This is a genomic window from Candidatus Nitrotoga fabula, assembly GCF_905221025.1.
Classification (GTDB): domain Bacteria; phylum Pseudomonadota; class Gammaproteobacteria; order Burkholderiales; family Gallionellaceae; genus Nitrotoga; species Nitrotoga fabula.
Genome location: NZ_CAJNBL010000005.1, coordinates 1 through 57,671 on the forward strand (window position 1 = coordinate 1; position 57,671 = coordinate 57,671).

Annotated in this window: 52 protein-coding genes and 1 tRNA gene (1 of these 53 running past the window's edge); 12 read left to right on the forward strand and 41 right to left on the reverse strand. The window is 55.6% G+C overall.

The annotated features are described in order from the left end of the window. Positions 1-299: 299 nt before the first annotated feature. From KJA68_RS00930 to KJA68_RS01055, 26 genes are all read right to left on the reverse strand, one after another. Positions 300-1,814, reverse strand: coding sequence for a hypothetical protein (locus KJA68_RS00930; protein WP_213035049.1), 1,515 nt, complete (start codon positions 1,812-1,814; stop codon positions 300-302). A gap of 373 nt (positions 1,815-2,187) precedes the next feature. After that, positions 2,188-3,519, reverse strand: coding sequence for a hypothetical protein (locus KJA68_RS00935; protein ID WP_213035050.1), 1,332 nt, complete (start codon positions 3,517-3,519; stop codon positions 2,188-2,190). Positions 3,520-3,755: 236 nt separating this feature from the next. Beyond that, complete coding sequence (locus KJA68_RS00940) at positions 3,756-4,322, reverse strand: hypothetical protein (RefSeq protein WP_213035051.1); 567 nt, start codon at positions 4,320-4,322, stop codon at positions 3,756-3,758. A gap of 31 nt (positions 4,323-4,353) precedes the next feature. Then, positions 4,354-6,765 carry a type II secretion system secretin GspD gene (gene gspD, locus KJA68_RS00945; RefSeq protein ID WP_213035052.1) on the reverse strand — a complete coding sequence of 804 codons (2,412 nt, stop codon included), beginning with the start codon at positions 6,763-6,765 and terminating at the stop codon, positions 4,354-4,356. 48 nt (positions 6,766-6,813) lie between these two features. After that, on the reverse strand, positions 6,814-7,578 hold the full coding sequence (locus KJA68_RS00950) for a hypothetical protein (protein WP_213035053.1): 765 nt from the start codon (positions 7,576-7,578) through the stop codon (positions 6,814-6,816). Further along, the gene (gspM, locus tag KJA68_RS00955; protein ID WP_213035054.1) at positions 7,575-8,171 is read right to left on the reverse strand and encodes a type II secretion system protein GspM; all 597 of its coding nucleotides are present in this window, start codon (positions 8,169-8,171) and stop codon (positions 7,575-7,577) included. The genes KJA68_RS00950 and gspM overlap by 4 nt, the downstream gene beginning before the upstream one ends. After that, entirely contained in the window at positions 8,171-9,382 is a 1,212-nt protein-coding gene (locus KJA68_RS00960; RefSeq protein WP_213035055.1) for a PilN domain-containing protein, read from the reverse strand. The genes gspM and KJA68_RS00960 overlap by 1 nt, the downstream gene beginning before the upstream one ends. Further along, on the reverse strand, positions 9,379-9,552 hold the full coding sequence (locus tag KJA68_RS00965; protein ID WP_213035056.1) for a hypothetical protein: 174 nt from the start codon (positions 9,550-9,552) through the stop codon (positions 9,379-9,381). The genes KJA68_RS00960 and KJA68_RS00965 overlap by 4 nt, the downstream gene beginning before the upstream one ends. Before the next feature lie 133 nt (positions 9,553-9,685). Beyond that, positions 9,686-10,642, reverse strand: a complete 957-nt coding sequence (locus tag KJA68_RS00970) for a type II secretion system minor pseudopilin (protein ID WP_213035057.1) — start codon at positions 10,640-10,642, stop codon at positions 9,686-9,688. After that, positions 10,639-11,319, reverse strand: coding sequence for a prepilin-type N-terminal cleavage/methylation domain-containing protein (locus KJA68_RS00975; protein ID WP_213035058.1), 681 nt, complete (start codon positions 11,317-11,319; stop codon positions 10,639-10,641). Before KJA68_RS00975 ends, KJA68_RS00970 begins: the two co-directional genes overlap by 4 nt. Next, complete coding sequence (locus KJA68_RS00980; RefSeq protein ID WP_213035059.1) at positions 11,316-11,768, reverse strand: type IV pilus modification PilV family protein; 453 nt, start codon at positions 11,766-11,768, stop codon at positions 11,316-11,318. Before KJA68_RS00980 ends, KJA68_RS00975 begins: the two co-directional genes overlap by 4 nt. 59 nt (positions 11,769-11,827) lie before the next feature. Further along, positions 11,828-12,283, reverse strand: coding sequence for a GspH/FimT family protein (locus KJA68_RS00985; protein WP_213035060.1), 456 nt, complete (start codon positions 12,281-12,283; stop codon positions 11,828-11,830). Further along, positions 12,271-12,726, reverse strand: a complete 456-nt coding sequence (gene gspG / locus KJA68_RS00990; protein WP_213035061.1) for a type II secretion system major pseudopilin GspG — start codon at positions 12,724-12,726, stop codon at positions 12,271-12,273. The genes KJA68_RS00985 and gspG overlap by 13 nt, the downstream gene beginning before the upstream one ends. A gap of 76 nt (positions 12,727-12,802) precedes the next feature. Then, positions 12,803-14,017: a type II secretion system F family protein gene (locus KJA68_RS00995; RefSeq protein ID WP_213035062.1), complete on the reverse strand. Its 1,215-nt coding sequence runs from the start codon at positions 14,015-14,017 to the stop codon at positions 12,803-12,805. Positions 14,018-14,025: 8 nt separating this feature from the next. Next, complete coding sequence (gene gspE, locus KJA68_RS01000) at positions 14,026-15,723, reverse strand: type II secretion system ATPase GspE (protein ID WP_213035063.1); 1,698 nt, start codon at positions 15,721-15,723, stop codon at positions 14,026-14,028. 118 nt (positions 15,724-15,841) lie between these two features. Next, on the reverse strand, positions 15,842-16,627 hold the full coding sequence (locus tag KJA68_RS01005; protein WP_213035064.1) for a zinc-ribbon and DUF3426 domain-containing protein: 786 nt from the start codon (positions 16,625-16,627) through the stop codon (positions 15,842-15,844). After that, the gene (gene prmA / locus KJA68_RS01010; protein ID WP_213035065.1) at positions 16,561-17,451 is read right to left on the reverse strand and encodes a 50S ribosomal protein L11 methyltransferase; all 891 of its coding nucleotides are present in this window, start codon (positions 17,449-17,451) and stop codon (positions 16,561-16,563) included. The genes KJA68_RS01005 and prmA overlap by 67 nt, the downstream gene beginning before the upstream one ends. Before the next feature lies 1 nt (position 17,452). Beyond that, on the reverse strand, positions 17,453-18,808 hold the full coding sequence (gene accC, locus KJA68_RS01015) for an acetyl-CoA carboxylase biotin carboxylase subunit (RefSeq protein WP_213035066.1): 1,356 nt from the start codon (positions 18,806-18,808) through the stop codon (positions 17,453-17,455). A 3-nt stretch (positions 18,809-18,811) separates the two neighbouring features. After that, entirely contained in the window at positions 18,812-19,252 is a 441-nt protein-coding gene (gene accB, locus KJA68_RS01020; RefSeq protein WP_213035067.1) for an acetyl-CoA carboxylase biotin carboxyl carrier protein, read from the reverse strand. A gap of 2 nt (positions 19,253-19,254) precedes the next feature. Continuing rightward, a complete protein-coding gene (gene aroQ, locus KJA68_RS01025) occupies positions 19,255-19,698 on the reverse strand; it encodes a type II 3-dehydroquinate dehydratase (protein WP_213035068.1) in 444 nt (147 codons plus the stop codon). Positions 19,699-19,766: 68 nt separating this feature from the next. After that, positions 19,767-20,180, reverse strand: a complete 414-nt coding sequence (locus tag KJA68_RS01030) for a PIN domain-containing protein (protein WP_213035069.1) — start codon at positions 20,178-20,180, stop codon at positions 19,767-19,769. Positions 20,181-20,194: 14 nt separating this feature from the next. Further along, positions 20,195-20,404: a hypothetical protein gene (locus tag KJA68_RS01035; RefSeq protein WP_213035070.1), complete on the reverse strand. Its 210-nt coding sequence runs from the start codon at positions 20,402-20,404 to the stop codon at positions 20,195-20,197. A gap of 283 nt (positions 20,405-20,687) precedes the next feature. After that, positions 20,688-21,845, reverse strand: coding sequence for an FAD-dependent monooxygenase (locus KJA68_RS01040; protein ID WP_213035071.1), 1,158 nt, complete (start codon positions 21,843-21,845; stop codon positions 20,688-20,690). Beyond that, complete coding sequence (locus KJA68_RS01045; protein WP_213035072.1) at positions 21,842-23,146, reverse strand: aminopeptidase P N-terminal domain-containing protein; 1,305 nt, start codon at positions 23,144-23,146, stop codon at positions 21,842-21,844. The genes KJA68_RS01040 and KJA68_RS01045 overlap by 4 nt, the downstream gene beginning before the upstream one ends. Beyond that, positions 23,139-23,837 carry an N-acetylmuramate alpha-1-phosphate uridylyltransferase MurU gene (gene murU, locus KJA68_RS01050; protein ID WP_213035073.1) on the reverse strand — a complete coding sequence of 233 codons (699 nt, stop codon included), beginning with the start codon at positions 23,835-23,837 and terminating at the stop codon, positions 23,139-23,141. The genes KJA68_RS01045 and murU overlap by 8 nt, the downstream gene beginning before the upstream one ends. Then, positions 23,834-24,826: an aminoglycoside phosphotransferase family protein gene (locus tag KJA68_RS01055; RefSeq protein WP_213035249.1), complete on the reverse strand. Its 993-nt coding sequence runs from the start codon at positions 24,824-24,826 to the stop codon at positions 23,834-23,836. The genes murU and KJA68_RS01055 overlap by 4 nt, the downstream gene beginning before the upstream one ends. Positions 24,827-24,908: 82 nt before the next feature. On the opposite strand from KJA68_RS01055, the gene KJA68_RS01060 reads away from it, so the two are divergent. The 4 genes from KJA68_RS01060 to rsmA all read left to right on the forward strand — a co-directional run bounded on the left by KJA68_RS01060 (position 24,909) and on the right by rsmA (position 30,804). Continuing rightward, positions 24,909-27,131, forward strand: coding sequence for an LPS-assembly protein LptD (locus KJA68_RS01060; protein WP_213035074.1), 2,223 nt, complete (start codon positions 24,909-24,911; stop codon positions 27,129-27,131). Positions 27,132-27,160: 29 nt separating this feature from the next. Beyond that, positions 27,161-28,972 (forward strand): peptidylprolyl isomerase, encoded by a 1,812-nt coding sequence (locus KJA68_RS01065; RefSeq protein WP_246487011.1) that lies wholly within the window; start codon positions 27,161-27,163, stop codon positions 28,970-28,972. After that, positions 28,969-29,973 (forward strand): 4-hydroxythreonine-4-phosphate dehydrogenase PdxA, encoded by a 1,005-nt coding sequence (gene pdxA / locus KJA68_RS01070; protein WP_213035075.1) that lies wholly within the window; start codon positions 28,969-28,971, stop codon positions 29,971-29,973. The genes KJA68_RS01065 and pdxA overlap by 4 nt, the downstream gene beginning before the upstream one ends. Before the next feature lie 69 nt (positions 29,974-30,042). Then, on the forward strand, positions 30,043-30,804 hold the full coding sequence (rsmA, locus tag KJA68_RS01075) for a 16S rRNA (adenine(1518)-N(6)/adenine(1519)-N(6))-dimethyltransferase RsmA (protein WP_213035076.1): 762 nt from the start codon (positions 30,043-30,045) through the stop codon (positions 30,802-30,804). Between the two features lie 386 nt (positions 30,805-31,190). Here rsmA and KJA68_RS01080 read toward each other — a convergent pair whose 3' ends face one another. Beyond that, positions 31,191-32,057, reverse strand: coding sequence for a YicC/YloC family endoribonuclease (locus KJA68_RS01080; RefSeq protein ID WP_213035077.1), 867 nt, complete (start codon positions 32,055-32,057; stop codon positions 31,191-31,193). 257 nt (positions 32,058-32,314) lie between these two features. On the opposite strand from KJA68_RS01080, the gene rph reads away from it, so the two are divergent. Together rph and rdgB are read left to right on the forward strand one after the other, a co-directional pair. Continuing rightward, on the forward strand, positions 32,315-33,031 hold the full coding sequence (rph, locus tag KJA68_RS01085; RefSeq protein ID WP_213035251.1) for a ribonuclease PH: 717 nt from the start codon (positions 32,315-32,317) through the stop codon (positions 33,029-33,031). A 5-nt stretch (positions 33,032-33,036) separates the two neighbouring features. After that, positions 33,037-33,627, forward strand: coding sequence for an RdgB/HAM1 family non-canonical purine NTP pyrophosphatase (gene rdgB, locus KJA68_RS01090; protein WP_213035078.1), 591 nt, complete (start codon positions 33,037-33,039; stop codon positions 33,625-33,627). Positions 33,628-33,747: 120 nt separating this feature from the next. Here rdgB and msrA read toward each other — a convergent pair whose 3' ends face one another. After that, positions 33,748-34,215 carry a peptide-methionine (S)-S-oxide reductase MsrA gene (msrA, locus tag KJA68_RS01095; RefSeq protein ID WP_213035079.1) on the reverse strand — a complete coding sequence of 156 codons (468 nt, stop codon included), beginning with the start codon at positions 34,213-34,215 and terminating at the stop codon, positions 33,748-33,750. A 25-nt stretch (positions 34,216-34,240) separates the two neighbouring features. Between msrA and hemW the strand changes: the two genes are divergently transcribed. Then, entirely contained in the window at positions 34,241-35,443 is a 1,203-nt protein-coding gene (gene hemW, locus KJA68_RS01100; RefSeq protein ID WP_213035080.1) for a radical SAM family heme chaperone HemW, read from the forward strand. A gap of 39 nt (positions 35,444-35,482) precedes the next feature. On the opposite strand, the gene trmB is transcribed toward hemW, so the two are convergent. Genes trmB through thiS form a run of 3 tightly spaced genes read right to left on the reverse strand, consistent with a single transcriptional unit; the run spans position 35,483 to position 37,166 of the window. Next, the gene (gene trmB / locus KJA68_RS01105; protein WP_213035081.1) at positions 35,483-36,160 is read right to left on the reverse strand and encodes a tRNA (guanosine(46)-N7)-methyltransferase TrmB; all 678 of its coding nucleotides are present in this window, start codon (positions 36,158-36,160) and stop codon (positions 35,483-35,485) included. Then, positions 36,160-36,945: a thiazole synthase gene (locus tag KJA68_RS01110; protein WP_213035082.1), complete on the reverse strand. Its 786-nt coding sequence runs from the start codon at positions 36,943-36,945 to the stop codon at positions 36,160-36,162. Before KJA68_RS01110 ends, trmB begins: the two co-directional genes overlap by 1 nt. Before the next feature lie 17 nt (positions 36,946-36,962). Beyond that, entirely contained in the window at positions 36,963-37,166 is a 204-nt protein-coding gene (gene thiS, locus KJA68_RS01115; RefSeq protein ID WP_213035252.1) for a sulfur carrier protein ThiS, read from the reverse strand. Positions 37,167-37,674: 508 nt separating this feature from the next. Here thiS and KJA68_RS01120 point away from each other — a divergent pair. Beyond that, positions 37,675-37,748 (forward strand) — tRNA-Gly (locus tag KJA68_RS01120). A 258-nt stretch (positions 37,749-38,006) separates the two neighbouring features. On the opposite strand, the gene KJA68_RS01125 is transcribed toward KJA68_RS01120, so the two are convergent. Beyond that, positions 38,007-40,517, reverse strand: a complete 2,511-nt coding sequence (locus tag KJA68_RS01125) for a tetratricopeptide repeat protein (protein WP_213035083.1) — start codon at positions 40,515-40,517, stop codon at positions 38,007-38,009. Positions 40,518-40,871: 354 nt separating this feature from the next. On the opposite strand from KJA68_RS01125, the gene KJA68_RS01130 reads away from it, so the two are divergent. Next, positions 40,872-41,630: a YdcF family protein gene (locus KJA68_RS01130; protein WP_213035084.1), complete on the forward strand. Its 759-nt coding sequence runs from the start codon at positions 40,872-40,874 to the stop codon at positions 41,628-41,630. A 116-nt stretch (positions 41,631-41,746) separates the two neighbouring features. On the opposite strand, the gene KJA68_RS01135 is transcribed toward KJA68_RS01130, so the two are convergent. The 9 genes from KJA68_RS01135 to KJA68_RS01175 all read right to left on the reverse strand — a co-directional run bounded on the left by KJA68_RS01135 (position 41,747) and on the right by KJA68_RS01175 (position 52,622). Next, a complete protein-coding gene (locus KJA68_RS01135; RefSeq protein WP_213035085.1) occupies positions 41,747-44,857 on the reverse strand; it encodes an efflux RND transporter permease subunit in 3,111 nt (1,036 codons plus the stop codon). Then, positions 44,854-46,188 carry an efflux RND transporter periplasmic adaptor subunit gene (locus tag KJA68_RS01140; protein ID WP_213035086.1) on the reverse strand — a complete coding sequence of 445 codons (1,335 nt, stop codon included), beginning with the start codon at positions 46,186-46,188 and terminating at the stop codon, positions 44,854-44,856. The genes KJA68_RS01135 and KJA68_RS01140 overlap by 4 nt, the downstream gene beginning before the upstream one ends. 170 nt (positions 46,189-46,358) lie before the next feature. After that, the gene (locus tag KJA68_RS01145; RefSeq protein ID WP_213035087.1) at positions 46,359-46,790 is read right to left on the reverse strand and encodes a c-type cytochrome; all 432 of its coding nucleotides are present in this window, start codon (positions 46,788-46,790) and stop codon (positions 46,359-46,361) included. 139 nt (positions 46,791-46,929) lie between these two features. After that, complete coding sequence (locus KJA68_RS01150) at positions 46,930-47,466, reverse strand: DUF1264 domain-containing protein (RefSeq protein WP_213035088.1); 537 nt, start codon at positions 47,464-47,466, stop codon at positions 46,930-46,932. Between the two features lie 473 nt (positions 47,467-47,939). Then, positions 47,940-48,884: a multicopper oxidase domain-containing protein gene (locus KJA68_RS01155; RefSeq protein ID WP_246487012.1), complete on the reverse strand. Its 945-nt coding sequence runs from the start codon at positions 48,882-48,884 to the stop codon at positions 47,940-47,942. Positions 48,885-48,963: 79 nt separating this feature from the next. Continuing rightward, the gene (locus KJA68_RS01160) at positions 48,964-49,314 is read right to left on the reverse strand and encodes a c-type cytochrome (protein WP_213035089.1); all 351 of its coding nucleotides are present in this window, start codon (positions 49,312-49,314) and stop codon (positions 48,964-48,966) included. Next, positions 49,304-49,984 (reverse strand): c-type cytochrome, encoded by a 681-nt coding sequence (locus KJA68_RS01165; RefSeq protein ID WP_213035090.1) that lies wholly within the window; start codon positions 49,982-49,984, stop codon positions 49,304-49,306. The genes KJA68_RS01160 and KJA68_RS01165 overlap by 11 nt, the downstream gene beginning before the upstream one ends. Before the next feature lie 2 nt (positions 49,985-49,986). Beyond that, complete coding sequence (locus KJA68_RS01170; RefSeq protein WP_246487013.1) at positions 49,987-51,066, reverse strand: multicopper oxidase domain-containing protein; 1,080 nt, start codon at positions 51,064-51,066, stop codon at positions 49,987-49,989. 326 nt (positions 51,067-51,392) lie between these two features. Then, complete coding sequence (locus KJA68_RS01175; RefSeq protein ID WP_213035091.1) at positions 51,393-52,622, reverse strand: methyltransferase domain-containing protein; 1,230 nt, start codon at positions 52,620-52,622, stop codon at positions 51,393-51,395. A 447-nt stretch (positions 52,623-53,069) separates the two neighbouring features. On the opposite strand from KJA68_RS01175, the gene KJA68_RS01180 reads away from it, so the two are divergent. The 3 genes from KJA68_RS01180 to KJA68_RS01190 form a co-directional block, all read left to right on the forward strand. Then, positions 53,070-55,052: an O-linked N-acetylglucosamine transferase, SPINDLY family protein gene (locus tag KJA68_RS01180; RefSeq protein WP_213035092.1), complete on the forward strand. Its 1,983-nt coding sequence runs from the start codon at positions 53,070-53,072 to the stop codon at positions 55,050-55,052. Further along, positions 55,042-57,297, forward strand: coding sequence for an O-linked N-acetylglucosamine transferase family protein (locus tag KJA68_RS01185; protein ID WP_213035093.1), 2,256 nt, complete (start codon positions 55,042-55,044; stop codon positions 57,295-57,297). The genes KJA68_RS01180 and KJA68_RS01185 overlap by 11 nt, the downstream gene beginning before the upstream one ends. An 89-nt stretch (positions 57,298-57,386) precedes the next feature. After that, a protein-coding gene (locus KJA68_RS01190) for a 16S rRNA (uracil(1498)-N(3))-methyltransferase (RefSeq protein WP_213035094.1) crosses the window boundary here: on the forward strand, positions 57,387-57,671 show its 5' portion. Its footprint extends 453 nt past the window's final position; only the first 285 of its 738 coding nucleotides appear in the window; the start codon lies at positions 57,387-57,389; its stop codon lies beyond the right edge, outside the window.

Genomic DNA, 57,671 nt, shown 5'->3' on the forward strand with positions numbered 1-57,671 from the left:
TCGCAGAATTTTCCTTACCAATTTTCCTTACCGTCGTCTGCTGCGAAACTGTTTTTGGATGTTTACGCCGGTTGCAACGGCTTGTCAACTTTTTTGCATCCAGTTGCATAAAAGATACAAGAAACAAACAGGGGTGCAGATTGCTCCACACCCCTGTTTGTTTTTTACGCTGTTACCGGAGCCGCCTGCTTCCCAGTTGCCGGCAGGACGTGGAACGCCCCGCCGTAAACCGGGCCGCGTGAAGATCCGCGGTTCCGGAGTATCCTGCATGGCTCCGGGCCGGGGCCGAGCAGAACTCGTTATGGTGCTTGTATTGAGTCTTCCACCTGCAGACTGCCGCTGATGCTGGTCTCGTACTTGTGCTTGAAGCTGCCGCCGTAGGTGGCCATCACGCCCGGAGCCGCATTCAGGTTGACGAAGTCCTGCACCATGAAGCCGATGACCGGCAGACCATAGTAGGTGTGGTTGCTGTTATTCGAAGACTGTTTCTGGCCATCTGCGTCAAAGTGCATGCGCACCCAGCCGTTCTGGAAGCCTTCTGCGATCGCAATGTTCACCGAATGAGCCGAGCTCAGGATGTTGCTGTCGTTGAAGGTGATCACGTTGGCTTCCCAGCACAGCGCGTTGTTCACGCCGGGTGGGGGTGGCGAGAAGCCGCCGACCACTTTGGTGCGCTCTTCGCGGTCATAGTACTCGATGTCCACCGGTTCGCACGCACCGTTTTCCCAGAAGGTGGAGGTGAACGGAGGCAGTGCATGGTGGCTGTCGTGGTTGCTGTTGTTCGGATCCTTGATCGGCACCGAGTAGCGCTTGGTCGGCATCGTCACCACCCAGTCGGTTCCGGACAGGGTTACGTTGTCCAGCACGAACTCGTTGATCACGGCGCGGTGCATCAGCAGCGCGTTCACCGCGTTGACCGAATCCTTGCTCCAGTCATCGCCCTCATATTCGCCAGTATCGAACCAGTCGGTATCGACCACGTGCTGGTCGTAGAACACCAGGCTGCGGTTGCGGCCATGGCGCAGGTCAGGCTCGATCGAACCGGCCTGGTGCCATATCTCGTGGTACGCAAAGTTGTCGATCGCAACCGGGTCATAACTGAAATCGGTTCCGGATCCCGGAGCAATCAGCGACGCGGAACCGGTCAGGCCGCCGGTTGGCGTACCGATATTCAGCTTTAACTCGTCTCCGGATTTCAGGCCCTGCAGCTTGGAGCAGTCATCCGGAACGCCATCCGCGTGGGTGATGTATTCGACATAGTCCTCATTGTGGATCTCGCCCATCTCGATGATTTCGATATAGCCCTCGCGGGTACGATCCAGGGATGCAGTTTCGCCATCCGCACCGCCGATGTTAATGCCGTTGGCTTTGGGATTGCTCGAATCAATCTTATCTTCGTTATCCACCGTGCCGGTGTAGGCATAGTTCACGAATGCCTGGCCGCCCGCCGGAATGGCTGGCGTGGTGCAGGACTTGTCGGCAGTCACCACCTTGGCGCCGCTGCCGGTATCGACCACGGCCGCGGTCCACATGTCATACGGGGACAGATACAGGTTAAAGTCCAGCACTTCGCGGCTGTTCCTCGATTCGACGAAGCGAACTTTCACCGCCTTGACTTCACCAGTGGTATTCACCAGGGACAGGTAGGTGTCCATGCCGCCACGGGTGGTGTAGTACGGATACAGCAGCACCTGGCCGGTGCCGTCTGCATTGATGTACATGCCGTTGCCGGGACCACCTGCCATCGCCATGCTGGACGCGCCGATACCGGCTGCCAAAGCGAGGTGTATTGACTTTCTCTTGAAGTTTTTCATTTTTATTCTCCTTATTATTTAGAGTTGGTTGGCAGAATTGCAGGGTTCAGCGTCGACCCCCTTAATTTCTGTCAAGTTCCTGTCGAGGCAGTATGGCCAGTTCTCACGCATCTTCCCGTCTGCGCGCCTTCCTGCCAGACCCAGTTTCCCATCAGCCATGTATCGCAGAATATTCCTTCCCACCGTCTGCTGCGAAACTGTTTTTTAATGTCTACGCCGGTTGCAACAGCTTGTCAAGCTTTTTTCATCCAGTTGCATAGATGATACAAAAAAACCGGGGTGCAGATTTCTCCGCACCCCGGTTTCCGGTTTCGCTTCCGCCAGTCCAGCGGAACCGCATGCAACCTGCGGTTCCGGCGAGCCTGCCTACGCCTTAGTATGCGTAATGGCAGGACTCATATCTCTGGTTCACGTCACCAGAAATGCAGGTCTCATACTTGTGCTTGAAGCTGCCGCCGTAGGTGGCCATCACCCCGGGAGCCGCATTCAGGTTGACGAAGTCCTGCACCATGAAGCCGATGACCGGCAGACCATAGTAGGTGTGGTAGCCTTCTTGGTTGCTGTGGCCTACCTGCTGATGGGCCTCATCGTCAAAGTGCATGCGCACCCACGCACCGTTTTCCCAGAAGGTGGAAGTGAACGGAGGCAGTGCATGGTGGCCGTCGTGGTTGCTGTTGTTCGGATCCTGGATCGGCACCGAGTAGCGCTTGGTCGGCATCGTTACCACCCAGTCGGTTCCGGACAGGGTTACGTTATCCAGCACGAACTCGTTGATCACGGCACGGTGCATCAGCAGCGCGTTCACCGCGTCCACCGAATCCTTGCCCTCATATTCACCAACACCATTCCAGCTGGTGTCCACCACTTGCTGGTTGTAGAACACCAGGCTGCGGTCGCGGCCATGGCGCAGGTCAGGCTCGATTGAACCGGCCTGGTGCCAGATCTGATTCCAGGTAAAGTTGTCGATTGCAACCGGGTCATAGCTGAAATCGGTTCCGGATCCCGGAGCGACCAGCGACGCGGAGCCGGTCAGGCCACCGGTTGGATCGGTAATTTGGAGCTTGCTTCCCAGATCGGAGTACTTCAGCCCTTGCAGCTTGGAGCAGTCGTCCGGCACGCCGTCCACGTGGGTCAGCGCTTCCAGGAGATCGTCATTGCCGTAGATTTCACCCATTTCGATGACTTCGATATAGCCCTCGCGCGTACGATCCAGGGACTGGGTCTCGCCGTCGCGGCCGCCGATGTTGATGCCGTTGGCGTCGGAATCACCTGAGTCGATCTTGTCTTCGTTATCCACCGTGCCGGTATAGGCGTAGTTCACGAATGCCTGGCCGCCCGCCGGGATCATCGGTGTGGTGCACGACTTGTCGGCAGTGATCACCTTGGCGCCGGTGCCGGTATCGACCACGGCCGCGGTCCACATGTCATACGGGGACATGTACAGGTTGAAGTCCAGCACTTCACGGCTGTTCCTCGATTCGATGAAGCGCACTTTCACCGCCTTGGCATAGCCAGTGGTGTTGATCACGGACATGTAGGTGTCCATGCCGCCACGGGTGGTGTAGTACGGGTACAGCAGCACCTGGCCGGTGCCATCCGCATTGATGTACATGCCGTTACCCGGCCCCCCTGCCATCGCCATGCTGGACGCGCCGATGCCGGCTGCCAGGGCGAGGTGTATTGACTTTCTCTTGAAGTTTTTCATCGTTTTTTTCCTCGGTTGTTAAACACACAAAGCTTCAACGCTTAAAGGTTTCGACTCAACCGGATGCAACCCCCGGTTTTTTCTTGCCTCTAAGACTGAATCAAGGCTTATAGATCATGTCAAATAATTGCTACAGTCGACTTTAGAAATTACTGCAATGTCATTGTATCTCATGGTTCTTTGCTCCTACAAGTTTTTTTTCTCCATCCTTTCCCCTTTATGTCTGTTGATCGCCATTATTTTCTCGGGACAAACCACCATACGCCATCCTGCAACAGCCAGTTTTCCGGCAGGCGAGTTTCGATGGATTTCATGTCGCGATAGCCATATTCCAGCGCAACCTGGACATCGCACTTCTCCTGCTCACAGCGCACCGATTCCACATTGGCCCGTTTCCAGGTTCCGCCACGAATCCGGTCTGCATACGCCTGCTGCGTGACCCGCTGCCGCGTTCCCGGGCTCAGGTACGCATACGCCGCAGAAAAATCCCTTTTAATCAATGCGTCCCAGCGTTGGGCGGCCCGCTCGGCCACGATTTTTTCCGGTTCCGCCGTTGCTGCCGAAGGGGAACCGGTACCGGTTCCGGCACAGCCTGCCACCCCGATCCCGACCATCAGCGCCGCCAGCGCTCCAATACTTCTCCGGTTTTTTTTACCTGCCTGTTCAGCCAATCCTGCCTCCTGATGAATCATTAGTAACCATGAAGCGCATGGTCGCCCTTGCGCAGATTGCCTGTCAAGAATCCGGGCAATCCGCATCCCGCAACTGTGGTATTTTTGCAACACTTCAGGGTTTGCAACCAAGCGCGCTTGCCTGCGCGGTTGGCTGCCCCTGCTATTTTTTCTGGGTTTCCGGCGCCGGCGGAACGACCTTCTGCAGCATTTCGCTCACGCTGGCCGGCTTTTTCAGCTGGCTGCCCAGCTTACCGAGATCGCCCAGCACATCGCCCAGGCCCGCCATCTTTGACCGCAGCTCATTTGTAATCTCCTGCGCCTGCTGCGGATTGGAAATGGTTTTCGGGGTAATCATCAGGATCAGCTCGGTGCGGTTGGACTGCTGGTTCTGCACCCCGAACAGGCCGCCGAGCACCGGAATGCGCGACAGGAAAGGCAGCCCGCTGGTGGCCTCGGTCTTGTTATCGGTAATCAGCCCCCCCAGCACCATGGTTTCACCGGATTTGACCACCACCGTGGTTTTCAGCGCGCGCTTGCTGATGGTGGGCGAATTGATCGAGGACGTGGTGGTAATCGATGCCTGGCTGACCTCCTGGTCGATATCCATCGTGACCTGACCGCCGGAATTGATGCGCGGCGTGACCGTCAGCAGCACCCCGGTATCGATGTACTGGATGGATGCGATCAGGCCGGTGGCCGAGCCTAGGACCGACTGGCTCTGGCTGGTGATCGGCACGCGGTCACCGACCTGGATTTTGGCCTGCTGGTTGTCGGTCACCATGATATGCGGCGAGGAAATGACCTTGACGCGCGAATCGTTGGCCAGCATGTTCAGTGTGGCGGACACGCCGCCGGGCACGCTGCTGTTGCTCCACAGGTAGGAAAAACCCGGAGTCAGCGCGGCCAGACCGGCGGCGCCCATGTCCAGCTTGCCGTTGCCGCTGCCATTGGTGAAGGCCCACTCCAGTCCGTATTTCAGGTCGCCGGCCAGCGTAACCTCGGCGATGGTGACGTCGATCAGCACCTGGCGCGGCTGGATATCCAGCTTGCGTATCGCGGTTTCCAGTTTTTCGTAGTTCGCCGCCGAGCAAAGGATCAGCAGGGCGTTATTATCCTTGTCCGCGAGGATGCGGACTTCTCCCCTGACCGCCACGCTGTCGCCGGCCAGCCCCTGCTGGTCTGCGGACTCCTCACCCAGAGGCAGGTTCCCGCCCGCTCCCTGGGGCTGGCCCGGGGCTGGGGCGACGCCGAAGGAACTGGTAAAAGTGCTGCTGGTGGTCTGCGTGCTGGTGGACTGCAATGATCCCATGGCCATGCCGGGGGCAAGCGAAGCGCCTCCCTTGCCTCCCGTGGGCACGGGAGTGCGGTTGAATACGCCATTAAGCAGAATCGCCATTTTCTCCGCCATGCCGTTCTGCACCGGGTACACGAACAGGCGCATCCCGCCGCCCACCCCGCCGCTGTGGTCCAGCCGTTCGATCCAGGTCTTTGCCTGTTCCAGATACTTGGCCTGCTGCGTAATGACCAGTATGGCATTCAGGCGTTCGATCGGCACCAGCTTGACCACCCCGGCCAGCGGGCTGAGCGCCTTTGCACCGAAAATCTTGTCCAGGTCCGCCACCGCCGTCTTGACCTCCACGCTTTGCAGCGAAAACAGGCCGATGGACATGCCGGCCAGCCAGTCGACATCAAACATGGTGATGGTGCTCTGCAGGTGCCGGAGTTCGCGTTCGGTCCCGGAAAGGATGATCAGGTTGCGCGCTTCATCGATGCGCACCGCACCCGCTTCCGAAGCAAACGGCTCCAGGAGCTTCAGCATTTCCTTGGCGGCGATGAATTTCAGCGGCGTGATCTGCACGCCATACCCGCTGCCGTTCGGCAAAGCCAGAGGGTCGCCCCCCAGTTGCGGCGTGACCGAGCCACGCGCCGCGGTCGCCGCCGGCACGATCTTGTATATCCCGTCTTCCAGCAGGATTGCCGCTCCGTTCATGCGCAGCAGGGTTTCCAGCGTGGGCAGCAAATCCTTGCGGCGCAGCGGATTGCTGGTATGCAGGTTGATCTGCCCCTGCACCTTGGGGTCGATGGTATAGGATGCATTCAGGAGGTCGCCGACAATGGCCTTGACCACCTCGCGCAGGTCGGCCCCGTCGAAATTCAGCATCGTTTCATCCTTGGGGTCTGGCTTGGCACCGCTGTCCGCAGCTGCCGGAGCCGGGGCCACGGACTGGATGAACACTCCGCTGCCCGGGAAAATTTTGGCCTTTTCCTGCTTGCGCGCGGCGGGAGTTGCCTTGCCGCCCGTCTTGCCGTTCGCTTCGACTCCGTGCCCGTTGCCCGGGTCCGCCTTGTGAGCGTCGTCCGGGTCTGCGCCCTCACTGCTGTCCGGCTCATGCTCCGTTGCAGCGGGGAGGTCGCCCGCCTCTGGAGCCTGCCCGGAAAGCGGTCTTGCCAGCTGCGGCTCCACGGAAACCTGCTTCGCTTCCTTTGCCTTGAACGGGTTTGCGCACCCTCCCAGCAAAGTGAGGGTTACCGGGATCAGTACCCAGTGCAGTTGCGTTTTTTTTATGCACATTTTCTATTCTCTATGTGTGATTGCCGTTTCTCAAATCGATGCAGGCGCTTACTGCTGCGCTCGCTGCCGCAGTGCACGTCGTCGTTCCACAAAGGACGGGGTCGCCGGGTCGCCGTCCGGAGCCACCGTCACGGGCGCCGGGGCAGGCGCACCGGAGGCAGGAGCTCCCGGTGCTGCCGCCGTTCCGGCCGGAGCCGCAGGTAGCGACGTTGCCGGAGGGACGGATCTTGCCGGCTGTTTCGGCCCGGTCTTGACCTTCAGGATCAGCACCTCGCTCTCCTCTCCCTGCGTGAAGGTGATTCTATCCGGTTCGAGTTTCTCCACCCGCATCCCGTTGATTTCTTCGCCCAGTTCGGCGCGGACGGTCTTGCGCGTCGACATCTCGCGCAGCAGGGCGATATTCTTTCCCTGGGCGATGATGATGCCATCCAGCACGAACTGTCCTTTGCGCATCCTTTCCTTCGGCGGCTCTTCCACCTCTGCCTTCTCCTCCTTCTTGGGGGGCGGAGCGACCGCTGCCTTGCTCTTCCGCGCATGCTGTACGGAAGCATGTGCGGAAGCAGCCTGCGGCAGCAGGGAATGGCGGCCAGGCACGAACAACGGCCGCGCCAGAATCTCGCTGTACGCCGGGTCAAGCGGCAACAGGTCGAAATCGGGCTGCAGCGGCAGCACGGCCGATTTGGCCTTTTGCAGCATGGGCTGCGGCAATTCGGCCCGCAGGCGGCTGCCCCAGCCCAGCTCGGTGCCGATCACCCCGGCCAGCAGCGCGATCAGGGCCAGCCATGCCAGCGACGGGATGCGGACAGCATTCATTTTTTCCCCGCCTCCATCGTCGCATCCGCAACCAGTGCATAGCCGGAAACATCGAACTGGGCGACCAGTTCCGGATTTCCTGCCGGCGCATCCCTGCTCCCCCCTTTGCTCTGCGAGCGGATGCTGATGTTATCCAGCAGCAGATAGGGACGCACGGTTTCGATGGCATACAGGATTTTCCTCAGCCCGGGCAGGCGGCTGCTGAACTGCACATTCACGGTAATCCGGCGATAGCCGTCTTCATCGCGATGCGGAGCGACCTGCATGCTGATCAGCCTGCCCCCTCCGGCATCAATCAGGCTTTTTGCAATGCTCTGAATCTCGGCAGCGGCCAGCGCCGGCCCGGTGTCCATCAGAAAATGCTGACGCCCTGCCCGTTTCTGCACCTGCTCCAGCGCCAGGCTGACTTCGCCCCGGGTCGCAGCCAGTTGCCGGTAGCGCGCCAGATGGTCGACCATGTTTTCCAGCGCCTCGTCATAATGGCGGTGCAGCATGCCGACTGGAACCCACACCAGCGCGATGAGGGCCGCCAGGAACAGCAGCAGCAGGGCAACGGCCAGGTAGCGGCTTTCTTTCTTGTCGAGCGCGCGCATCAGGGTCTGGCCCCGGGATACGGCGGCGCTTTTCCGGCGCTGCCGCCGTTTGCCGGCCTGCGCGGCGCTGGCGCAGCCGTTTCCGGAACCGGTGCGGTCAGGATTTGCGCGGTCAGGTGATAGCGCTCGCTGCCGGGCAGGTCGCCCTTGGTCAACGGCGAACGGAAATTGGCGTCGCGCAGCAGACGGGAGTTTTCAAACAGCGCGATCAGGCGCGAGGATGACCCGGTTTCCCCCTGGATTTGCAGTTCGCTGCCCTTGAGGCTGAACTGCTGCACCCAGGTATCGTCCGGCAGCAGGCGCGACAGCTCGTTCAGCAGCACGACCAGCGGCGGGGCGAACTGCTTTTTCAGCAGCATGAAGTTGTACTCGGCAGCCAGCTTTTCCTGCTCGCGCCGCAATGCGTCGATCTCCATTGCCCGCTGCTTGGCCCGGTCCACGACGGGCAGCAATGCCAGCACGGCCTCGCGCTTCTGCCAGACCGGAATGGCCAGGGCGGCTGCGCCCACCAGCAATGCCAGCAGAAGCAGGCCGGGATGGATGCTGCGCGACCGGGTCTGGGGCTGGGGCGTGTTACGCCCGGCCGGCATCAGGTTCATGCTGGCGCCGCCGGGCACAGCCGTGCCCGCCGCATACGCGGCAGTGGCCGTGGCTCCCCAGCTCGCCAGCAGGTTCAGCAGACCGTCCATCTCCGCGCGCGGTACTGCCACCAGCCTGAGACTGATCCGGTTGTTCTGGTTGTCCACGCGCAACACACGAAAATCGAAGTACACCTGCTCTGCCTTGAACGGGGTATGGCGATCCATTTCAAACCCCAGCACCTGACGCAGGTTTTTGGCTGCCGCAAGTGGCAGCTCGACCTGTTTCGTCAGACACTGCGCGGGACTGAGCCACAGTGCAACCGCCTCGTCGCGCTTGCGCAGCTTGCTGAAAAGGCTGCGGAAGGCAGCGCCATCGGCATCCGGGCTGCCGGGCTGGCGCTCAATCCGTCCCTGCTCGGCCAGGCTGCCCTGCAGCCAGCGCTGCAGCACGATGGAGCGCGGAGTCATCTCGATCAGCAGCGCATCCGCGTCACTCGCACCGGGCTGGCGCAGCCAGGAAGGCAACAGCGCGGCGAGTTCATTCGTCCACCAGCGCCAGAAGCGGCCTGCGGCGGAATTCTTGTCTAAAGCAAGGCGCGGCAGGCGCGCAGCCGATAATTTATTTCTCATGTAAAGCGTATGGCTCGCATCGGACCTGTCCTGTATCCCTGATGCCGGCTCAGCGGCGGCTTGCCCGCCACCGGCGGTGCATGGGCACGGCAGGTCTTGTCGTTATTATTTCCGGGTATCCGTCCGGCAAGGGTGCATATCGGGTTGCCGCGCGCGGCTGCCCGGAGCATTCATGCCGGTCGGGGTTGATTCCCGACAAAGTGTCGGAACCGGCCTGCATGCCAAACCAGGGGAGGCAATCCTGCTCTCCTGCTCCTTAAGTCCGCACAAACCGCAAAGGGTTCCCTTGCGCGCGAATTATTTTTAATAACTGAATCCGGCTCCATCCCGATGGACTCCATCCTGATAAACCAGAGGCCTCGGGGCAGCCTGGCCTTCCTTCCAGGAATAGAAAGTGGTCTTGCGCGCGGCGCCGGGATTTACGCCTGCGATCGTTTCCCGCACGAAACGCGTGCCATCCGGCAACGCCGCCTCGGCGCGGATACTATACACGGAACCTTCGCTTCCCGCCACTACGGTGGCCTGGGCCATGAACGGGGGGGGCGGCAGGTTTTTTATCAGGGCATCCTGGCGCGCAACCAGATACATATCCACGATTTCCGGGGTGGCGCCAGCCAGCGCAAGCAGCACCTGCCGCGGCGCAATTGCGGCGTTGACTCCCGGCTGGCGGGAATCTACCGTCAGCGCGCCTTCCAGGCTGGCATACAGGGCCGGGGTCATCCCCAGCACCCGCTGCAATTCCTCGATGTTTTCAAATGGGGCATTGGTCGGGCGGAACGGCAGGCCGGCCGCCTGGTATTGCGCGGCCTCGGCACCCCTGGGCCGTGGCAGTTCGTCCTCGTCGCGCCAGTCCACGATCGCATCGGTCAGCACCACGCTTTGTTCTTCGGTCAGCCCGACGCTTTTCAGCAGTCCCTTCAGCAAGTCGTCGGTTGCGGTGTTGAGGTCGATCTTGCCGGTCACATCCAGCATCGTGACCGTTACCCGGGCATCTCCGAATTCCCACTGGCGCGCCAGGCCGTCGCCCCGCCATCGCTGCATGTCGACCGGTGGCCGGAACGCTTCATAGAGCGCGCGCTGCACTCCCGCATCCGCCGCCGCCTCGGCGCGCGCCTGCGCGGACAGGTTCTGCCCGAGCCGGGTATCCGTGCGCATGCTGTAGACAAAGCTGGCGGCAATCACTGTCAGCAGCGTGGTTGCCCACAGCACCAGCACCAGGGCGATTCCGCGCTGCCGTTTTTTCCGGTTCATGATTTTCATTCACTCACGCAGCGATTGGCAAGGTTGTCCCACATGCAGCCGGTATCCATCCCGATCAGGGGCGCCACCACCAGATCCGGAAAAGGCCGGCCATCACTGAAGCGCAGCCGGAGGCGGATCAGCAGGGGCAGCCGCTGCTGGGTGTCGCGGATGCCCCACTGTTCCTGCCAGTATGGCGGGGAGTCTTTACTGTCTGCGCCAAAATAGGCAAAGCTGAGTTCTTCCACCTGCTCCGCCAGCACGATAGGCTCGGCCTGCGCCAGAGGGTTGAAATCCACGCTGTTGACATCCGGCATCGCGGTTCTCATGACCAGCTGTCCGGGGCCTTCTTCGTTCCGCGCCAGGTCGAGCCCGATCTGAAACAGTCCTCCCGGCCCCGAGCGCACCGAAAGCGGCGCGACCATCCGGATGAAGCCGGGCTGGCCGATGAACGCCAGGTTCATGTCCGGTTTTTTTTTCCATTTGTACGGAATCGCCTGGCTCAGCTCGCGCCGCAAAAAACCCTGCAACGCGGACAGGTGCGCCGATTTTTCCACCCGCGCCTCTCCTGCGTCCCAGCTGCGGGCACCCAGCCGCATGCCGGCAAACAGCAAGGCCAGGATAAAACCGAGCAGCGACATGGCAATCAGCAGCTCAAGCAGGGTAAAGCCGGCAACGCGGCCGTTGCGGGTATTCAAAACGCTGCCCCGCTAGCCAGGCGCAGCGTGGCCAGCGTGGCCAGGCGCGGTTTTTCTGCATCGCCCCACTGCACCTCGACTTCCACCAGCAGGAGCGACACCGGCATGAGCGGAACCGGCTGCCCGGTCTGGGAGATCTGGGCGGCTTCCCCGGAAATCTGCATCTGGGGCTCCCAGTACGGACGGATGCGGACGAACCAGCGGTGGCCCGATTCATACTCGCCAAAACTTTCGCCCGACTTCAGCGGCGTCTCGATACCGACGGTCGCCAACCTGCTTTGCGCCAGCAGCATGGCCTGCTGGTATTCGTCCACGTTACGCGCGTTGCGCAGGCCGCCGGAAAAAATCCGCATCGACACCCCCAGGATCAGCGACAGGATGACGAACGCCACCAGCACTTCCAGCAGGGAAAAACCGCGGCGGGTTCTGTGCGTGCGGGGAGAAGTCATGCGCCGGCCTGCCATGCAGCCCAAGTTTTCGCAATGTCCGGGCGCAGCACGGGCAGCCTTCAATTGAGCACGGTGACCCGGCCGGTCAGCCAGTCCACGTTGATCTCGTATTTGCGCGTACCGGTGGCTACCGTGATGCGGCCGCCGTTGGAGCTTCCGTCCGGATAGAAACGGATCGCGCCCATCCCGTCCGGCCGCAGGTCGGACTGGGCGGTGACCAGGGTATAGACCAGGCTGGCCGGCAGGTTGTAGCGCCGCCGGTCCCCGCTCACCATGAAATTGCGTTTTTCCACGTCCAGCACCAGTAGCGCCTCTTCTTTCTGCCTGACGGCCTCATTGCGCGCCTGGCGCAGGCCGGCCGCAATCTGCCGGGTTGCACCCTTGAGCTCGGTGCCGGGCTGGCCGGCAGAGAACATCGGCACGGCGAGACCGTAAACCAGCGCCAGCAGCAGCAGCACCACCAGCAGTTCCAGCAGGGTGAAGCCGGCACTGGCGCGAAGGGTTATTCTCCCCAATTATTGATATCCTGGTTTTCTCCTTCTCCACCTTCCCGGTTATCCAGTCCCAGCGAGCTGAGGTCGTAATCCCGGGTGTTGTGCTGGCCGGGGGAAACGTACTGGTAATCGTTACCCCACGGATCCTTGGGCACGGTCTTGGCTCCCTTGACATAGGGGCCGTTCCAGCCGGTTGCCCCGGTCGGCGCCTCGATCAGCGCCGACAGTCCTTCCTGGGTGGTCGGGTAACGCCCGACTTCCAGCTTGAACAGTTCCAGGCTCTGCCCCAGCTGCTCAATCTGCAGTTTGCCGGTTTTGGTCTTCGAGGTTCCCAGGTAGTCCATCACCTTGGGACCGACCAGGCCGGCCAGCAGTCCGAGAATGACCAGCACGACCAGCAGTTCCAACAGGGTAAATCCCCTGTTTCGCGATATCCGGCTGATTGGGTTTATTCTTTTTGTCATGAGTTCTCTCCAAATATATAGTCTGTTTTAAATTTCTGCCTGCGAGCTTCCGTGCCGCCCCCGTTTCTCCTGCTGCTTACATGGCCAGATCGTTGACGCTGAGGATGGCGAGCAGGATCGACATGATGATGCCGCCGATCAGCAGGCCCAGCCCGAGGATCAGCACCGGCTCCATCAGGCTTAGCATACGCTTGACCGTGGTTTGCACCTCATTGTCATATACATCGGCAATGCGTAGCAACATTTCTTCGAGCTGGCCGGTTTCTTCGCCCACCACGACCATGTGGACCGCGAGCTTGGGAAACAGGCCGGTTTCCATCATCGGCTTGCCCAGCCCCAGCCCTTCCTTGAGCTGGCTGGCCACATGGTCCAGCCCGGCCGCCATCACGCTGTTGCCCAGGGTTTCCTTGATAATGTAGAGCGCGTTCAGCAGCGTGACTCCATTGCCGAGCAGGGTGCCCAGGCTGCGGCTGAAGCGAGCCACTTCGATCTTGGACACCAGATCTCCCACCAGCGGCAGGCGCAGCAGAACGCCATCCCAGCGGTAGCGGCTGGCAGGATTGGCCAGCTGCTGGCGCACCAGCAGGTATATGGCAAACCCGCCGAGCAGCAGCATCCACCAGTCCTGGCGGATGAATTCGCCCGCGCTGATCACGATCTGCGTCGGCAGCGGCAGGGTTTTGCCGGATTGCTCGAACATCTGGGAAAACTGCGGCACCACGAATACCAGCAGCAGCATGACCGAGCTCACCGCTACCAGCATCAGGATCACCGGATAGATCAGGGCGGAGGTTACGGTCTGCTTGAGCGCGCGCGCGCGCGCCATGAATTCGGTGATGCGCGTCAGTACCGGGCCCAGCGCGCCGCCCGCCTCTCCGGCGCGCACCATGTTGAGGTAGAAGCGGGAAAACACGCCCTTCTGCGCCTCCATCGCCGCGGACAGCGAGGCGCCGCCGCGCACGTCGTCCCGCACCTGGACCAGCAGGTTGCGCACCTTTTCATTCTCGGAAAGTTCCACCAGGATTTCCAGGGCGCGGTCCAGCGGCAACCCGGCATGGAGCAGCGTTGCAATTTCGCTGGTGAACGTGGCGATCTCGGCCTGGCTGAGCCGTTTCGGGCGCAGCCAGGCAAACGAAGTGCCTGCCGCGCTGTGCACTTCCCGCGCCTGTTCCACCAGGATCGGGATATAGCCCATGCCCTGCAGGCGCTCTGCCACCACCTCGCTGCTGCGGGCTTCCATTTCGCCTTCGAGCGTTTCGCCGTCTGCGGCAACCGCGTTGTACCGGAACATTGGCAAGGTCAGCTCTCCCGCGTTACGCGCAATACTTCCTCTATGGTCGTGACCCCGGCCATCACCTTGCGCAGACCGCTTTCAAACATGGTGCGCATGCCTTCCTCGATCGCAAGCCTGCGGATTTCTCCAGCCGTGGCATGCCGCATCACCAAAGTGCGGATACTGTCGCTCATGGACAGGATTTCCACGATATTGACCCGGCCGACATAGCCGGTATGCCCACAGGCCGGGCATCCGACCGCGTGGTACAACATGATCGGGCTGGCATCGCTATAGCGGTGCAGTTCCATTTCTTTGGCAACTTCGGGCAGCACCGGGCGCAGCTCGCGGCATTGCGTGCACAGCGTGCGCACCAGGCGCTGCGCCAGAATGCCGATCACGGTGGAAGTCAGCAGGTAATCATCCATGCCCATGTCGAGCAGGCGATTGACTGTGGCGGCGGCGTCGTTGGTGTGCAGCGTGGACAGCACCAGGTGGCCGGTAAGGGCGGCCTGCACGGCAATCTGGGCGGTTTCCAGGTCACGGATTTCACCGATCATGATGACATCCGGGTCCTGGCGCACGATTGAGCGCAGGGCATTGGCGAAGGTCAGGCCGATCTGCGCCTTGACCTGGATCTGGTTCACGCCTTCCATCTGGTATTCCACCGGGTCTTCCACGGTCAGGATCTTGACGTCCGATTTATTCAGGGTTTGCAGCGCGGTATAGAGCGTGGTGGTTTTTCCGCTCCCGGTCGGGCCGGTGACCAGAATGATGCCGTGCGGCTGCTGCAGGATATCGAGGAAAATTTTGAGCGTGTCCGGTTCGAACCCCAGCCGGGAAAATTCCAGGGTCGTGCCGCTTTTATCCAGTATCCGCATCACCACGCTTTCGCCGTGCATGGTCGGGACCGTGGAAACCCGCAGATCGATTTCCTTGCCCTGGATGCGCAGCTTGATGCGGCCGTCCTGCGGCAGGCGGCGCTCGGCAATATCCAGGCTGGCCATGATCTTGATGCGGGATATGACGGCCCCGGCCAGGCGTCGCGGCGGCGACTCGACCTCGTGCATCACGCCATCCACCCGGTAGCGCACGACCAGCCGGTTTTCAAATGGCTCGACATGCACGTCGGAGGCGCGCGCCTCCAGCGCATGGCTGATGATCAGGTTCACCAGGCGAATTACCGGCGCCTCGCTGGCAAGATCCTTGAGCTGCTGGACATCGTCGCCCCCCCCTTCTTCATCCAGGGTTTCGATATCGCCGACGATATCCCCCATGGAAGTCTTGCCGCCCCCGCCATACAGGCGCTCGAAGGCGCTTTCCATATCCTGCTGCACGGCCACGCGCACCGTTACCGTGCGGTGGGTGAGCAGCGCAAACGCATTGATGACATACTGGTCCAGCGGGTCTGCCATTGCCAGCACCACCTGCTGCCCGTCCTCGTGCAGCGGCAATACCAGAGATTCTTTCAGGAAGCGCACCGACACCTGCTCTTCCAGCAATGGCAGCTGCGGGTAATCTTCCGGTCCGGCCAGCTCCAGACCGAGCTGGGCCGCCAGTGCTTCGGCAACGTCACGCTGAGAAACCGCTTCCTGCTGTACCAGCAGCGCGCCGATGCGCTTTCTTTCGCCGTCTGCCCTGCTTTGCAGATCGAGCGCCTTCTCCAGTCCGGCGGAGCTCAGCCTCCCCTGCTCGACCAGCCATTCTCCTATGCGTTTCTTCAACTGGATGCTTTCTATACGAAAAAGTACGAAAATGGTATCACGAACGCGCCGCTCCTTCCCTGCGGCCCGCCCTGAAATTCACTATGATGCGCAACCCGCTGCAAAGTTCGCCCGGCCGCTAGGAATACGACAGCAGCAGGCGGTATCCTGCCGGTTTGAGGTCTTCCGTGTCCAGGTACAGTTCAATGGCAATTTCCTCGCTGGGCGGGATTCCCTGTTTTGCATCCTGCTCCGGCCTGAGATACTCGTCCGGAGTAAAGGTGCGGCGCGCCAGCGCCTCATCGGAAGTATCGGTCAGGGTCAGCTCAAGATCGGGATAGCTTTGGGCATGAGTCGCACGGTTATGCAGAATGGCATACAGCGTGACGATGGCCGGCTGCTTCGGCGCAGATTCCATCGCAGAGGACACGATACGCAGCTGGCCGAGATCCTGCGGGAGCGGGAGGGTGCAGCCTAGCAGCCGGCAGTAGCCAACAATGGCAGGCCGGGCAGCCGGCAGGTATGCGGCGAGCCCGTTGCGAAACAGATACAGCGCCTGCGCTGCGACCAGCAGCGCCATGACCAGCGCGGCCACCCCCCACTTCGGCTGGAATCCGGCATGTCTGTCCTGTGCCGATCCGGCTGCGGCGGTTTCGACCCCTGCTACGCGGAGGGTGGCGTGAAACGGGACGTCCGTTTCACGCTGCACGGGCACAGGTTGCTGCTCAACCTGCTGCGTTTGAATCGCATTGAACACCGTCCGGCAGCAGCCGCAACGCACGGTTCCCTGGCATGCATCCAGCTGCTCCCGGGTGACCCGGAAGCGCGTGCCGCACTGCGGGCAGCGGGTAACGGCAGTCAACGCTTCTTTCCCGAGATACAGGCCCAGCCTTCTTCCACGGTGGGCGGGCCGCAGTCGAACCACTGCCCGTAGATTCCGGCCACATCCGCAGCCTGTTCGCCGAGTATGCCCGACAGCACGATCTGTCCGCCATCACGGGTCAGGCTGGCCAGCAGGGGCGCAAGCACCTTGAGCGGGTTGGTAAGAATATTGGCGACCACGATATCTGCGGGTTGCGGTGTAGCCTGGTCCGCCTGGAAAAATTGCGCATCGACCTGGTTGAGCCGGGCATTGTCCCGGCTGGCCTGCACCGCCTGGGGGTCCACGTCCACGCCTGTTGCACGGGCTGCACCCAGCTTGAGCGCGGCAATGGCCAGAATGCCGGAGCCGCAGCCATAATCCAGTACCGATTCCCCGCCGCGCAGGTTCTGGTCGAGCCAGCGCAGGCACAGGCGGGTAGTGGGGTGGCTCCCGGTGCCGAAGGCCAGACCGGGGTCGAGCGTGATATTGATGGCAGCCGCATCATGCGGACTATGCCAGGTGGGAACGATCCACAGGCGCTCAGAGATGCGGATCGGGCTGAACTGCGCCTGCGTCATGCGCACCCAGTCGTTGTCGGGCAGGATGGCGGTGGTATAGGCGGGAATCTGCTCCAGCCCGATGGCGCGTGCCGCTTGCTGCACCACGGCATCAGGCTGTGCGCCTTCCTCCAGCAGCGCGGTAATCCGGTTATGCGGCCAGAGATGGGGCGCAGGCTCGCCCGGTTCACCGAACATGGCCTGTTCCTGCGGGGTATCGGCATCGGCATCAAGTATGTCCACCGCCAGCGCACCCAGGTCGAGCAGGGCTTCGCTCAGCCCCTCGGCCTGATCAGCAGGTGCGGAGATCGTCAGCGTAAGCCAGGCCATGTCATTTTACCTTGATGCGTTCGGCCAGCTTGTGTTCCAGATAATGGATGCTCGTCCCTCCGCGCAGGAAAGCGGCGTCCTGCATCAGTTCGCGGTGCAGTTGCAGGTTGGTCTCAATGCCTTCCACCGCCATTTCGGACAGGGCGGTATGCATGCGTGCGATCGCCTGCTGGCGGGTGTCGCCGTAGGCTATGATCTTGCCGATCATCGAATCATAGTGAGGCGGCACAAAATAATTGGCATACACGTGCGAGTCCACACGGATGCCCGGCCCCCCCGGCGTATGCCAGGTGGTAATGCGGCCGGCCGATGGCGTGAATTTGTACGGGTGTTCCGCGTTGATGCGGCATTCGACGGCATGTCCCCTGAGGTTCACATCGCTTTGCTTGAAACCGAGTTTCTCCCCGGCGGCCACCCGGATCTGCTGCTGCACGATATCTATGCCGGTAATCATTTCGCTGACCGGATGCTCCACCTGCAGACGGGTGTTCATTTCAATGAAGAAAAATTCTTCGTTTTCATACAGGAATTCAAATGTGCCTGCTCCACGATAGCCGATCTTGCGGCAGGCTGCGGCGCAGCGCTCTCCAATTTTGTTGCGCAGGCGTGTATTGAGCAGGGGCGCCGGGGCTTCTTCCAGGACTTTCTGGTGGCGGCGCTGCATGGAGCAATCGCGCTCGCCCAGATAAACCGCATTGCCGTAGGAATCGGCCAGCACCTGAAATTCGATGTGGCGCGGGTTTTGCAGGAATTTTTCCATGTACACCATGGGGTTGTTGAATGCCGCCTGCGCCTCGCTGCGGGTCACAGACACCGCATTGAGCAGCGCAGCCTCGGTGTGCACCACGCGCATGCCGCGCCCGCCCCCGCCGCCCGCGGCCTTGATAATGACCGGATAGCCAATGCTGCGCGCAATCTTGGTCACTTCGGCCGGATTGTCCGGCAGCGCCCCGTCCACTCCGGGCACGCAGGGTATGCCAGCTTTTTTCATGGCGTTTTTGGCCGACACCTTGTCGCCCATCAGGCGGATGGTTTCCGGGCGCGGCCCGATGAAAACAAACCCGCTTTTTTCCACGCGCTCGGCAAAGTCGGCATTTTCGGACAGGAATCCGTAACCCGGATGGATGGCCTGCGCATCCGTCACCTCGGCTGCGCTGATGATGGACGGAACGTGCAGGTAGCTCTGGTGCGACGCAGCCGGGCCGATGCACACCGATTCATCGGCCAGCTTGACATATTTGGCATCCGCATCCGCCTCGGAATGCACAGCTACCGTCTTGATGCCCAGCTCGTGGCAGGCACGCTGGATGCGCAGGGCGATCTCTCCCCGGTTGGCGATCAGGATTTTTTCAAACATTGCTTAACTGATCACAAAAAGAGGTTGACCAAACTCAACCGGCTGGCCGCTTTCCACCAGAACCGCACTGATTACGCCATTCTGGTCCGCTTCGATTTCATTGAGCAGCTTCATCGCCTCGATGATGCACAGGGTATCGCCAGCGCTCACGTTCTGGCCTACCTCGACAAAAGGCTGGGCACCAGGAGAGGGACTGCGGTAGAAGGTGCCGACCATCGGCGATTTCACAATATGGCCTTCCGGTTCAGCCGGTTGTTCCGGCGCTTCGGTCAATTGCGGAGGCGTGGCCAGCGCGGACAGCTGCTGGGGAGGCACGTACATCTGCTGCACGGTTGCCCCGGAGCGGACGATACGCACGCGCTCTTCGCCCTCGCTGATTTCCAGCTCGGCAATGCCGGAGTTTTCCACCAGCTCGATCAAGGTTTTTATTTTTCGTAAATCCACGACTAACTCCTGACAGAATATTGCAGCGCATAGCGCACTGCGAGTTCATAACCGGTTGCACCCAAGCCGCTGATCACGCCAATCGCCAGATCGGAGAAATAGGATTCCCTGCGGAATGGTTCACGCGCAAACACATTGGAAAGATGAACCTCAATAAAAGGAATAGAAACTGCCGCCAGCGCATCGCGCAATGCCACGCTGGTATGGGTAAAGGCGGCAGGGTTGATCACAATGAAACCGGTACCGTCCTGGCGCGCCGCATGGACACGTTCGATCAGGGCGGATTCGGAATTACTCTGGAAATGCAGCAGGTTTGCGCCGTGATTTTGCGCTAATTGCTGCAAATGGCTGTTAATTTCTTCTAAAGTAACGTGGCCGTACAACCCCGGCTCGCGACTGCCGAGCAGGTTCAGGTTAGGACCATGTAGAACCAGGATGGTTTTCATGAGCACAGTTTGCCGCAAGTTAGAACCAATTGTACATGTTTTAACAGAAATTAAGTGAAATAAAAATTTTATGCGGAACGCTGTTCCTGCAGGCGCTTGCGCAATTCTGCCACGGTAAGAACGGGCGGGATGAAGCTTCCGCGCAGCGCGACGATTTCTTTTTCAACGCTTACCAGCGCATTAACCCTGGCCTTGTGCGCTACAGCCAGGAATATCTGGCAGAAAGTGCCATGCGAGGGCATCCAGCTGGACAGGACGGCATCCTCGCAGTAGGGAAAAAACTCTTCCAGCAGCCGATCCTGTTCCGGGACCGACAGGTTGAATGCTGGATATTCCAGCGCACAAAACAGGTCTTCTCTCGTTGCATGGCTCATTACCGGCCGGATTGACCGGCTCTGCCAGGCAGCTCTGAGCCACGCCAGGTTGCCATGGGTGAACAGCAGCGCAGAGAGAATTATATGGGTATCGAGGACAACGCGCATAGCATCCTTAACTATTATTCTTTTTGGGTACGCGCCCAGGTGATGGCGTCAGCCACATCCTGCTCGGAAATGCCTGCGGCCATCAGTTTTGCACGCACCGCATCGGCAGTCGGGGCAGAATCGGCTTCCGGGCCGGCGGCTGCCTCCTCCTGTCCGGAGATGTCCTTGCGGCCGAGGTCATCCGGAGGCGTGGCCTGATTGTTTGCAGTGGTGTTGATATTCATGACAGCTACCCGGGCAGCTAAAATAATGAGGCTGAATTGAAAAATTATACCGAAAACAACAGCATGGAGCAAACCCGGCTCCTCTTTGCGCGGGGAACATGCCTTGCGGCCCTGCCTGCGCCGGGAGAAAATTTGCACCGCTGCCGGAAGCTTCTGGCACGAAGATGCAAAAGCCGTTTCAGACTTTTTCCAGATCGGGATTATATCGAATTGCAATCGCAATACAAATAATTATTGTTTTTTACCAGCCGAAGGTTCTCATTCTTTCTGCTTGGGTTCGGCGCTAACCGTTGGTGCCGAACATCATGCGCCGGGCGACGAATTTTTTTACGCCCGGAAGGCAGTCCAGCAGGGTCAGCGCCGCTGCGCGCGCACTTCGAACGAGTAGCAGATCATTGGAAAACAGGCTGACCAGGCCGTCGGTGAAACGGGTGCCGGCCAGACGGTCCAGCCTGCGCCGCTGGCAATAGCCGGACAGCATCTCGCTGGAGCCATGCGCACCGGGAGACGAATCCAGGATTTCCTGTGCCAGTTCCCATGAATCCCGCAGGCCAAGGTTGAACCCCTGTCCGGCCACGGGATGCAGGGTCTGCGCCGCATTGCCGATCAGTACCGTATGCGGCAGCGTAAGGTTGGGGGCATACTTCATGCACAGGGGAAAGCTGGTGCGCCTGCCCATGGTCAGGAATTCCCCTACCCGGTCGCCAAAGTGCTGATGCAACCGGGCCAGGAAGACGGCATCGGGCCAGGCCAGCATTTCCTGTGCCATTTTTTGTTCTGCCGTCCATACCAGTTCGTATCCGCCCCTGAACGGCAGCAGCGCCAGCGGCCCCTGCGCGGTGAAACGCTCGAAGGCAGTGTCCGGCTGCGGATGGGCGCAGGTGACATGGGTAATGACGGCGGATTGATGGTAATCCCGGATCCTGGGGGGATGGGTGGCTTCCAGCAGCTTTCCGCCATCCGCCACCACTGCCAGCCTTGTCTGTAACTGACAGGTCTCCCCGTCGTGCTGGTAGGTGATGGATGCCCCCTGGTCCGTACTTTGCAGCCGGGTGACGGCTGCACCGGTGAGACAGGTTGCATCGTTCCCCTGCAGAACGCGGTTCAATGCATTCTGCAACTCCGTGTAGGGCAGCACATAGCCCAGCGCCGGCACCTCCAGCTCTGCCGCCCGCAGCAGGGTGCGCCCGAAGGAGCCTTTCTGCGAAACATGTATGTCCCGGATCGGAGAAACCTGGGCGATCTCGCGCCATACCCCAAGCCTTTCGAGGATCTGGCGACTGCCGCAGGACAGGGCCAGGGCGCGCGGGTCATCTCCCGCGTGCTCCTTTCTGCGTGCTTCGAGCATGACGATGCGCAGGCCACTGTCGCGCAGGGCAAGCCGCAGCGCGCTGCCTACCGGACCGCCCCCGATGATGGCGATATCGCAATCCGCATTCATCGGCGCCCCATTAGTTCCTCGATCGCACTGACGGTTCCGGGTACGGCTTCAGTCAGCACCTCGCACCCCTGCGCAGTAATGAGCACGTCATCTTCAATGCGGACTCCGATATTCCAGAGAGCCTGCGGCACATCATCCGCCGGACGGATATAGCAGCCTGGCTCGACGGTAAATGTCATGCCAGGCTGCAATGCACGCCACCTGTTTTCCAGCTTGTAGGCACCGACGTCGTGCACGTCCATACCCAGCCAGTGGCCGGTTCGGTGCATGTAAAAACGCTTGTAGCTCCCGTTTTCGAGCACATCCTCCAGATTTCCGCGGCACAATCCAAGATCGATCATTCCCTGCGCCAGCACGCGCACGGCCGCTTCGTGCGGCTGATTCCAGTATGCGCCGGGAAGGGCGGCAGCCAGAGCGGCGGCCTGTGCTGACCATACCAGTTCGTACACGTCCTTCTGAGCGCCGGTAAAACGGCCGTTTACCGGAAACGTGCGGGTAATATCGGCTGCATAACCATCGATTTCGCAGGCCGCATCGATGAGCAGCAGCTCGCCGTCGCGCAGCCGCGCGTCGTTGCGGATGTAGTGCAGGACGCACGCATTGCCGCCGCCAGCAACAATGGAGGTATAGGCAGGTGCCTGCGCCCCGCTTCTGCGAAATTCATAAAGCAGCTCTGCCTCGATCTCGTATTCCATTTTTTCCGGCAGGGTCGCACGCATCGCGCGAATATGCGCGGCCGAAGAAATGGCGGCGGCGCGGCGCATGATGCCCAGCTCGGCCTCGTCCTTGATCAGGCGCATTTCATCCAGCAGCATCCGTATGTCATGAATTTCATTCGGCGCGCTGATCCCGCTGCGCGCCTTTGCCTGCACACCGGCACGCAGCGCGAGTATCCGGTCGTCCCAGGATGCATGGGCCCCCAACGGGAGAAACAGCGCAGGCTGATTCCCCATCAGCGCCCCCAGTTTTTCATCCAGTTGTGCAATGGGAAAAGCCGCGTCCAGGCCGAATCTTTCCTTTGCGCCCTCCGGCCCGTGGCGGAAGCCGTCCCAGGTTTCGCGCTCGGCATCCTTTTCGCGGCAGAACAGGATGGATTGCGGCTCGGCGCCCGCGATCAGTACCAGTACGGCTTCGGGTTCATCAAACCCGGTCAGGTAGTGGAAATGGCTGTCAAAGCGGTAAGCATAGTGGGTATCGCTGTTGCGGAAGACCTCGGGGGCAGTCGGAATGACAGCAATCCCCCGCTGCATCTGGTTGATCAGGCGATTGCGACGACAGGCATGAATGGCGGCTTCAGACATGGGGGATATTGTGCTGCGAACGCAGCGCATTGTCGAGTTTTTCCAGACGCTGCCGGGTTCCGATATCCATCCACAGGCCGTGATAGTGTTCGCCTCCGACTTTTCCCAGGGCAATCTGGGCACGCAGCAGCGGCGCAAGCGGGGCATGGGTACCACGCGGGATCCGGGCAAACAGTCCGGGGTGATAAACCCCTATGCCGCTGAAAGTCAGTGCGGGTTTTCCCTGACAGACCCGGCCTCCGTCCAGGCCGAAATCACCGTCCGGGTGGTGCACGGGATTGTTCACCAGCACCAGGTGGGCACAGTCTCCGTTTTGCTCCATTTCGGCAACCCGTTGCGGAAGCAGGGCAAAATCGTAGTCGCTGTAGAGGTCGCTATTGACCACGGCAAATGGCTCCCCGCCCAACAGCGACAAGGCATGGGCGATGCCCCCCGCCGTTTCCAGAGCCGGATTCTCGGGGGAGTAACGGATACGCACGCCAAACCGGCTGCCATCCCCCAGCGCCGTCTCAATTTGCCCGCCCAGATGCGCGTGATTAATGACCAGCTCGACAATGCCTGCCCTGGCCAGCTTCTCGATATGCCAGACGATAAGCGGCTTGCCGCCGGCCTGCAGCAGGGGTTTTGGGGTGTGATCGGTAAGCGGGCGCATGCGTTCTCCCCTGCCAGCCGCCAGCAGCATGGCCTTCATGAAAGGAAACCCATTGCCGGCTGCCTGTTTTCCAGCGCATCCAGAATTTGCAGCAGAGGCTTCAGTTCCACGTAGCGCTCGCAAGCGCTGCGCAGGTACTTCATGACCAGCGGCATGTCCTTCAGGTATCCATCCTTGTGGTCGCGATGATGCAGGCGCGCAAAAATTCCCAGCACCTTCAGGTGGCGCTGGACGCCCATCCACTCGTAATCGCGGAAAAAATCGGCAAAGGAAAGGTGTACCGGAAGCCCTGCCTTGCGCGCTTTTTCCCAGTAACGGATCAGCCAGTCGAGCGCGTCGGCCTCCTCCCACTCGATGTAGGCATCCTTGAACAGGGAAACCAGATCATAGGTGATGGGCCCGTGAACGGCATCCTGGAAATCCAGAATGCCAGGGTTCGGAAAGCTGACCATCAGGTTGCGCGAATGAAAGTCACGATGCACGAAAACACCGGGCTGGGCCAGATTGTTCTGGAGGATGCGCTGAAATACGTTTTCCAGTGCAGCGCATTGCCTGTCATCCAGCGTGACCCTAAGGTGCCTCGCGACATACCACTCGGGAAACAGTTGCATTTCGCGCGCCAGCATCGCCCGGTCATAGGGCGGCAGTTCGTTTTCACGACTGGCCAGCTGGATCCGGATCAGCGCATCGGTGGCAGCACCATAGAGTTCGCGCGCGCTTTCGGCATTCAGCGCCTGCAGGTAGGTTTGGCAGCCCAGGTCGGACAGCAGCAGGAAGCCCTGCTCCAGATCCTGCGCCAGGACTTCCGGCACGTGTACCCCTGCTGCGCCCAATAACCGGGCAACATGGAGGAACGGGCGGCAGTCCTCATGTTGCGGCGGGGCGTCCATCACGATCCGGGTGCGGTCGGCAAAGGTAACGCGAAAATAGCGGCGAAAGCTGGCATCGGCAGAGGCCGCCGCGATCGTGAAATCCTGCCCTGGGAACTGTTTTTCCAGCCAGATCTGGACTTGCTGTTGGCGCTTCATAATGGGTTCATAATCAGGTAGCGGATTGCCTAAATCGTCATTTTGTGCGATTTTAGCATCTTGAATCCTCCGACGCTGTTTCATGCACCCTCACTTTCGCCTCCTTGCGCTATCCCTTTTTTGCGCACTGATACCCGTGGTTTATGCCCAGGGCGAGACACTACAGCTGAAGCTGGACCGCACGTTCATGAATTTACCCAAAAGCAGTGAGGACACCCCCGCCTACGTCGCAGCCAAACAAGTGGAAGGCCAAACCAAGGGCAAGATCGTTGCCCGTGGGGAGGTTGAGCTGCGCAAGCGGGGACAGACCGTATTCGCGGACAATGTAGTCTACGACCAGACCAGCAGTGACCTGATTGCGCAGGGCAACGTGCGCCTCGAAATGCAGGACATCAAAATGCAGGGGCCGCATGTCAAGCTGAATCTGGATACGAATATCGGGGATATCACCACCCCTGCATTCCAGTTTCCCGCGATGAATGGACGCGGACGGGCGGAAAACCTGCACATGGCGGGCAAGCAGCAGTATTCTGCAAAAAACGTTGAATTCACCACCTGTTCGATTGAAGATGAAGACTGGCTGGTCAAGGCGGGTTCCCTGGATATTGACAATGTCCGTCAGGAGGGATTGGCACGCAATGCTCGCGTGGAATTCATGGGGGTGCCGATCCTGTACGTGCCGAAGATGAGTTTTGCGCTCAGCGAACAGCGCAAGTCAGGTTTTCTCAGTCCGGTGTACGGGAATACCCGGAAAAGCGGCAATGAAATCTCCATGCCCTATTACTGGAACATTGCTCCCAACCGCGATGCCACCATTACCCCGCGCGTGATGACCAAACGGGGCCTGCAGATCAACAACGAGTTCCGCTACATGGGTTCCGCGTATGGCGGCGAGGCCCATCTGGACATCCTGCCCAATGATGCGATGACGGATACTACCCGCTACCGTACTGCCCTGAAGCATTTCCAGAATTTCGGCAACGGGCTGGTGGCATCGGCCAACCTCAACCATGTTTCGGACAATAATTATTTTCGCGACCTTACGAACACGGTCAGCACCACATCGATGGTCAACCTGGTGCGCGAGGGGATGCTGGGCTATTCCGGCGGGTGGTGGAATACCGCGGTACGGATGCAGTCCTACCAGACCCTGCAAGATCCCGGGGCCCCGATCATAAAGCCTTACCAGCGCCTGCCCCAGGTTACCCTGGGCGCGCGGCGCCAGCTGGGAAACGCGGACTTTGGGATGATCGGCGAATTTACCAGCTTTAGCCACTCGTCCCTGGTCAGCGGACAACGCCTGGTGATGTACCCGAGCATCAGCTACCCGCTTTCAAACTCCCCGTCGTATTTCCTGACTCCGAAGGTGGGCGTGCATTTCACCCAGTATTCTCTGGGTTCCAATTATTCCGGGGAAGGTTCGACCAGTCCGACGCGCATATTGCCGATCGTCAGCCTGGACAGTGGCCTGGTACTGGAGCGCGACTGGAAGCTGGGCGGAAAGGATTACCTGCAAACACTGGAACCACGCGTTTATTTCCTGCACGTCCCCTACAAAAACCAGGATATGCTACCGAATTTCGATACGGCCCAGGCGGATTTCAATTTTGCCCAGATGTTTACCGAAAGCCGCTTTTTCGGTCATGACCGTGTCGGGGACGCCACCTCCATGACCTACGCGCTTACCTCACGCCTGCTGTCGGCGAAAGACGGAGCGGAACGGCTACGCATAGCTCTGGGACAGCGCTTCAGCTTCAGGACCCCGCAGGTCAACCTGATTGCCCCTGAAACCGCTACAACCAATACATCGGATATCCTGTTTGCGGTCATGGGCCAGGTTACCCCCGCACTATCGCTGAACGGCGCCTACCAGTACAACCCCAACGAATGGCGCGACGAAAGAATCAACCTGGGTCTCCGTTATCGCCCAGAAGCCGGGAAAGTACTGAATCTGGGTTATCGCTTCACCCGTAACAGCCTGCGCCAGATGGATATTTCAACACAGTGGCCGCTTTGGAAAAAATGGTATGCGATGGGCCGCTGGAATTATTCCCTGCAGGATAGCCGCCTTTTGGAAATGATCGCCGGGCTTGAGTATAATGAAGACTGCTGGGCAGTCCGGGTAGTGGCGCAACGCTTTGTTACCGCCACCAACGACTACGCGACCGGTATATTCGCGCAACTGGAACTGAATGGGCTGGCCAGACTGGGTTCTGATCCGCTGAATGTCTTGCGACAGGGCATTATCGGCTTCCAGAAACTGAACGAGCCTCCAAAATACAACCCGGAACAGGGCTTGCGTTGACCCGATTTTACTTAGGAATTCAAATTATTATGCCGTATATCCAGCTGCTGCTGGCCAGCCTTTTTTCAGTGACCTGCATCGCCCCCCTCTCCGCCGCTGATTTGCAAAATCCCGGGGGCAGCACTCCGAAACAGGCTGTAGTTGCTCCGAAACAGGCCGAAACTGCTCCGAAAAAGACCGGATCGCAAAAGCTGGTAGTCAAGCCGCCTGTCGCCCGCACGAAAACGGCTCTGGCAGGAAAATCGAAAGCAAGCTCCCGGTCAGTTTCTGCCTCCGGCCTGAAAAAAGCCTCCCTCCCATCCAAAAAAAAATCCCCCGTTGCCCCGAGGAAAAAAGCCGCAGCCAAACCTGCCTCCCCTGACGCCGATTTGAAAAAAACCGCTGCAACTGCAAGCAACCCCGAGAATCCCGAAAAAGATACAGGACCCATGACCACGGCCGCCCCGGCTGCTGACCCGTCCCCTCCGGATTCAAGCAGCACTGTACCGGATTCAGCCAGCCTGCCTCACCCGGATGAGGCGGTTGCGCCTGCCATTGCCACACCTGCCGTTGTCGCACGCCCCCCCAGAAAATCCAGGCGAAGCACAACCTCCGGCGACTCGGAATTGATCGATGAGATTGTTGCAGTGGTGAACAATGACGCGATTACCCGTTACGAGCTGGAGGAACGAATCGCCCTCGCAGAGAACCAGTTGTCCAAGCAGGGCACGCCGCTACCGGACACCGATCTACTGGAGAAACAGGTTCTGGAACGCATGATCACGGAGATGCTGCAGGTCCAGTTTGCCAAGGATACCGGGATCCGCGTGGATGATGTCCAGCTCGACAAGGCCCTCCAGCGAATGGCAAAGGATAATAAATTCACATCCCTGGGGGATTTTCGCGCTCAGCTGGAAAAGGAAGGGATTGTTTTCAGGAAATTCCGGGAGGATATCCGCAGCGAAATTATTTTCGCTCGTTTGCGCGAACGGGAAGTGGACAGTAAACTGATCATCAGCGATGGCGAAGTGGAAAATTACCTTGCCAATCAGGCCAAGCAGGCCGGGAAAGGGGAAGAGTTTCATCTGGCCCACATCTTGATCATGGTACCGGAACAGGCCAGCGCCGAGAAGATCCAGGAAATCCGAAAACAGGCCGAACAGGCATTGGCACAGTTGCAGGGCGGAGCAGATTTCGCACAGGTGGCGGCAGGGTTTTCAGATGCCAAGGACGCACTGGAAGGTGGTAACCTTGGCTGGCGCCCGGCTGACCGCATCCCCGCCATCTTCCTGAATGTACTGGAGAAAATTGGGCCTGGAGGCATCAGTCCGATTTTTCGCAGCCCTAATGGCTTCCACATCCTCAAGCTGATTGAAAAGCGCAGCAAGGAACAACCGGTGGTTATTTCACAGGCCCACGTGCGCCATATCCTGATCAAGACCAGCGAACTGGTGCCGGAAGCCGAGGCCAAGAGTCGCCTGATGGCCGTTAAGGAGCGCATCGGGAAGGGGGCGGATTTTGCCAAGGAAGCGAAACTGCATTCGGAAGATGGGAGCGCCATGCAGGGCGGGGATTTGGGCTGGATCTCGCCTGGCGAAACGGTGCCGGAATTCGAGAAAGCGATGAACGAACTGGAGCCCGGACAGATCAGCGATTTGGTACAGTCGACCTTTGGCTGGCACCTGATACAGGTCCTTGAACGCCGGGATACCGATGTAAGCCTCAAGCAGAAAAAACAGCAGGCGCAAATGGCGATTCGTTCATATAAATCCGAAACTGCCTATCAGGACTGGCTGCGCCAGCTGCGCGACTCGGCCACCATCGAGAATCGCCTGGAAAAATCAGAAAATACCGCAAAATGACACAGCCTACGTTGCTGGCGATCACCTCCGGCGAACCGGCCGGCATCGGCCCCGACCTGTGTAACCGGCTGGCATGGCAGGAATCCGGGCAGGCTTTCGTGGTACTTGCAGACAGGGACGTGCTGCAGCAACGCGCAGCGAGGCTGGGACTGAATATCCGGTGGCACGACTACGACCCGCATCAATGCTCCCTTCTGCCGCCGGGCCATTTGCGCGTGCTGCATGTGCCGGCGCCCCGCCCCGTTCAGGCCGGGCAACTTGACCCGGACAACAGCCCGTATGTCCTCGACCTGCTGGTTCGTGCCATGCAGGGTTGCCAGGCCGGGGAGTTTTCAGGCATGGTTACCCTACCGGTGCATAAGGGCGTGATCAACGATGCCGGCATCCCTTTTACCGGGCACACCGAATTCCTGGCCGAAAAGCTACACGCCGGGCAGGTGGTGATGATGCTTGCGGGCGGCGGCATGCGGGTTGCGCTTGCCACCACGCACCTGCCTCTGCGTCAGGTCGCGAATGCAATCACCCCGGAATTGCTGGAAAGCGCGCTACAGATCATTCAGCGCGATCTGGTGCGGCGCTTCGGCATTGCCATGCCGCGCATCCTGGTAGCGGGACTGAACCCTCACGCGGGAGAGGGCGGCTACCTTGGCGACGAAGAAATCAGGATCATGATTCCGGTGCTGGATCGGCTGCGTACGCAGGGAATGCATGTCAGCCCGCCCTTGCCCGCCGACACGCTTTTTACCCCGCAGAGACTGGAACAATGCGATTGCGTGCTGGCCATGTACCATGACCAGGGGTTGCCGGTTCTGAAATATGCCAGCTTCGGGCGGGGAGTCAATGTTACACTGGGCCTGCCGATCATCCGCACCTCCGTGGATCACGGCACGGCTCTGGAACTCGCCGGCAGCGGCAAGGCAGAGGCAGGCAGCCTGCTGGAAGCGATCCAGGTGGCGAAGGACATGGCCCGCCACGACGGGCTTGCTCCTTCTTGGCCTTGAGCAGGAATCCTGTTTTTTTGTTTAACCAGATTTTCACTGGCGTGGGGATGAAGCGTCCCCGGTATTCCAATGCATAGGGCACGCAAACGGTTCGGGCAGAATTTTTTGGTGGATGAACAGATCATTGCCGCCATCCTCCACATAATCCACCCTGAGACAACGGACAACATGGTGGAAATCGGCCCCGGACTGGGCGCGCTGACCCGCCCACTGTTACAGCGCCTGAACCAGCTGCACGTAGTGGAAATCGACCGCGACATCATCGCCTATCTGGAAGGAAATTTCCCTCGGGACCGTCTGATCATCCATGCAGGAGATGCGCTGGAGTTTGATCTGGCGCAACTGCCCGCCCCGCTGCGCATCGTGGGGAATCTGCCCTATAACATTTCTTCGCCGCTGCTGTTCCATTTCTCCGGCTACCGCGAGCACATCCGCGACATGCACTTCATGCTGCAGAACGAAGTGGTGGAACGCATGGTCGCCAGGCCATCGACCCCGGCCTACGGCCGCCTGTCGGTCATGCTGCAATACCGTTTCCATATGGAGAAACTGCTCGATGTCCCCCCCGGATCATTCCGCCCCGCTCCCAAGGTGGACTCTGCCATAGTTCGCATGATTCCCCTGCCGGCAGGCGACATTCTGGTAACAAATGAAAACCGGTTCGCACAGATCGTCAGCGCCGCTTTCTCCCAGCGCCGAAAAACCCTGCGCAACACCCTTAAGGCCTATCTGACGGAAAATGATTTTGTACACCTGCAAATCGACCCACAACTGCGCGCAGAAAACCTGGGAATAGCGGAATTTGCACGCATTGCCAGCCTGGGCAACTGACGCAGCACCCTATCCGGCACCAGCCTCGCGTACAAAGCATCGTGACCAGGACACTACAAAACGCAGCCATAGGTCGATGTCTTCAACATATCCATGCCTGCCACTCATTACATGTCGATACAATCGACATAAACTGTCTCCTTACGCATGACGTGTCGATATTTTCAGGAAATTTAAACATGAACTGGCGTGCATATCAGTTCACTCGCCCATATCCCCTCCATTCCAAACATCAGAAAATATGCAACACAAATCCATCTGGTACATTGACCAGTGTATGGAAACAATGCGTTTTTCTGACATGACACGCAATCAGAAGATGTAAAAAAGCCGCATTTATAGCGGCTTATCCAGATTACCGAAATGGCATACAGCCAGCTGAAACATCATTCAATGTTCTGAATTTGTTCGCGCATCTGTTCAATGATCAGTTTCATTTCCATGGACACACGCGACACTTCCGCATCGACGGATTTTGCGCCCAGCGTATTCGCTTCGCGGTGCAGTTCCTGCATCAGGAAGTCCAGCCGCTTGCCTGCCACCCCTCCTTTGGCCAGCACCCGCTTCATTTCTGTCAGATGGGCCTGCAAACGAGTCAGTTCTTCATCCACGTCAATCTTGCTGGCAAACAGTGTAATTTCCTGTCTCAGGCGTTCATCCTCTCCCGTTTGCAAAACCGTTTGCAAACGGGCAGCCAGCTTTTCCTCATATGCCGCAATAGCCGCCGGAATGCGCGGAGCAACCGTGGCACACAGGGTTTCAATTTGTTCTATGCGCTGTTGCAGGAAATCCTGCATTTTTTCCCCTTCCCGTCTGCGGGCTTCAGTAAATTCGCGCAACACCTGGCGCACCAGATCGGGCAATATGGCCTGCAGGGTATCGGCGGGCGCAGACGGATTCTGCAGCACTCCATTCCACCGCAGCACATCCGCCACGCTCAGCCCTGATGCCCCGGGCAGAATGTCCTGCACCTCCCGGCTCCACTGCGCAAGCAGCTGCACCAGGGATAGGTTGATCTGCGCCGGGTTTTGCCCGGATTGCCGTGCCGAAAAGGCAACCCGGCATTCCACCTTGCCGCGCGTCAGCCCGGCAGCGAGAATTTCTCGCAGCATGGGCTCCAGCATTCGCAGTTCATCAGGCATGCGCACCTGAAGATCGAGGTAACGGTGATTGACCGCACGCAGCTCCACCGCAAGCGATCCAAAATCCAGTTCTGTTGCGACAGAAGCAAAGCCGGTCATGCTGAAAATCATGCAAACTCCAAAAATAATCAAGTGCCAGCCCGGCTATGGTGCATGCCATGATTCTTCATGGATACCTGACCATGCCTTCTTTTCGGGCCCGAGGCGAATACGAAAAATGCATTATATGACGATTGCGTGTCATGAATCATGTCAAGCATCCCGGGCAGGCCAGCATGGCACTTCCGGGGGCGCTCCGCATTTTGCAATGGCATGAAATCACGAAGAGATATAATGTGCTCCGTTTCATTCAGACCAGGATTATTTTTATGCGCCCCAGTCAGAGACTACCGGACCAGCTCCGCTCCGTCCACATCACACGCCATTACACCAAACATGCCGAAGGCTCGGTGCTGATTGAGTATGGCGACACGAAGGTGATTTGTACCGCCAGCCTGGAAGAGCGTGTGCCACCCCATAAAAAGGGCTCCGGGGAAGGATGGGTTACCGCGGAATACGGCATGCTGCCACGCTCTACCGGTAGCCGCATGAGCCGTGAGGCTGCGAAAGGAAAGCAGTCCGGGCGCACACAGGAAATCCAGCGCCTGATCGGCCGCAGTTTGCGTTCTGTAGTGGATTTAAAACAATTGGGCGAACGCACCATTCAGGTAGACTGCGACGTGATCCAGGCCGATGGTGGCACCCGCACCGCAAGCATTACCGGGGCATTTGTCGCCGTGCATGACGCCATCAATGGCCTGATTCGCCAGACGCTGGCCGGCCCTGACACGATACGCGATTTCGTTGCCGCAATCTCGGTGGGAATTTTTCAAGGGGTTCCGGTACTGGATCTTGACTACACCGAAGATTCGTTGTGCGACACGGACATGAATGTGGTGATGACCGGCAGCGGTCATTTCATAGAAGTGCAGGGTACGGCAGAGGGTCATGCTTTCAGCCGCTCTGAAATCAATGCCATGCTCGATCTGGCACAATCCGGCATCGCGCAATTAATTGAAGTACAGCGCATGGTACTAGGAAAATAACCGCCATGCGCAAACTGGTCATTGCTTCCGGCAATCCCGGCAAGTTACGCGAATTTCAGCTTACGCTTGCACCCCTGGATATGGAAATTCTTACCCAAGCCCAGCTGGGTATAGACGAAGCTGAAGAACCTCACTGCACCTTCATTGAAAATGCTCTGGCCAAGGCACGCCATGTCAGCCGCATCAGCGGGCTGCCTGCGCTTGCGGATGACTCCGGAATCTGCGTGGCCGCCCTGGATGGTGCGCCTGGTGTGCTTTCGGCACGCTTTGCTGGCGAACCCGGATCAGACGCACGGAACAATGAAAAATTGCTGCACATGATGCAAGGGGTGACAGACCGGCGCGCGCATTATTATTGCGTTTTAGTTCTGGTGCACCATGCAAACGATCCGCAACCACTGATTGCAGAAGGCGAATGGCACGGAGAAATTGCACTGGAGATGCGTGGAGAAGGGGGGTTCGGCTACGATCCGCTATTCTGGATTCCGCAACTCAACAAAATGAGCGCGGAATTGTCCAGGGACGAGAAAGCCAGGATCAGTCACCGTGCCCAGGCTCTGGATGCGCTACTGCAAAAAATGCGGCTTGACCGGTAAAGCGCCGAACCCATGACTGCTGCGATTATTGTTCCGCACCAGCGGTGGCCATATCACCGGCAAACAACCGGATTTTCAACTCTTTTCACGAACAAAAGAACCGCAACTTTCATGAAGGTTTTAATGACAGCGCGACTGGCCGCGTTTTTCCAGATACTGCTGGTGATATTCCTCGGCATAATGATACGTTGAGGCGGGTACGATCTCGGTAACGATTGGTTTGTGGTATCGCCCGCTGCTTTCCTGCTGGATTTTGGAAGCTTGTGCAGCAGATTCCTGTTGCGGAGTATGGAAAAATATGGCAGAACGATATTGCGTACCTGTATCCGGCCCCTGACGGTTAAGCTGCGTCGGATCATGGCATTGCCAGAAAACATCCAGTAATTGCCGGTAACTGACCTGTCCCGGATCGAATGTAACCTGCACTGCCTCTGCATGACCGGTTCTGCCTGTGCATACTTCCTGGTAAGTTGGATTGGGGGTGTTGCCGCCGGTATAGCCGACACTTGTGTCCTGTACACCTGGAATCTGCCGGAATGCGGCTTCCACACCCCAGAAGCACCCTGCTGCAAACGTTGCCTGTTCCATTTTTATTTTCTCCGTCGAAACAATCATGTCCACAAATATTCATCTTTTTCACCCGCTTGACTCCAGGACGCAAGAAATCCGCCTGGACGCTTTGCCTCCTTTGTCTTTGTATATCCATATTCCATGGTGCATGCGCAAGTGCCCGTATTGTGATTTTAATTCACATGAAGCACGTGATACCCTGCCGGAACAGGAATATGTGGCAGCTCTGACACGTGATCTGGAACTGGCCCTGCCGCAAATATGGGGACGCAAAGTGTACACCGTATTTATCGGCGGCGGCACACCCAGTCTGTTTTCCATGCATGCGATGGAGCAAATTCTTGCTACTGTGCGCATGCTGCTGCCGCTGGATCATGGTGCAGAAATCACGCTGGAAGCCAATCCGGGAACCGTTGAGACGGATAAATTTTCCGGATTCCGCAATGCCGGCATCAACCGGTTATCCCTGGGCATCCAGAGCTTCAATGACATTCATCTCAGGTCACTCGGACGCATCCACGATGCATCCGGAGCAAAGCGTGCCATAGAACTTGCCCGGCAGCATTTTGACAACATCAACCTGGATCTGATGTACGGTCTGCCGCAACAAACGCAGGAGGAAGCAATGCAGGATATCCGCACTGCACTGGAATTTTCCCCACAGCATTTATCCTGCTACAACCTTACCCTGGAACCCAATACCCTGTTTCACCGTTATCCGCCCCCCTTGCCGGGAGAGGATCTGTGCGGCCTCATGCAGCGTGAAATCGAGCAGACGCTGGCCCTGAATGGTTACGTGCATTACGAAACCTCGGCTTTTTCACAACCGGGGAAACAGGCGCGCCACAACCTCAATTACTGGAAATTTGGCGACTATCTGGGCATAGGGGCAGGCGCACACAGCAAACTGAGTTTTCCGGATAGAGTAATGCGCCAGATGCGCTACAAGCAGCCGCAAGCCTATATGCAACAGGTATCACAAAGCTCGCCGGTACAGACTGAACACGCAGTAAAGCGGGAAGATCTGCCGTTTGAATTCATGATGAATGCATTGCGCCTGAATCAGGGGTTTGCGGACACCCTGTTTGCCGAGCGCACCGGTCTATCTTTGCTGCTGATCCGCAATGAGCTGGAGCAGGCGGAACATCGGGGGCTGATTACACGCGACCTGCAGCGCATTGCACCAACCGAACTGGGGCGAAATTTTCTGAATGACCTGCTGCAGATTTTTTTGCGCGACTCATGAGCGCCCGGAAAGGCCACCATAGTCATTTCGCATCTGGAATCAGGGCTTCTTCCGGAATATCAGATCCCACACACCGTGTCCCAGGCGCAAACCACGCTGTTCAAATTTTGTGAGCGGACGATACGCCGGCCGGGAAGCATAATCCACCGCATCATTCTCCAGCGATGGCTCACTTCTGAGCACTTCCAGCACCTGTTCCGCGTAATCCTGCCAGTCGGTGGCAACATGGATATATCCGCCCACCCTGATCCGGGCTGCCAGCTGTTTCACAAACGCCGGCTGAATCAAGCGGCGCTTGTTATGACGCGCCTTGTGCCATGGGTCCGGGAAAAAAATATGCACCCCATCCAGAACGCTATCGGTCAGCATATCGCGTATCACTTCAACTGCGTCATGCTGGATGATACGGATATTTTTCAAGCCTGCTTCTTCAATCTGCTTGAGCAAACTTCCCACACCCGGAGTGTGCACTTCCAAGGCAAGATAATCATTTTGCGGATGCGCCTGCGCAATGGCAGCCGTGGTTTCACCCATGCCAAAACCAATTTCCAGAATTCTGGTTGCATCCCTCCCAAAAACCTGTCCCATGTACAGTGGCTGCTGGGAATATGGAATGCCATACACCGGCCAAAGGTGATCCAGACAGCGCTGCTGCGCATTGGAAATACGCCCCTGTCGCAGCACATAACTGCGAATATGGCTAGAACGCGACGGCATTAACTAATTAACCCACTGACAGGGGAGCTTGGCGAAGCGCTATACAGTTTTTTGGGCATGCGCCCAGCCAGATATGCTAGGCGCCCCGCCTCCACAGCCGCTTTCATGGCAGATGCCATCCATACCGGTTGCTGCGCCGCAGCAATGGCGGTATTCATCAGCACGCCATGGCAACCAAGCTCCATGGCAATGGCAGCGTCGGATGCAGTACCTACTCCTGCATCCACAATAACCGGTACTTGAACGCGCTCCATGATCAGCTGCAGGTTCCATGGGTTGAGAATCCCCATTCCGGAGCCGATCAGCGAAGCCAACGGCATGATTGCAACACATCCGACATCTTCCAGCTGCTTTGCAACAATGGGGTCATCCGACGTGTACACCATCACCTGGAATCCTTCCGCCACCAGTATTTTCGCAGCAGCAATGGTCTCCACCACATTCGGGTACAACGATTGCGGATCCCCCAATACCTCAAGCTTGACCAGGCTATGCCCGTTCAGCAGTTCACGGGCAAGACGCAGGGTACGTACTGCATCGTTCGCACTGTAGCAGCCTGCCGTATTCGGGAGCAGGGTATATCTGGACGGGGGAAGGATATCCAGCAAATTCGGTTCGTTCGGGTTCTGCCCGATGTTGCTGCGACGAATGGCAATGGTAATGATCTCGGCTCCGCTGGCCTCCACCGCTGCCCGGGTTTCGCTAAAATCCCTGTATTTTCCCGTGCCTATCAGCAGGCGCGAGCGATAGGTTTTGCCCGCAATGAGCAAGTTATCCTGGTTCATGTATTTAAGTTCCGTAATTAACCACCACCGACGGCAACGACAATTTCCAGCCGGTCACCGTTTTCAAGCAACTGCTGGTCAAATTGCCCACGAGGAACAATTTCACCATTGCGTTCCAGGGCAATGCGCTTCCCGTTCAGCTGCATCTGTTCAAGCAGCGTGACCAGGGTAATCGGATGATCAAACTGGCGAAGCTCGCCATTAATGATGACTGCAATCACTGACATATTCCTGGCAAATATAAAATTATCAATCTATTTTACATGCCGGCATCAGATAAGTGTAATCCTACTGCTCTCCAATTATTCCCAGAAATCTGTGGGATACCTGCTCTGCGTGGCCTCCCCCTTTTCCACTACCGAGTATTAACAGGTCTTCTTGATATACAGCAGCATGATTCCTTGAGAACTTGCGGTTGTTTTCCGAAAATGCATGATTCGATATCAATATGCTAAGCCACAGCCCCAAACCTCACCCGGCGACTGCGCCATCATTCCGCCCAGAGTTCTCATCCAACCGCCAGAAAACAACAGCGAATCCTGTTGAATAACAGATTTTATTTAATTGTGCGACTCATTCAGAGATCCCGATTCACTACAATCCTGAAAGGAAATGACCTCCGGCAATATTGCCCCGTTTATCCAAACCAGACAACTAACATCCCCACCTGATTACCGGGGATATTGAAACCAGCCGATTCCGGGCTTAAAATGCAGGCTGTCATTCCGAGCGGGCGTCGTATAATGGTAATACCCTAGCTTCCCAAGCTAGCGCCGTGGGTTCGATTCCCATCGCCCGCTCCAACACTGTGTTTTACCCGTATCAAATCATCTCACAAACCCCACAGAATAAGGCTTTTGCGGGTTTTTTATGTCCAGACGGCGTCAATCAATCTCGCTGAATCTTGCAACATTTGGCGGTATCCTGCACACCACTTACCGACACGGCAATTTCTGATACCGTCATAAGCCAAGCATGGCACTGACTGAACTGATTACACAAGGCCGGTCGGGCACGGCTTCATTTACAGGCAATATTTAAAAACCCGAAATCCCTGTATCCTAAAAAATCTCTATATTTTCTGGCGGCAAGTCCGCCAGATACCGTTCATACATTGCCGTATAGGCAGACTCCAGTTTCTGCGTAAACAGCTTGGTATCAAACAACGGCGTTGTCAGCCTGTTTTGCGCAAGTTTTTTTCTGATTGCCGCCAGCATACCCGGCTCAGTTGCCAGTTCTATGGCTTTCGTTTCATATTGTTGCCGGGTTTGCGCAATGAGCTCCTGTAACCCGATCGCATTCAAAAGGCTGGCTGCAACCCTGCCGGCAAAGGATGTCCCAATGCAAGTGAGGACCGGCAGACCTGCCCATAAAGCATCGCTGGCAGTGGTATGGGCGTTGTACGGCGAGGTATCCAGGAACACATCCGCAAGCCGGTGTCTGGACAGATGTTCTGGCAGTGGAATACGTTTGGCGAATATCAGGCGATTTTCGCTCACCCCTCTTCGCTCCGCTTCTTTACGCAAGTTTTTCACAGCGGTTGGATTATCTTCCAGCAACCACAAGTAGCTGCCGGGGACATTTTTTAGAACCCGCATCCAGGTCTCAAACATTTCCGGCATGATTTTGAAATTATTGTTAAAGCAACAGTAAATGAATCCTTCCTCGGGCAACCCACACTCTTCCCTGGTAAAAACCCTGCCAGATATTTCTCTTCTAGCATCATTGACCTGGTAACTGTTGGGTAAATACACAATTTTCTCTGTGTAATGCTGCTGCGCTTCTCTGGGAATCAGTACCCTGTCTGCAATAATGTAGTCGATAAACGGTGCTCCCATTGTTCCAGGATAACCAAGGTAATTCACCTGTATAGGCGCACAGCGTTCTGCAAAAATTCCAACCCTCATATCCTGAGTGTAGCCTTTCAGGTCAATCGCAATATCAATTCCCAGTTCCCTTGACCGCATGGCTATTTCGCAGTCACTCATGTTTCTAACATCTATGAATCTGGAAAATACCGGAGCTATCCGTTGTCGCATTTCATCATGCTTATCCGGGCCAAAAGAGAAACCAATCAATTCAAATCTGGAAGAGTCATGAGATTCGAACATACCCGCCATCAGGAATGCCGTTGCATGATTATGAAAATCCGCTGAATAATACCCAATACGAATTTTATCGTTCCTGCATTTTCTATTAAGAGAACCCAAGGTATTTTCTGGCAGGCGTTGGGCAGTTACCGATATTTCTGCGGCCAGCCTTTGCAAGGCCGGAAAGTCGAACAAGGCTAGCACGGGAAAAGCTGGCGTTATGCTTTTACCGAGAAAAATCTGTTCCTGAAAATTATGCAGGGTTTCGCCATGATTCTGCCAGTCACAAAGACGATGCTTCATATGCAGCCAGGTTCCAAAAAGGAATTCGCAGTCCGGTTTATGAGTCATTGCCTGCTCATAGCTATCCAACGCTGCATCCAGTTGCGTCATATCGTCCAGTATGTTTCCCCGATTAAAATGTGCTTCCACATAATCGGCTTTAATGGCGATGGCCCGATCAAAACTCGCCAGCGCTGCATCAGATTTCCCCTGCTTTTTCAACACAAGACCAAGATTGACATACGCTTCTGCATAATCTGGTTTAAGAGCAATCGCTTTTTTTAAACTAGCCCGAGCAGATTCCAGCTGTTTAAGCTCGCACAAAACAAGGCCCCGGTTAGAATACGCTTCGGCATAATCAGGCGCGAGAGCAATAGCCCGGTCAAAACTGGCCAGTGCCGCATCCGTTTTCCTAAGCCCATACAGAGCAATACCACGGTTGGAATACGCTTCAGCGTAATTTGGTTTGATGACGATAGCCTGGTCAAAACTATCCAGTGCCGATCCCCAATGCTTACGCTCATTTTGTGCCAACCCCCGGTTGGAATATGCTTCGGCAAAATCTGGCCTGATCGCGATGGCCTGATCAAGACTGGCTATTGCAGCATCGAACTGTTTGAGTTCTTTCAGAACAACACCACGATTAACATACGCGTCAGCGTAATTTGGCTGAATGGCAATGGCACGGTCATAACTAGCTATCGCAGCCGCCGGTTGCTTAAGCATGTGCAATGTAAAACCGCGATTAAATAACGCTTCCGCATGGTCAGGTTTGATAGCGATAACCCGCTCAAAACAGGATAACGCTACAACGGGCTGCTTCATCTCATTCAGAATTACCCCACAATTAAAATATGCTTCGGCGTAATCCGGTTTAATGGCAATGGCACGGTCAAAGCTGGCTAACGCATCCTTTAGCTGTCCAAGCTCCTTCAGCGCTTTACCTCGGGTGCAATAGTAGACCGCGTGATCCGGACGAATTTGAATTGCTTTTTCGATCAAATCCACTGCATGACGAAAATTTCTGGTCTGGGCGGCGATCAGCCCCAGCAGATGTAACATATCAGGATTTCCGGGTTGTACCTTAAGTATCTCCTCATACAGCACTTTCGCTTGAGCAATACGCCCCTTCTGATGGAGATTCCTGGCCTCCTTTATCTTGTCCTGCACGAATCCCGCCGGATAACCGGATTTAGCCATTTAATATATTTCCATACCTGAATTAAATATAGAGTCTCAGTGCAATCACATTTAAGCAAGCCACAACATGCGTAAACACCCATGGTCACGGCCCATTATAATGGCAGCAGAAAAGTTCGGTTTACCATAATGATACCGAAACCAGGTCATCTTTCTGGCATTCACCCGTTAACAAGCTACGCTTGAGGTCATTTAAACCCTATCGTTTCCAGAATATGTGAACGGACCGAAAATAAATTACAGCGCCGTCTCTCATGGATAAACCGTTTCATTCTGTAAAACAGACAGGATATTCAATCAATAAAAATCCCGGATCAGAAATTTCTACAGGCGTCTCTCTATCCAATGCAAGCCATGCCCGATTTTTTTACGATTAAAACAATTGCAAAAATCATTGCTCTCCCTCCAACGGGCTTGATTTTATTCACCCTTCTTGGTCTTTGCCTGATACCCAGGTTTCCTCGGGCCGGCAGGGGAATCGCATTCATTGCGACGATACTTTTACTCATCCTCTCCAGTCCATTTGCCTCGTACCAGCTCATAAAATTACTGGATACATTTCCCCCGCTTGATCTGAAGGAAACCCGTCTTGCCCGGGCCATCATAATCCCGGGCGCCGGGATAGACCGCAACATGCTGGAATACGGTGATGCCACCCTGGGACAGCTGACTCTCGAACGCGTACGTTACGGAGCAAAAATCGCCAGAATCACCGGTTTGCCGATACTCGTCAGCGGAGGATCGATACAGGAAGGAGAACAAGAAGCAACACTAATGAAGGCAGCTCTGGAGGAAGAGTTTGGAATAAAGGTACGCTGGAGCGAGAATCAATCCAGAAACACGCATGAAAATGCAATGTTCTCGGCTTCGATACTGCAAAAAGAGGGCATCAGGCACGTGATACTGGTTACGCACAGCTATCACATGGCACGTGCAAAAACGGACTTTTCCTCCGCCGGATTCTCGGTAGTACCCGCCCCCACGCAAATCCTGAACCAGGACCCCACATGGCCTTCAAGTTTCATTCCCGGAATCTCAGGATTGCAGACAAGCTACTATGTTTGTTATGAGCTTCTCGCAAAACTCTTCATGAAGATCATTCCTTTCCCATAATAAACAAGATCAAGTTGGTACTCAGCTATACCGCGGTTAAAAAATTCCTCCTTCAGAACTGGTTAATAACTACTTGAGTTCTGAATGCAAAGGCAGCCCTGAACAAGCATCCCGCATCAGTTCTCAGCCAGGTTTCGCCCCTGCCACCACGAATACAGCACGGGCACCACAATCAGCGACAACAGCGGGGCAGTCAACATACCTCCGACCAGCGGTGCAGCAATCCGTTTCATCACTTCTGCACCGGCTCCCTGGCTGAACATGACCGGCAGCAAACCTGCAACAATCACTGAAACCGTCATCATTTTGGGGCGAATCCGCATGAGTGCCCCCTGAATGATGGCATGGTGCAAATCTTTGCGATTATTCAGGCGCCCCGCAGCCCGCAAATCTTCGATGGCGCTATCGAGATACAGCAGCATAACCACGCCAAATTCTGCGGCCACTCCAGCCAGGGCAATGAAACCCACCGCCACGGCAACGGAAAAATTATATCCCAGCGCATATACCAGCCAGAATCCTCCTATCAGGGAGAACGGGAGGCACAGCAATACCAGCAGCACTTTCCCGAAATGGCGGAAATGCAAATACAACAACAGAACCGCAAGCATCAGCGTAAGCGGGATGACCCACTGCATACGTTCTTTGGCATGCTGCAAGTTTACATATTGACCCGACCATGCCATGGAATAACCTGGCGGCAATTTCACCAATTTCTCCAGTACCTGCCTTGCTTCATCCACATACCCCCCCAGATCCCGGTCGCTGATATCGATATATACATAAGCAGTCAGGCGCGCATTTTCGCTTTTAATTTCCGAGGCTCCTTCGCTGAAATGCAAGTGTGCCAATTCGCCCAAGGGCACCTGTGCCCCGGAAGGCAGGGCAATTCGGATAGCCGCCAATGCCTGCAGGGAATCACGTAGCGATCGAGGATAACGCAGATTGATTTGGAAACGCTCACGCCCATCCACAACCGTACCAATATTCTCACCGCCAATCGCCCCCTGAACAAGACGTTGCACGTCCGCCACGGTTATCCCGTAACGAGCGGCCTGGGCCCGATTAATATCTATGTCCAGATAACGCCCTCCCGTGGTACGCTCCGCAAACACGTTACGTGTACCCGGCACGCTCTTGACTGCTACAGCTATTTCCTGGGTTAGCTGAGCAATGCCAGCGAGATCCGGTCCGCTTACTTTTATCCCGAGCGGGGTTCTGATCCCTGTGGCAAGCATGTCTATACGGGTGCGGATCGGGTAGCCCCAGGAGTTGGTAAGCCCTGGCAAGCGCACCTGCTCATCAAGCTTGTGTATCAATTGCTCTACCGTTTCACCTGGCGGCCACTGATCACGCGGTTTTAACAGAATTGTGGTTTCCAGCATCGAGAGCGGCGCAGGGTCGGTTGCGGTCTCTGCCCGCCCGGCCTTGCCAAACACCCGCTCGACTTCCGGCAATTCCTTGATCAGGCGATCTGTAATTTGCAGAATATTTACCGCTTCATCCACAGACAAGCCCGGCAACGTCGTAGGCATATAAAGCAGATCGCCTTCATACAGTGGCGGCATAAATTCATTGCCCAGTTTTTGCAGCGGCCATGACACGGTTATCAGCAACAATAACGTGACAAACACCGTCAATTTGCGCCTGCCCAGTGCCGCGAGCAAAACTGGCCGGTAGAGTGCCTGCAAGATGCGATTTAACGGGTTGTGCTGTTCCGGGCGAATACGTCCGCGAATAAAATATGCCATCAACACCGGCGTCAGCGATATCGCCAGGAATGCACTGGCGGCCATTGCATACGTTTTTGTATACGCGAGAGGCGCAAACAACCTTCCCTCCTGTCCACCCAGGGTTAACACCGGAAGGAAGGATATGGTAATCACCAGCAAAGAAAAGAACAGGGCAGGCCCCACTTCCTGCGAACTTTCTTTCACTACACGCCAGTAATCCGGGTTGGATCCGGCTCGCTCCAGGTGCTTATGCATGTTCTCTATCATTACAATGGCAGCATCAACCATGGCACCAATGGCAATAGCGATGCCGCCCAACGACATGATGTTCGCGCTGACCCCCTGTTGCTGCATGATGATAAAAGCAGCCAATATACCGATAGGTAGGGTAACCACCGCCACCAGCGAAGAACGCAAATGGAACAGGAATAACAGGCATACCAGCGACACTGCCAGTGACTCTTCAATCAACTTCTCACGCAGAGTACTAACGGCACGCTCAATCAGGCCGGAGCGATCATACGTCACCACCAGTTCCACACCCTGAGGCAGACCTGATTTCAGTTCCTGCAAGCGTGACTTGACCCGCTCTATTGTTTCCAGTGCATTATTGCCGTAACGCATCACGACAATCCCGCCCACCACTTCTCCTTCCCCGTCCAGATCAGCCACCCCACGGCGGCCTTCCGGCCCGGTCTGGATATGCGCCACATCCTGTAGACGAACTGGTATGCCCCGTACATCTGTACCCAGCGGAATCTGGCGAAAATCCTCCAGGGTTTTGAGATATCCGCTGGCACGAATCATGTATTCTGCACGTCCCATTTCTACCACAGAGCCTCCACCGGACAGGTTGCTGTCCCGCACTGCCTGCGCAACCTGATCAAGTGTCAACCGATACGCAGCCAGCCGATCCGGATTTACTTCGATCTGATATTGCCGCACCATGCCGCCGACACTTGCCACTTCTGCCACACCAGGCAGGCTTTGCAACTCATACTTAAGGAAGAAATCCTGCAATGCCCTTAACTGATCAGGGTCATACCGATGATGGCGATCGGTCAGCGCGTATTCAAAAATCCAGCCCACCCCGGATGCATCCGGACCAAGCGCAGGGGAAACCCCCGCCGGCAGCTTGCCCGACATCTGGCTAAGATACTCAAGCACACGCGTTCGCGCCCAGTATGGATCCGTTCCATCCTTGAAAATAATGTAGATAAAAGACTCGCCAAACATGGAAAAACCACGTACCGCGGTCGACCCCGGTACGGACAGCAACGCCGATGTCAGCGGATACGTAACCTGGTCTTCCACCGCTTGCGGAGACTGGCCCGGATAGGAGGTTTTGATAATGACCTGGACATCGGAAAGGTCGGGGATGGCATCCAGCGAGGTGTGCCGCAAGGAGTAAATTCCCCAGGCACTGATCAGTGCTGCCAGCAATACAACCAGCAGGTGGTTACGCAATGACCAGGAAATAATGCGGGAAATCATTGGTGCGTGTGTGATTCCTGCATGCGCTGCGCAGCATCATGCAACGATGCTGCTGCATCCAGGAGAAATTGTCCATTTACTGCAACTTCCGAACCTTCCAGCAACCCTTCGACCACTTCGATCCAGTCCCCGCTTTCTACCCCGGTTTCGATATTTACAGGGAGAAAATGTCCGTTACCCCTGGACAGAATTACCCAGTTTCCGCTCCCGGAGTGAATGACAGACGAGCGTGGCAAAACAAGAGCTTCATGCGGCTCAGCGTGAATAATCACGTCAACAAAGCTACCAGGACGCAAGCCACGATCCTGGTTTTTCAGTGTTACCCTTGCACTGATTTTGTTATTTTCAGCGATCGGATTGATAAAATTGATCCTTGCCTGGTATTCCTGTCCGCTCTGGCTTCTGATCGTTACCACATCTCCTTCCCTGACCCGGCTAGCCTGGTCAGGATAAAGCGCGATATCAACCCACACTCTGGTAACATCGGCAAGAGTGAATAATATGTCAGCAGGCGTGACAAAACTGCCTTCCCGGGCATTGATTTGCGTCACGACGCCCGCCTGTCCGGCCAGCATTTTTACCACCTCAATGGGTTGCTTGGAACTCTCAATCTGATGAACCGATTCAATGCCTATGTCCTTATAAAGGAATTTGGTTCTCTCTCTGGAAAGCTCCTGCAGAAGATCCATCACATAAGGATTTTCCGTCAGCGGGGAAATGTCACCTATCGTTTTCAAGGTCTGGTCACGCCGTACCATATACCTCAAATAATCTTTCTGCTGCGCAATCAAATCGGGCGAGTAAATCTCATAAATAATCTGTCCTTTCTGAACTTGCTGTCCGACAGAATTGATGTACAGTTTTCTGATCCAGCCATCAACCTTGGCATGAACATTAAAAAGGGAATCCCCGCTTACTGTTACACTTCCATAAGTGCGGATTTCCTGGCTGAGCTGGGTTTTTTGGATGGTTGCCAACCTGACGCCCAGCTTCTGAATGGAAGCGGTATCAACATAAACCCCGTGATCATGCATGGATGCACCGCTTGAAGGCACCAGATCCATCCCGCAAATCGGGCAAGAACCCGGATGGTCCTGCATAATTTCAGGATGCATCGGACAGATCCAGATTTTTTCCCGCCCGGACTTCCCGATTTCCAATATTGGAACAGTATGGTTTCCAGGCACTTCAGTTTGTGTCGGGCGCCACGTAATTAAAATGCGCTGACTGAGGAAATATACGGCCAGAATGACGATCCCCAGCAGTAACACTCCTGTCGCTATTTTTTTCGTCGTATTGTGCTTCTGTTTTTTCTGATCCATACTGTTCATAGGCTTTACTTACAGCACAAAATCCCACCTGCACGATTCTTCCGGTTTGGCCAGGACAACCCTGACAGTGAATACAGAAAATACATTCACCTGCTCCTTTACCTGTGGGCCAGTTTGGACTTAGCAGATGTTTGAAAAATGACCGATGCCATTTTACCCAAAATGACCCTCTACTTTCCCCCGAATGTCCGTATAAATTGAATTACATTCCATCCATCTTCTTCCGTTATGTCGGTTCCGACCCGGATAGGCATGCCGGTACCAGGGCTTCCATTTTTCAAAACCCACATAAGCTCACCATCGGTACGAAGCTTCTGCCATTTCGCATCAGTAAAATCACGTGGAGGATGCCCGGGCAGATTGACACCTGTTCCATCCTTACTATGGCAAGTTACACAGAAACCGACACCAAAATAAACTCTCCGGCCCGCTTCAATTCGCTCCGGTGTTACAGGATGCGGGCTTTTGACTTGCTGCTCCTGTGCAAGAATTTCATTGGGTACACGTGGCTCATACACATCCTTATGAAAAGCCCATGCGCTTTGTCCACATATAGACAAAAGAATGGCACACCCTATTGACCTAATCTTCAAAAAGAACATGGAACCTCCTATCTCACCAAAAACAAAAGACACAGTGCTTATCCTTGATTTAAGGACAAACACCGTGCCTCTTTCTACACAATCCAAAGCATCTTAAATGTCAGGAGCCACCCCGCTTATTAATTCCAGGCCGGTTGCATTACTTTCTGGTATTGTCCTTGCTAATTTTTCCATGCAACTCTTCCCAATGGCCCACGGATTGAGGGATTCCGACCGAACCATCCGGAATGGGCGCATCTTTAGGCCAAAGATGGAAAATAATTCCATCCGTATCCGCAACATAATCCGCCAATCCTTTCACTTCCTTGGGGTCAGTCGGGTTCACGATGGCAACGCGGCCAGTTTCGATCTCCTGCTTGTGGTCATGCCAATTCTGAACATGAGACCATTTTGGAATGGCCGATCTGGCAAGTTTTTTGGAAACCATATATTCAATTTCAGTCAGACGGGCATTGGGATCCGTCGACTCAAACAAAATGCATTGAATCACATCGTCATTAATTGGCTTGCAATAATGATGAAACGGGCCAATCACCTCCCCATCCATAACATGTGGCGCCACAACATGGATGGTATAACCACTCAGAGGGTTTTTATCTGCTGCAAATACAGGTGCAGACAGGAACCCAGCAGCGATCAGAACAGAAACAAGAAAACCAGTTTTGCTAACTTTCATAATTAAATCTCCTTGTGAATTTATTATTAAGTTTGGATGATTTCTATACAATTATTGCCCATTTACCGGTTAATTGGCAGATTTCTATCCATTTTCGCTAAGAATGGGGTGCACTCCCTCCCGATCTGCATGGAACAACCTGTTTTAATGGGCTTTCAAGGCCAACTCTATATTTAATAATCATTCAGGTTATTAAATTCCTATACAACTGGAAGCTTCACTCTACTCCAGCGTTTACTTCCAGTCAACGCAAAAACCATGCATATCTTTTTTGATATTTTCTTGTACCATAAAATTCTGACATGAAACATGGCCAGACATAATGCCGGTATGCCATAAACTCCCGCTCCAGCTAGCTCATCTGAAAATTATCCTGCATTTTGATGTACCCAAATACAAGAGGAGGCACCCGCCGCCTCCAGAATTCCCTTTCATTCTGGCTGCCATCGCGATTTCAGGCAGCCGGATGAAATTTATCGGATCAGAATCTGGTCACCATGACCTTTTTTGGGATCTGCATCAGGCTTGTTCATCAACACCGTGATTGCGCCGCGCAACGCTGCTCCCATGGCATGATCCACAATTGCGAAATTGGTAGGACGGTCTGCCGGAGAAACGATATCAAAAGTACTTCCTTCCGATACAGCCACATTATAGGTTTGTATACCATACAGCGTATTTTTCGGATTACCGTTGATATAAACGCGATCCCAGATTCCTGCAATTGGATGTAGAGCAACCGGGTTGTTGATATTCGCATTTACAAAGAAGATACGAACCCTTTCACCCGGTTTGGATTCCAGCACCTGAGTTGCATTAGGCTCATGAACCGGGTCGTAATGGAACATCTTCCCATTGATCATCGCACCTTTCCAGCCGGAATTCTCAAGCAAGGCATTGAGATTCTCCGTATCGGGGAAATATTGTTGCTGTATCAACACATATTCACGGTCTGCTTTGGGGTAATTCTTTTTATCCTTTGGTTCAACAATAATCACCCCGTACATTCCCTTGACAATATGCTGAACCATTGGGCCTGCACCACAGTGATACATGAACACGCCAGGAACCTTGGCTTCAAACTTGAATGTCTTGGTTTGTCCAGGCTTGACTTCAGCAAATTCATTCAACACATCGACCTGGGCTGCATGAAAATCCATGGCATGCGAATTTTTATTTTCAGGTGGATTGACCAGCGTAAAATCGACTGTATCGCCCTCCTCCACCCGAACAGGTTTTCCCGGGATAGAGCCATCGAATGTCCAGGCTGCCATTTTTACATCACCCTTGTTATTCACCGGCAAATCAACCTCCATCGCCGTCATTGTGACCTTGACGGTTTTTGCAAGGACCTGCTGCGCCGAAAACACCCCGGCTATCATCATAGCCACAATGGTTACACTCTTAAGCTTACTCATGTTATCCCCCTAGTTAAATAAAATATACAACTAACAGCTTCCCAACAATCTCCCTTTAAATGCAGCTTAATTACGGCTGCTAACTCATCTTGCATTTACACATCATGCGCAAGTACTGCACCAGATCCTCAATTTCCTCATCGCTCAAGGTTGCCCCCCAGGGAGGCATCAAAACTGATTTACTAATGGATGCCCCCCCTTCCTTAATTGCCTTGAAAAGCGTTTCGTCCGAACGGCCTGACATGGATTTCGCATCCGTGTGATCACGAGGAACCACCGACATATCCCTGACATTTATTCCCTTTCCGTTCCCCTCTATCCCATGACACTGGGTGCAATATGCCTTATAGTTGTCTTCAGCCGTTTCCTTGGCGTGAACCGAAACCGAGAACACTGCAAATAAAGCCAACCAGAATAATTTAGTTACCATTTGTCCCCTCCTTGCTGAGTGTTTCAAGGTAATGAACCATTTTTTGTATATTCCCATCTGACAACTGCTTGTTCGGCATCATTGATTTACGATCCCATGCCTGGGGGGACCTGATAAAGCTCGCCATGTACTCCGGTTGCAGGCGCTTGGCAGCCGTATAGAGCTCCGGCCCCGAAAAACCACCATACTCTGGCTCGATCAGGTGACATGCCATACAGCCCAGGAATTTATTGAAAGCCATTTCCCCCATCTGCCTGGGTACCGATCCTGGCTCGATCTTCTCTTTAGCAATCAGGTCATTATGTGGCTTTAACTTCATGAGTTCAGCCGCCACGGACGTTGCATCCGCCTTGGACAGGACAACATGGCTGATAAGCGTAGATGGATCAATTTCATCCCCCTTGCTCCCAGTCTTGACATGCCCGCCATAAAACATCCCAGCCGGCCGAATTCGAGCAGGCTTTTGCAGCCAGGAAACCAACCATTCCTGTCGGTATTTATTACCCGCATAAAAGAGATCCGGTCCCTTTTTTGCAAAGGCGTCCTTCAACGTCTGGGCTGCCGGCCCTGTAATGTTATGACAGGCGGCACAACTGCCCTGCAGCATCCCCCCTTCCGCCAAGGCTGTTCCAGAAAAAGCAAGCAAAACAACCATAACCATACGCATCATATCTATCTCCTTCGTTTCCCCTGTTCTACAATTTTTCCCATGAAGGGTGCACTGTTAAAAATCCCGTATCCTTGCTTAAGCGAAACGCTATAGAAAAAGTTAGGGTCATACACTTTGTTTTTCCATGGATAGCTTTCATTCATTTTGACACCATCATATTCAAAGACCGTCATTGGCCCCCCCATCGAAGCACCATTGTTGGACATGTGCTTGTCCACATGATCATGCATAATGAAAAGCCCCGGATTATTCATCCTGACGATTACGTCATAGCGCTCCCCTGGTCCAAGCGGAACCGTATCCACGTAATAGGGGCTGGCCAATGGATAACCATCTTTATGCGTAACCAGCATATCGTGGCCGTGCATATGCATCTGATGTGTCTCATCCCCTGCACCAATAAACCGCATTCTCAGGACATCTCCCTTCTTGACCCTGATCGGCTGCGTAAACGGGAAAGATTTTGCATTTACCGAGAAAAAATCCGAAACATCCTGTGGGCTTCCGCCCTTGCCATACACTCCGCCATATGGAGACTGCCACGTACTCATCATCAGGACAGCATCCACGGTAACCTCTTTCTCCAGCGCGCTCGGATTTTTAGGGTCAACGATCAATGGTCCCCACATTCCGCGTAACGCCACATGCTCCCAAACATCCACATGACAGTGATACCAAAGAGTTCCCGGGCGATCCATATTGAACTTGTATGTATAGGATTCTCCGGGCTGAATCGCCTCCTGCGTAATTCCTGGCACTCCATCATGCTGCCAGCTGCCAACCTGGTTAACGCCATGCCAATGAATGGTATGAGGAAGAGTGGTATTGTTGGTTACATGAACCATCACATCATCCCCTTCCTTAACATGAATGAGAGGCCCAGGCACCTGTCCATTAAACGCAAATACTTTATTGGTGAAGCCCGGAGCCACCTCAATCACCACCTCCTCAATGCTCAGACTGAATTCACGCTGCTCAGCCCAGCTTGCGGTGGAAAATACCGTAAGAAATCCAAGAAAAAAGACCAGACTGATGTAGCCTTTCAAAGCAGATACCATCGTTTTATTCAGATAAATTGCCATCTTCTTCACCCAGATTTAAAAGATTCATTACTAATGTATCTTTAAGACCGACAGGTTGTCAAGAACTTTTTTATAAAACTGAATATATGGTTATCCGCCGGCAAGAAAAAAGGCAGGGGTTACTCAAACACCGGAACCCTGGCGGTCATGGATAATCACAACAAGAAAAGGAACGTGAAGAAACTGCGATAACATCTATTCTGCATCCAGTTTGCACAAACCGGGCAGAACAAACCAAAAGTCAGGAATCCCCCTGATATCCTGACTACATCTCTGATCGGGCCACGCAGGAAAGCATTCAGGAAATATGCAACCAACCGGACAAGCTAGTTCTGACTACAGCCGACCTCCGGCTTTTTAAGGGCGATGTAGGGCTCTTCTACCGCCAGATCAAGGATGCTGTATGGCTGCAGGGCCTCATCATATTCCACTATATCGCTGGTCCTCACTGCCGCACGAAGTATGATGTAACCATAGCCACGCAACTCTTTTTCAAAATCCGCAAGACGAATGGGGTTCAGCTCTTTATAAAAGCGCCAGTAGTCTTCATTTGTAACATCAAAGCCCGATCGATCCATAATCGTTGGCATGGTAGTCATTACCATTTCTTTCAGCTGCGCCTCCGGAATTCGCAAATGCAGATGCGGAGTCGAATCAAACTCGCCCAGATGACTGCCATATGCCGAGTAGTACAAACCCGGAGCAACGAAAAACAGCCCTCCCGGCTTTAGCACCCGGTATACTTCATCCAGCGCTTTTCGATATCCGCCCGCAATATGCTCAAGCGATCCCCAGGAAATCACAACATCAAAACTGGCATCCGGGTATGGGATATCCTCACAGCTATGTTGCAGGAAAGTGAAATTGTCCGGCCGGTTATTCAACGGCAATCCATTTTCCCTGGCAATCCTGGGTAACTCATTTATATAATCCACAATATCCATTGCGACCAGTTCTTGCGGCTGATACCGCAAAAATATGCTCAAATCGGTAATTCCCTCTCCCGCTCCAATGTCCAGAATCCTGCCGCGAAGCTTTTCCGAATTAGCGAGACAAAGTTCACCAATTACTTTTGCAGCGTGGCAAAAATGACGATGAAACCAATTTGTCATACCCTCGTTCCATGACAACTTGCTGATCCGGGATGCAGTTTCAGGACTGGGTCTCCATGTACCCACCAAAGCTTGCTGCGACTGTTCTGTCCCCTGTATGGAAAATTTTTGCACCGAATCCGGTAAGCGGACCTTGTTTACCGTCCCCCAAGCAACCCCAATTTCATAACTCCCCGGAGGAAGGGATACGGGCCATTCAAAACTGAACAAATATTCCCCCTCGGGCAGCCATGGAAGAAATATTCCACCTTGATGCGTGTCTGATCCAACCAAATGGGTATCCCCCCCTTCAGTGCGAATAAATAAACGAATTACCGGATCAAAAACACAAATATTCCTGACACGCAGATTCATCTGGATGTTTACAATCTGGCCTGGCTGGTAGCTTCCAGCAACCGGCTGAACATTGAGTACTGCAGGATCGATATGGTTTGCCTGATTCATTATTGGATACTGGATAGATATAATTTTTATACTGAAAATTTACAAAAACTGGCAGGTTGCGCCATGCAAGAAACAACTCCCAAAACCCTGCATTCCCACAACGCTATAAACATGGTGGCAATAAAAATGCGTCTCGTTCCATTCATTCATGGAAAAACAACCACCTGCCTGTCGCAACGGAAACCTGTCAAGGCCAATTATATACGCAAACTTTGCTATTCAGGAGTCGGCATACTTCAGGCACAGTTGAAGCATCGAAAGTAATACAGAATGACCAAGGCACCTACCCGATGCCGGCCACCGGTGCCAAGATGTTCGTTACAAACATAGCTTGCCCGGCCCATTGCATATTCCCCGGGTCAGCATTCCTGGAGGGAAATTTTTTATGCAATTCATCCGGGAATGCATGAAAATCTTTATTTTCCATCATGCACCGTGTTTCCCATCATGCATAAAAAATCCTCCAGGATACTCGGAACACCCACTAGGCAGCGCCCGGCGCATCCGGATGCGCCGGGCGCGCCTGAATATTCTTCAGGATCGAAAGCATTACGTACAAAAAATTTCGACCTGGCAGCAGAATATTTTAACCGGGCGCTGCAGGCGGATCCCAAACAGCCGCACTACTGGCGTGCCTTCGCAACCGTTTCGCGGATACAGGGCAAGATCAACGAGGCAGCCCGGGGTTTCTGCAAAGCCCTTGAGCTCGACCCTGGTTTTTCGCACGCATGGAATGATCTCGGCAATCTGTATCAATCCCAGGGGAAATTCACAGAGGCCGCAAAATGCTACCAGAAATCCATGGAGCTTGATCCTGACGGTATCGATGCCCACATTGGCCTGGGGCATACCCTGCTTGCACAGGGAAAAATGGAACAATCCGAGCAAGCAATGCGATGGGCGGTTCGGCTTGATCCCCGCCATATACCGGCACTCCAAGGACTGGCCTATTCCCTGAAGGGGCAAGGCAGGCACACAGAAGCAAGAAAGGTTTATCTACACGCATGGCTGTTGAAACCCAATGATTTGCAAGCCTGCATCGGCGCACACCTGACCCTGCCCACAATCTATTCCAGCCTGGCGGAACTGTCCGCTTCCCGGAAGCAGTTTGCCGAGGGCCTGAAAAAATTGCATGCAAACACGGAAACATTCATCAAATCCGGGTCAAAAGAGCTCTTGTCCGGGCTGAACTGGACAAATTTTTACCTTGCCTATCAGGGCGAAGACGACAAATTCCTGCAAACGGAATATGCACGCTTTGTGGCAAAAATTGTACATAGCGCAGCTCCAGATTTAATGCGACCCATTAGGAAAAACCCAGGCCCCCTCCGGAATCGCATACGCATCGGATTTCTTTCCAGCTTCCTGCGCAATTGCACGGTCGGTTCCTATTTCAAAAGCTGGATCACCTCCCTGAACAGGGAAACCTTCGATATCTTTTGCTATTTCACAGGAAGCATCCGGGACCACGTAACCGAAGAGCTTGCCCGCTCCTCTGATCACGCTGCATTCCCTAGAGGCAGCGCTGAGGATATCGGCAGGCAAATCAAACAGGATCAACTGGACATCTTGATATATCCGGAAATTGGCATGGATCCGGTTACATGCACTCTGTCCGCCATGCGCCTCGCACCTGTTCAATGTGCTGCATGGGGGCATCCGGTCACGACCGGTCATGCCCATATCGATTGTTTCTTTTCCAGCGTACTGATGGAACCTGAAAACGCGCAGGATCACTACAGCGAACGATTGATCCTGCTGAGTGGAATTGGAACCTGTTATTCCAAACCGCCCCCCCCTTCCCCGGCAAAACGGTCTGATTTTTCACTACCGGAAGAACGCATTCTCTATCTATGTCCGCAGTCGCTATACAAAATTCACCCCGATAACGATAAGCTGCTGTCCGAAATACTGGCACGCAACCAGAATGCTTCTCTTGTATTCTTTCAGGCAAACGACCTGTCCATCACCCGCGCATTCATGAAAAGGCTGGAAACCACCCTAGACGACGCCGGGATAAAAAAAACGGGCCAGATCAAAATATTGCCGCGCATGGAACATGCAAATTACCTGCGCATAAACCTGCTATGTGACGTCATGCTGGACACCCTGCACTGGTCCGGTGGCAACACCACGCTGGATGCGCTGGCCTGCGGCCTACCCGTGGTAACCCTCCCCGGTAAATTCATGCGCGGGCGCCAGAGTTACGGTATGCTGAAATATATGGGAATGGATGAACTGATCGCGCAGGGACCGCAGGAGTACATTGAAATTGCAACCCGGCTTGGACTGGATCACGCCTGGCGCACGCAACTTGCGCAACGCATCGCCCAGAACAGTGACACACTCTTTTCCGATGAGTCACCCGTGCGTCAGCTCGAAGCATTCCTGACCATGCAAATGGATACGTCTTTGTGCCATGACCGATAACAGCACAGACATCCTTTCCCGGGCAGCCAGGCTACTAAGAGGCGGCCAGCTGCAACCCGCGGAAGCGATATTCCGGCAGATTCTGGCCAGCCATCCCAAAGCGCTGCCACAGGCAGCGGCAATCGCACTGCAATACCAGCGCCTGCCGCTGGCACTGCTCTGCCTTGAACAATCCATCCTCCATGAACCACAGGAAGCGCGCCATTATTTCCTGCGCGGAATCACACTGGAAGATCTGCACCGGAGAGACGAGGCTCTCAACAGCCTGCAGCAGGCAATCCGCCTCAAACCGGATTATGCCGAAGCATACAACAATATCGGCATTATTCTGCATGACCAAAAAAATTTTGAGCAGGCCGCCGCGAATTTCCACAACGCCATTCTGCACAAACCGGATTATTCCGGGGCGCATAACAACCTGGGCTCAACACTACGCGCGCTTGGAGATCTTGCCGGGGCACAACAGCAGTTTGCCCGGGCAGTTCAACTGAATCCTGCTTATGCCCTGGCCCATTTCAATCTGGGGAAGACATACCTGGACATGGGGCAACTGGTTCCAGCGGAAACCCATTTCCAGCAAGTGTTACGCCTGAAACCGGATCACCTTCAGGCCTGTGGCCATCTGGGCTCCATTCAGTTCCAGCTGGGGAAACTGGATGAAGCGGAAGCCAGTTTTTCCTACGCAGCCCAACGAAAACCCGGAAAAAACGGAGCGGAACTCAACAAGCTTGCCCGGGTACTCTGGGAACAGGGCCGGATCGGCCCGACTCTGACTGCCTATCGTCAGGCGCAGGCCCTTAACCCCCACGAGCTAAAATCAGCCCTTGGAGCCCTGCTTTCACTACCCGCGGTCTACGGTAACAAGAATGAACTGCTGGCCACGCGCCAAAGGTTTGCCAAAGGGCTGGAAACCCTGCATTTTCGGGTTCCGGAGTTTGTTTCCCAAAACCCGTCCGAAAAACTTTTGAACGAGCTGCGCTGGAGCAATTTTTACCTCGCCTACCAGGGCATGGACGACAAGCCTCTGCAAACAGACTATGCCCGCTTCGTCGCCAGAATATTGCAAATCATCGCTCCCCGCTTCATGCAGCCGCGCATCAAAAAACCACAGGCAGGCCGCCGCCTCCGCATTGGTTATTTATCCAGTTTTTTCAGAAAGTGTACGGTCGGAATGTACTTCCGCAGCTGGATCACATTGCTTGACCGCAATCAATTTGAAATCTTCATTTATTATACCCGTCCGGAAACCGACCCGGTCACGCAGGAAATCATCGACGCCAGCGACCATTTCCGCCAGCCGGTCGCGGGTCGCATCCCGGTTGGCACCATCGCCGATACTGTTCTGGCGGACGACCTGGATATTTTGGTTTACCCGGAACTTGGCATGGACAACACCAGCTTCCTGCTGGCTGCCATGCGCCTGGCGCCACTGCAATGCGCCGGCTGGGGGCATCCTGTAACGAGCGGCCATGCAAATGTGGATTATTATTTTTCCAGCGCCGCACTGGAACCCGCGAACGCTGCTCCGCATTATTCCGAAAAACTGATATTACTTGACGGAATTGGCACGCATTACCGAAAGCCTCCTCTGCCCACACCGGCACGGCGTGCAGATTTTGCGCTGCCAGAAGGCAGGACACTGTATCTTTGCCCTCAATCCTTATTCAAAATCCACCCGGACAACGACCCCATCCTGGCCAGAATTCTTGAACGCGACCCGAACGGGGTACTCGTGCTGTTCGCCGGCCGCCACCCCAACATTACCCGCACCCTGCTTACCCGGCTGACGCAGGCGATGCACACACGCAGGCTCAGACCACAAGGGCGGAGCATCGTCTTGCCACCTGTGGAACACGATGACTACCTGCGCATCAACATGCTGTGCGATACCATGCTCGATACCCTGCACTGGTCCGGCGGTAACACCACGCTGGATGCGCTCGCCTGCGGCTTGCCGGTTGTCACCCTGCCGGGAGAATTCATGCGTGGACGACAAAGCTGCGGAATGCTGGAATACATGGGACTGAATGAGCTGATCGCCCGGGACGAAGAGGACTACATACGGATTGCCCTCCGGATCACCGCCGACCATGCATGGCGCAGACAGATTGTAGAACGCATCCATACGGGCAGCCAGCGGATTTTCAACCAGGACACTCCATTGCGACAAATGGAACGGTTTTTTTATTCCGAATTCAACCGGAAGGATGATCCCCCTCCCAATTTGCGCAATTCCCTGCCCTGATGCGGAAACCGGATTCCGCCTACCAGAACAGCACATCCCGGTCGATATGCCACTGTCCATGAATATGTCACGTACACTATAATTCCAACATGAATCTGCCCCGCTTTTATTGCCCCCCGCCGCTGCATGCGGGCCCTACCCTTGAACTGCCACCATCTGCCGCACATCACGCCATCCGGGTACTGCGCCTGCGCGTTCATGACAGGGTCAGTGTATTCGACGGGGATGGCACAGAACTTCATGGCAGCATCTACCGGATTGACGGTAAACGGGTCGTGCTGGATCAAATCCAAAGCTGCATGATCAACCGCGAATCTCCATTGACCCTGATCCTGGCACAGGCGCTGTGCAGCACCGAAAAAATGGACTGGATC

Bases quoted from the DNA above. Each gene is read 5' to 3' on its own strand.
- trmB (WP_213035081.1), bottom strand. From the start codon at position 36,160: ATGCCGTCGCGTTCTAGCCATATTCGCAGTTATGTGCTGCGACAGGGG.
- KJA68_RS00950 (WP_213035053.1), bottom strand. From the start codon at position 7,578: ATGAATGCTGTCCGCATCCCGTCGCTGGCATGGCTGGCCCTGATCGCG.
- pdxA (WP_213035075.1), top strand. From the start codon at position 28,969: ATGACACAGCCTACGTTGCTGGCGATCACCTCCGGCGAACCGGCCGGC.
- KJA68_RS01150 (WP_213035088.1), bottom strand. From the start codon at position 47,466: ATGAAAGTTAGCAAAACTGGTTTTCTTGTTTCTGTTCTGATCGCTGCT.
- KJA68_RS00935 (WP_213035050.1), bottom strand. From the start codon at position 3,519: ATGAAAAACTTCAAGAGAAAGTCAATACACCTCGCCCTGGCAGCCGGC.
- KJA68_RS01165 (WP_213035090.1), bottom strand. From the start codon at position 49,984: ATGATGCGTATGGTTATGGTTGTTTTGCTTGCTTTTTCTGGAACAGCC.
- KJA68_RS01130 (WP_213035084.1), top strand. From the start codon at position 40,872: ATGCCCGATTTTTTTACGATTAAAACAATTGCAAAAATCATTGCTCTC.
- KJA68_RS01040 (WP_213035071.1), bottom strand. From the start codon at position 21,845: ATGAATGCGGATTGCGATATCGCCATCATCGGGGGCGGTCCGGTAGGC.
- accC (WP_213035066.1), bottom strand. From the start codon at position 18,808: ATGTTTGAAAAAATCCTGATCGCCAACCGGGGAGAGATCGCCCTGCGC.
- KJA68_RS01180 (WP_213035092.1), top strand. From the start codon at position 53,070: ATGCATAAAAAATCCTCCAGGATACTCGGAACACCCACTAGGCAGCGC.
- rdgB (WP_213035078.1), top strand. From the start codon at position 33,037: ATGCGCAAACTGGTCATTGCTTCCGGCAATCCCGGCAAGTTACGCGAA.
- KJA68_RS00960 (WP_213035055.1), bottom strand. From the start codon at position 9,382: ATGAGAAATAAATTATCGGCTGCGCGCCTGCCGCGCCTTGCTTTAGAC.
- KJA68_RS01185 (WP_213035093.1), top strand. From the start codon at position 55,042: ATGACCGATAACAGCACAGACATCCTTTCCCGGGCAGCCAGGCTACTA.
- KJA68_RS01160 (WP_213035089.1), bottom strand. From the start codon at position 49,314: ATGGTAACTAAATTATTCTGGTTGGCTTTATTTGCAGTGTTCTCGGTT.
- KJA68_RS01110 (WP_213035082.1), bottom strand. From the start codon at position 36,945: ATGAACCAGGATAACTTGCTCATTGCGGGCAAAACCTATCGCTCGCGC.
- hemW (WP_213035080.1), top strand. From the start codon at position 34,241: ATGTCCACAAATATTCATCTTTTTCACCCGCTTGACTCCAGGACGCAA.
- gspG (WP_213035061.1), bottom strand. From the start codon at position 12,726: ATGACAAAAAGAATAAACCCAATCAGCCGGATATCGCGAAACAGGGGA.
- KJA68_RS01135 (WP_213035085.1), bottom strand. From the start codon at position 44,857: ATGATTTCCCGCATTATTTCCTGGTCATTGCGTAACCACCTGCTGGTT.
- KJA68_RS00980 (WP_213035059.1), bottom strand. From the start codon at position 11,768: ATGACTTCTCCCCGCACGCACAGAACCCGCCGCGGTTTTTCCCTGCTG.
- KJA68_RS01030 (WP_213035069.1), bottom strand. From the start codon at position 20,180: ATGCGCGTTGTCCTCGATACCCATATAATTCTCTCTGCGCTGCTGTTC.
- KJA68_RS01125 (WP_213035083.1), bottom strand. From the start codon at position 40,517: ATGGCTAAATCCGGTTATCCGGCGGGATTCGTGCAGGACAAGATAAAG.
- KJA68_RS01145 (WP_213035087.1), bottom strand. From the start codon at position 46,790: ATGTTCTTTTTGAAGATTAGGTCAATAGGGTGTGCCATTCTTTTGTCT.
- rsmA (WP_213035076.1), top strand. From the start codon at position 30,043: ATGCATAGGGCACGCAAACGGTTCGGGCAGAATTTTTTGGTGGATGAA.
- KJA68_RS01065 (WP_246487011.1), top strand. From the start codon at position 27,161: ATGCCGTATATCCAGCTGCTGCTGGCCAGCCTTTTTTCAGTGACCTGC.
- KJA68_RS01170 (WP_246487013.1), bottom strand. From the start codon at position 51,066: ATGGCAATTTATCTGAATAAAACGATGGTATCTGCTTTGAAAGGCTAC.
- KJA68_RS01140 (WP_213035086.1), bottom strand. From the start codon at position 46,188: ATGAACAGTATGGATCAGAAAAAACAGAAGCACAATACGACGAAAAAA.
- murU (WP_213035073.1), bottom strand. From the start codon at position 23,837: ATGAAGGCCATGCTGCTGGCGGCTGGCAGGGGAGAACGCATGCGCCCG.
- KJA68_RS01045 (WP_213035072.1), bottom strand. From the start codon at position 23,146: ATGTCTGAAGCCGCCATTCATGCCTGTCGTCGCAATCGCCTGATCAAC.
- KJA68_RS01155 (WP_246487012.1), bottom strand. From the start codon at position 48,884: ATGAGTAAGCTTAAGAGTGTAACCATTGTGGCTATGATGATAGCCGGG.
- KJA68_RS01175 (WP_213035091.1), bottom strand. From the start codon at position 52,622: ATGAATCAGGCAAACCATATCGATCCTGCAGTACTCAATGTTCAGCCG.
- prmA (WP_213035065.1), bottom strand. From the start codon at position 17,451: ATGGCCTGGCTTACGCTGACGATCTCCGCACCTGCTGATCAGGCCGAG.
- KJA68_RS00930 (WP_213035049.1), bottom strand. From the start codon at position 1,814: ATGAAAAACTTCAAGAGAAAGTCAATACACCTCGCTTTGGCAGCCGGT.
- KJA68_RS01080 (WP_213035077.1), bottom strand. From the start codon at position 32,057: ATGATTTTCAGCATGACCGGCTTTGCTTCTGTCGCAACAGAACTGGAT.
- KJA68_RS01035 (WP_213035070.1), bottom strand. From the start codon at position 20,404: ATGAATATCAACACCACTGCAAACAATCAGGCCACGCCTCCGGATGAC.
- KJA68_RS01055 (WP_213035249.1), bottom strand. From the start codon at position 24,826: ATGAAGCGCCAACAGCAAGTCCAGATCTGGCTGGAAAAACAGTTCCCA.
- KJA68_RS01060 (WP_213035074.1), top strand. From the start codon at position 24,909: ATGCACCCTCACTTTCGCCTCCTTGCGCTATCCCTTTTTTGCGCACTG.
- KJA68_RS00970 (WP_213035057.1), bottom strand. From the start codon at position 10,642: ATGAAAATCATGAACCGGAAAAAACGGCAGCGCGGAATCGCCCTGGTG.
- KJA68_RS00965 (WP_213035056.1), bottom strand. From the start codon at position 9,552: ATGCTCCGGGCAGCCGCGCGCGGCAACCCGATATGCACCCTTGCCGGA.
- gspM (WP_213035054.1), bottom strand. From the start codon at position 8,171: ATGCGCGCGCTCGACAAGAAAGAAAGCCGCTACCTGGCCGTTGCCCTG.
- KJA68_RS00995 (WP_213035062.1), bottom strand. From the start codon at position 14,017: ATGTTCCGGTACAACGCGGTTGCCGCAGACGGCGAAACGCTCGAAGGC.
- aroQ (WP_213035068.1), bottom strand. From the start codon at position 19,698: ATGAAAACCATCCTGGTTCTACATGGTCCTAACCTGAACCTGCTCGGC.
- msrA (WP_213035079.1), bottom strand. From the start codon at position 34,215: ATGGAACAGGCAACGTTTGCAGCAGGGTGCTTCTGGGGTGTGGAAGCC.
- rph (WP_213035251.1), top strand. From the start codon at position 32,315: ATGCGCCCCAGTCAGAGACTACCGGACCAGCTCCGCTCCGTCCACATC.
- gspD (WP_213035052.1), bottom strand. From the start codon at position 6,765: ATGTGCATAAAAAAAACGCAACTGCACTGGGTACTGATCCCGGTAACC.